General features: G+C 37.7%; 58 protein-coding genes (1 of these 58 running past the window's edge). 15 read left to right on the forward strand and 43 right to left on the reverse strand.

The features are described from left to right. Positions 1–107: 107 nt before the first annotated feature. Complete coding sequence (locus tag VXN63_RS08315) at positions 108–965, reverse strand: DegV family protein (protein ID WP_327757568.1); 858 nt, start codon at positions 963–965, stop codon at positions 108–110. Between the two features lie 163 nt (positions 966–1,128). On the opposite strand from VXN63_RS08315, the gene VXN63_RS08320 reads away from it, so the two are divergent. Together VXN63_RS08320 and VXN63_RS08325 are read left to right on the forward strand one after the other, a co-directional pair. Continuing rightward, the gene (locus VXN63_RS08320) at positions 1,129–1,764 is read left to right on the forward strand and encodes a YigZ family protein (RefSeq protein ID WP_327757569.1); all 636 of its coding nucleotides are present in this window, start codon (positions 1,129–1,131) and stop codon (positions 1,762–1,764) included. Positions 1,765–1,959: 195 nt separating this feature from the next. Continuing rightward, a complete protein-coding gene (locus VXN63_RS08325) occupies positions 1,960–3,066 on the forward strand; it encodes an LCP family protein (protein ID WP_327757570.1) in 1,107 nt (368 codons plus the stop codon). A 30-nt stretch (positions 3,067–3,096) separates the two neighbouring features. Here VXN63_RS08325 and VXN63_RS08330 read toward each other — a convergent pair whose 3' ends face one another. Next, complete coding sequence (locus VXN63_RS08330) at positions 3,097–4,188, reverse strand: glycosyltransferase family 4 protein (protein WP_327757766.1); 1,092 nt, start codon at positions 4,186–4,188, stop codon at positions 3,097–3,099. Positions 4,189–4,359: 171 nt separating this feature from the next. On the opposite strand from VXN63_RS08330, the gene VXN63_RS08335 reads away from it, so the two are divergent. Then, a complete protein-coding gene (locus VXN63_RS08335; protein WP_327757572.1) occupies positions 4,360–5,469 on the forward strand; it encodes an LCP family protein in 1,110 nt (369 codons plus the stop codon). 64 nt (positions 5,470–5,533) lie between these two features. Here the strand turns inward: VXN63_RS08335 and VXN63_RS08340 are convergent, their stop codons facing one another. From VXN63_RS08340 to VXN63_RS08410, 15 genes are all read right to left on the reverse strand, one after another. Continuing rightward, a complete protein-coding gene (locus VXN63_RS08340; protein ID WP_327757574.1) occupies positions 5,534–6,349 on the reverse strand; it encodes an SGNH/GDSL hydrolase family protein in 816 nt (271 codons plus the stop codon). Between the two features lie 221 nt (positions 6,350–6,570). Continuing rightward, positions 6,571–7,287 (reverse strand): GntR family transcriptional regulator, encoded by a 717-nt coding sequence (locus tag VXN63_RS08345; RefSeq protein ID WP_327757575.1) that lies wholly within the window; start codon positions 7,285–7,287, stop codon positions 6,571–6,573. 66 nt (positions 7,288–7,353) lie between these two features. After that, on the reverse strand, positions 7,354–8,088 hold the full coding sequence (locus VXN63_RS08350; RefSeq protein WP_327757576.1) for a glucosamine-6-phosphate deaminase: 735 nt from the start codon (positions 8,086–8,088) through the stop codon (positions 7,354–7,356). Then, on the reverse strand, positions 8,075–9,211 hold the full coding sequence (gene nagA / locus VXN63_RS08355; RefSeq protein WP_327757577.1) for an N-acetylglucosamine-6-phosphate deacetylase: 1,137 nt from the start codon (positions 9,209–9,211) through the stop codon (positions 8,075–8,077). Before nagA ends, VXN63_RS08350 begins: the two co-directional genes overlap by 14 nt. Positions 9,212–9,343: 132 nt before the next feature. Continuing rightward, the gene (nadE, locus tag VXN63_RS08360) at positions 9,344–10,171 is read right to left on the reverse strand and encodes an ammonia-dependent NAD(+) synthetase (protein ID WP_327757767.1); all 828 of its coding nucleotides are present in this window, start codon (positions 10,169–10,171) and stop codon (positions 9,344–9,346) included. A 72-nt stretch (positions 10,172–10,243) separates the two neighbouring features. Then, positions 10,244–11,719, reverse strand: a complete 1,476-nt coding sequence (locus tag VXN63_RS08365) for a nicotinate phosphoribosyltransferase (protein WP_327757578.1) — start codon at positions 11,717–11,719, stop codon at positions 10,244–10,246. A gap of 93 nt (positions 11,720–11,812) precedes the next feature. After that, positions 11,813–12,931 carry a glycosyltransferase family 4 protein gene (locus VXN63_RS08370; RefSeq protein ID WP_327757579.1) on the reverse strand — a complete coding sequence of 373 codons (1,119 nt, stop codon included), beginning with the start codon at positions 12,929–12,931 and terminating at the stop codon, positions 11,813–11,815. Beyond that, positions 12,921–13,673, reverse strand: coding sequence for a WecB/TagA/CpsF family glycosyltransferase (locus VXN63_RS08375; protein WP_327757580.1), 753 nt, complete (start codon positions 13,671–13,673; stop codon positions 12,921–12,923). The genes VXN63_RS08370 and VXN63_RS08375 overlap by 11 nt, the downstream gene beginning before the upstream one ends. A gap of 101 nt (positions 13,674–13,774) precedes the next feature. After that, positions 13,775–14,308 carry a GrpB family protein gene (locus VXN63_RS08380; protein ID WP_327757582.1) on the reverse strand — a complete coding sequence of 178 codons (534 nt, stop codon included), beginning with the start codon at positions 14,306–14,308 and terminating at the stop codon, positions 13,775–13,777. 163 nt (positions 14,309–14,471) lie between these two features. Next, a complete protein-coding gene (locus VXN63_RS08385) occupies positions 14,472–14,888 on the reverse strand; it encodes a pyridoxamine 5'-phosphate oxidase family protein (RefSeq protein WP_327757584.1) in 417 nt (138 codons plus the stop codon). Positions 14,889–15,017: 129 nt separating this feature from the next. Next, positions 15,018–16,007, reverse strand: a complete 990-nt coding sequence (locus tag VXN63_RS08390; RefSeq protein ID WP_327757585.1) for a sensor domain-containing diguanylate cyclase — start codon at positions 16,005–16,007, stop codon at positions 15,018–15,020. Positions 16,008–16,240: 233 nt separating this feature from the next. Next, positions 16,241–16,738 (reverse strand): AAA family ATPase, encoded by a 498-nt coding sequence (locus tag VXN63_RS08395; protein ID WP_327757586.1) that lies wholly within the window; start codon positions 16,736–16,738, stop codon positions 16,241–16,243. Positions 16,739–16,764: 26 nt separating this feature from the next. After that, positions 16,765–17,064 (reverse strand): DUF1294 domain-containing protein, encoded by a 300-nt coding sequence (locus tag VXN63_RS08400; protein WP_327757587.1) that lies wholly within the window; start codon positions 17,062–17,064, stop codon positions 16,765–16,767. A 72-nt stretch (positions 17,065–17,136) separates the two neighbouring features. After that, positions 17,137–18,108 carry a polyprenyl synthetase family protein gene (locus VXN63_RS08405; RefSeq protein WP_327757588.1) on the reverse strand — a complete coding sequence of 324 codons (972 nt, stop codon included), beginning with the start codon at positions 18,106–18,108 and terminating at the stop codon, positions 17,137–17,139. A gap of 72 nt (positions 18,109–18,180) precedes the next feature. Continuing rightward, positions 18,181–19,428 (reverse strand): NAD(P)/FAD-dependent oxidoreductase, encoded by a 1,248-nt coding sequence (locus VXN63_RS08410; protein ID WP_327757589.1) that lies wholly within the window; start codon positions 19,426–19,428, stop codon positions 18,181–18,183. Between the two features lie 141 nt (positions 19,429–19,569). Between VXN63_RS08410 and VXN63_RS08415 the strand changes: the two genes are divergently transcribed. Further along, positions 19,570–20,517, forward strand: a complete 948-nt coding sequence (locus VXN63_RS08415; RefSeq protein WP_327757590.1) for a UbiA family prenyltransferase — start codon at positions 19,570–19,572, stop codon at positions 20,515–20,517. Positions 20,518–20,641: 124 nt separating this feature from the next. Here VXN63_RS08415 and VXN63_RS08420 read toward each other — a convergent pair whose 3' ends face one another. Beyond that, entirely contained in the window at positions 20,642–21,058 is a 417-nt protein-coding gene (locus VXN63_RS08420; RefSeq protein ID WP_327757591.1) for a hypothetical protein, read from the reverse strand. A 155-nt stretch (positions 21,059–21,213) separates the two neighbouring features. Between VXN63_RS08420 and VXN63_RS08425 the strand changes: the two genes are divergently transcribed. Next, positions 21,214–21,696, forward strand: a complete 483-nt coding sequence (locus VXN63_RS08425) for a GNAT family N-acetyltransferase (RefSeq protein WP_327757592.1) — start codon at positions 21,214–21,216, stop codon at positions 21,694–21,696. A gap of 63 nt (positions 21,697–21,759) precedes the next feature. On the opposite strand, the gene VXN63_RS08430 is transcribed toward VXN63_RS08425, so the two are convergent. Beyond that, positions 21,760–21,957: a hypothetical protein gene (locus tag VXN63_RS08430; RefSeq protein WP_327757593.1), complete on the reverse strand. Its 198-nt coding sequence runs from the start codon at positions 21,955–21,957 to the stop codon at positions 21,760–21,762. A gap of 52 nt (positions 21,958–22,009) precedes the next feature. Next, the gene (locus VXN63_RS08435) at positions 22,010–22,726 is read right to left on the reverse strand and encodes a YjjG family noncanonical pyrimidine nucleotidase (protein WP_327757594.1); all 717 of its coding nucleotides are present in this window, start codon (positions 22,724–22,726) and stop codon (positions 22,010–22,012) included. A gap of 231 nt (positions 22,727–22,957) precedes the next feature. Here VXN63_RS08435 and VXN63_RS08440 point away from each other — a divergent pair, with 231 nt between their 5' ends. From VXN63_RS08440 to VXN63_RS08455, 4 genes are all read left to right on the forward strand, one after another. Further along, positions 22,958–23,407, forward strand: coding sequence for a hypothetical protein (locus VXN63_RS08440; protein WP_327757595.1), 450 nt, complete (start codon positions 22,958–22,960; stop codon positions 23,405–23,407). A gap of 822 nt (positions 23,408–24,229) precedes the next feature. Next, on the forward strand, positions 24,230–25,318 hold the full coding sequence (locus VXN63_RS08445; protein ID WP_327757596.1) for a methionine ABC transporter ATP-binding protein: 1,089 nt from the start codon (positions 24,230–24,232) through the stop codon (positions 25,316–25,318). A 30-nt stretch (positions 25,319–25,348) separates the two neighbouring features. Continuing rightward, positions 25,349–26,029 carry a methionine ABC transporter permease gene (locus tag VXN63_RS08450; protein ID WP_442915306.1) on the forward strand — a complete coding sequence of 227 codons (681 nt, stop codon included), beginning with the start codon at positions 25,349–25,351 and terminating at the stop codon, positions 26,027–26,029. Positions 26,030–26,087: 58 nt separating this feature from the next. Then, positions 26,088–26,885 carry a MetQ/NlpA family ABC transporter substrate-binding protein gene (locus VXN63_RS08455; protein WP_327757598.1) on the forward strand — a complete coding sequence of 266 codons (798 nt, stop codon included), beginning with the start codon at positions 26,088–26,090 and terminating at the stop codon, positions 26,883–26,885. Positions 26,886–27,002: 117 nt separating this feature from the next. Here the strand turns inward: VXN63_RS08455 and VXN63_RS08460 are convergent, their stop codons facing one another. Continuing rightward, positions 27,003–27,311 carry a hypothetical protein gene (locus tag VXN63_RS08460; RefSeq protein ID WP_327757599.1) on the reverse strand — a complete coding sequence of 103 codons (309 nt, stop codon included), beginning with the start codon at positions 27,309–27,311 and terminating at the stop codon, positions 27,003–27,005. 304 nt (positions 27,312–27,615) lie between these two features. On the opposite strand from VXN63_RS08460, the gene VXN63_RS08465 reads away from it, so the two are divergent. Continuing rightward, entirely contained in the window at positions 27,616–27,933 is a 318-nt protein-coding gene (locus VXN63_RS08465) for a PadR family transcriptional regulator (protein ID WP_327757600.1), read from the forward strand. 2 nt (positions 27,934–27,935) lie between these two features. Further along, positions 27,936–28,472: a DUF2812 domain-containing protein gene (locus tag VXN63_RS08470; protein WP_327757601.1), complete on the forward strand. Its 537-nt coding sequence runs from the start codon at positions 27,936–27,938 to the stop codon at positions 28,470–28,472. Between the two features lie 65 nt (positions 28,473–28,537). Here VXN63_RS08470 and VXN63_RS08475 read toward each other — a convergent pair whose 3' ends face one another. From VXN63_RS08475 to VXN63_RS08520, 10 genes are all read right to left on the reverse strand, one after another. After that, positions 28,538–29,017 (reverse strand): anthrone oxygenase family protein, encoded by a 480-nt coding sequence (locus tag VXN63_RS08475; RefSeq protein WP_327757602.1) that lies wholly within the window; start codon positions 29,015–29,017, stop codon positions 28,538–28,540. Positions 29,018–29,029: 12 nt separating this feature from the next. Next, the gene (locus VXN63_RS08480) at positions 29,030–29,266 is read right to left on the reverse strand and encodes a hypothetical protein (protein WP_327757603.1); all 237 of its coding nucleotides are present in this window, start codon (positions 29,264–29,266) and stop codon (positions 29,030–29,032) included. A 34-nt stretch (positions 29,267–29,300) separates the two neighbouring features. After that, entirely contained in the window at positions 29,301–29,528 is a 228-nt protein-coding gene (locus VXN63_RS08485) for a hypothetical protein (protein ID WP_327757604.1), read from the reverse strand. 247 nt (positions 29,529–29,775) lie between these two features. Next, entirely contained in the window at positions 29,776–30,765 is a 990-nt protein-coding gene (locus VXN63_RS08490; protein WP_327757605.1) for a YdcF family protein, read from the reverse strand. 74 nt (positions 30,766–30,839) lie between these two features. Beyond that, entirely contained in the window at positions 30,840–32,696 is a 1,857-nt protein-coding gene (locus tag VXN63_RS08495) for an ABC transporter permease (RefSeq protein WP_327757606.1), read from the reverse strand. 2 nt (positions 32,697–32,698) lie between these two features. Further along, positions 32,699–33,721, reverse strand: a complete 1,023-nt coding sequence (locus tag VXN63_RS08500) for an ABC transporter ATP-binding protein (protein WP_327757607.1) — start codon at positions 33,719–33,721, stop codon at positions 32,699–32,701. A 71-nt stretch (positions 33,722–33,792) separates the two neighbouring features. Next, positions 33,793–34,869, reverse strand: a complete 1,077-nt coding sequence (locus tag VXN63_RS08505) for an extracellular solute-binding protein (protein WP_327757608.1) — start codon at positions 34,867–34,869, stop codon at positions 33,793–33,795. A gap of 51 nt (positions 34,870–34,920) precedes the next feature. Further along, on the reverse strand, positions 34,921–35,541 hold the full coding sequence (locus VXN63_RS08510) for an MgtC/SapB family protein (protein ID WP_327757609.1): 621 nt from the start codon (positions 35,539–35,541) through the stop codon (positions 34,921–34,923). 334 nt (positions 35,542–35,875) lie between these two features. Next, positions 35,876–36,238 (reverse strand): hypothetical protein, encoded by a 363-nt coding sequence (locus VXN63_RS08515; RefSeq protein WP_327757610.1) that lies wholly within the window; start codon positions 36,236–36,238, stop codon positions 35,876–35,878. A 93-nt stretch (positions 36,239–36,331) separates the two neighbouring features. Continuing rightward, complete coding sequence (locus VXN63_RS08520) at positions 36,332–37,597, reverse strand: MFS transporter (RefSeq protein WP_327757611.1); 1,266 nt, start codon at positions 37,595–37,597, stop codon at positions 36,332–36,334. 277 nt (positions 37,598–37,874) lie between these two features. On the opposite strand from VXN63_RS08520, the gene VXN63_RS08525 reads away from it, so the two are divergent. Then, positions 37,875–38,366: a DUF3221 domain-containing protein gene (locus VXN63_RS08525; RefSeq protein WP_327757612.1), complete on the forward strand. Its 492-nt coding sequence runs from the start codon at positions 37,875–37,877 to the stop codon at positions 38,364–38,366. A gap of 55 nt (positions 38,367–38,421) precedes the next feature. Next, on the forward strand, positions 38,422–38,907 hold the full coding sequence (locus VXN63_RS08530; protein WP_327757613.1) for a GNAT family N-acetyltransferase: 486 nt from the start codon (positions 38,422–38,424) through the stop codon (positions 38,905–38,907). 165 nt (positions 38,908–39,072) lie between these two features. Here the strand turns inward: VXN63_RS08530 and VXN63_RS08535 are convergent, their stop codons facing one another. The 9 genes from VXN63_RS08535 to VXN63_RS08575 all read right to left on the reverse strand — a co-directional run bounded on the left by VXN63_RS08535 (position 39,073) and on the right by VXN63_RS08575 (position 52,421). Next, positions 39,073–39,687 carry a hypothetical protein gene (locus tag VXN63_RS08535; protein WP_327757614.1) on the reverse strand — a complete coding sequence of 205 codons (615 nt, stop codon included), beginning with the start codon at positions 39,685–39,687 and terminating at the stop codon, positions 39,073–39,075. A gap of 48 nt (positions 39,688–39,735) precedes the next feature. Next, complete coding sequence (locus VXN63_RS08540) at positions 39,736–40,755, reverse strand: DUF6731 family protein (protein ID WP_327757615.1); 1,020 nt, start codon at positions 40,753–40,755, stop codon at positions 39,736–39,738. A 503-nt stretch (positions 40,756–41,258) separates the two neighbouring features. Next, positions 41,259–42,779, reverse strand: a complete 1,521-nt coding sequence (gene guaA / locus VXN63_RS08545) for a glutamine-hydrolyzing GMP synthase (protein ID WP_327757768.1) — start codon at positions 42,777–42,779, stop codon at positions 41,259–41,261. A 473-nt stretch (positions 42,780–43,252) separates the two neighbouring features. Beyond that, the gene (gene yghU, locus VXN63_RS08550) at positions 43,253–44,035 is read right to left on the reverse strand and encodes a glutathione-dependent disulfide-bond oxidoreductase (RefSeq protein WP_327757616.1); all 783 of its coding nucleotides are present in this window, start codon (positions 44,033–44,035) and stop codon (positions 43,253–43,255) included. A 190-nt stretch (positions 44,036–44,225) separates the two neighbouring features. After that, the gene (locus VXN63_RS08555; protein ID WP_327757617.1) at positions 44,226–44,942 is read right to left on the reverse strand and encodes an MIP/aquaporin family protein; all 717 of its coding nucleotides are present in this window, start codon (positions 44,940–44,942) and stop codon (positions 44,226–44,228) included. Positions 44,943–44,947: 5 nt separating this feature from the next. Next, on the reverse strand, positions 44,948–46,777 hold the full coding sequence (gene glpO, locus VXN63_RS08560) for a type 1 glycerol-3-phosphate oxidase (RefSeq protein WP_327757619.1): 1,830 nt from the start codon (positions 46,775–46,777) through the stop codon (positions 44,948–44,950). A 26-nt stretch (positions 46,778–46,803) separates the two neighbouring features. Beyond that, positions 46,804–48,309, reverse strand: a complete 1,506-nt coding sequence (glpK, locus tag VXN63_RS08565; protein ID WP_327757621.1) for a glycerol kinase GlpK — start codon at positions 48,307–48,309, stop codon at positions 46,804–46,806. Between the two features lie 1,318 nt (positions 48,310–49,627). Continuing rightward, on the reverse strand, positions 49,628–51,097 hold the full coding sequence (locus tag VXN63_RS08570) for a helix-turn-helix domain-containing protein (RefSeq protein WP_327757769.1): 1,470 nt from the start codon (positions 51,095–51,097) through the stop codon (positions 49,628–49,630). Beyond that, positions 51,087–52,421: an FAD-dependent oxidoreductase gene (locus VXN63_RS08575; protein ID WP_327757623.1), complete on the reverse strand. Its 1,335-nt coding sequence runs from the start codon at positions 52,419–52,421 to the stop codon at positions 51,087–51,089. The genes VXN63_RS08570 and VXN63_RS08575 overlap by 11 nt, the downstream gene beginning before the upstream one ends. Positions 52,422–52,612: 191 nt before the next feature. Between VXN63_RS08575 and VXN63_RS08580 the strand changes: the two genes are divergently transcribed. Next, on the forward strand, positions 52,613–52,984 hold the full coding sequence (locus tag VXN63_RS08580) for a DUF3021 family protein (RefSeq protein WP_327757625.1): 372 nt from the start codon (positions 52,613–52,615) through the stop codon (positions 52,982–52,984). Between the two features lie 112 nt (positions 52,985–53,096). Here VXN63_RS08580 and VXN63_RS08585 read toward each other — a convergent pair whose 3' ends face one another. From VXN63_RS08585 to VXN63_RS08595, 3 genes are all read right to left on the reverse strand, one after another. After that, positions 53,097–53,897 (reverse strand): SDR family NAD(P)-dependent oxidoreductase, encoded by an 801-nt coding sequence (locus VXN63_RS08585; protein ID WP_327757626.1) that lies wholly within the window; start codon positions 53,895–53,897, stop codon positions 53,097–53,099. A 180-nt stretch (positions 53,898–54,077) separates the two neighbouring features. Further along, positions 54,078–55,520 (reverse strand): 6-phospho-beta-glucosidase, encoded by a 1,443-nt coding sequence (locus VXN63_RS08590; protein ID WP_327757628.1) that lies wholly within the window; start codon positions 55,518–55,520, stop codon positions 54,078–54,080. Positions 55,521–55,533: 13 nt separating this feature from the next. Continuing rightward, a complete protein-coding gene (locus VXN63_RS08595) occupies positions 55,534–57,450 on the reverse strand; it encodes a beta-glucoside-specific PTS transporter subunit IIABC (RefSeq protein WP_327757629.1) in 1,917 nt (638 codons plus the stop codon). Between the two features lie 202 nt (positions 57,451–57,652). Here VXN63_RS08595 and VXN63_RS08600 point away from each other — a divergent pair, with 202 nt between their 5' ends. Next, on the forward strand, positions 57,653–57,671 hold the beginning of the coding sequence (locus VXN63_RS08600) for a GntR family transcriptional regulator (RefSeq protein ID WP_327757630.1). It continues 686 nt past the right edge of the window; only the first 19 of its 705 coding nucleotides appear in the window; its start codon is at positions 57,653–57,655; its stop codon lies off the right edge, out of view.

Genomic DNA, 57,671 nt, shown 5'->3' on the forward strand with positions numbered 1-57,671 from the left:
TAGCTTTATTCTTCACCAACGCCATTTGACATAGAACCAAAAAAAGCCAGTACACAGATGTACTGACTCCATTAATGATATAAAAATAGTTAACAATTTTTTTAATTCTAAGATTCATCTGTTTTGATTGTCCAGGTTAGGCCAATTGCACCTTCGCCAGTATGAACACCAATAACAGGACCTAAAAAACTTAGATTGAATTCGACTTCTGGGAAATCAATTTCAAGTCTCTCTTTGAACGCTTTCGCTTCATCTTCGCTGAACGCATGAACAATCGTTGCTTGAATTGGATGTTCAGAGTCTTTAACAGACTTTTCAAGCAAGCTTTCGATTTTTCTTAACGCTTTTCGTTTTGTACGGATTTTATCATAAGGTACGATTAATCCATCAACAAAGGTTAATACCGGTTTGATATTCAAAAATGTACCGACACTACCAGCCGCTCTCGATAAACGTCCACCTTTTACTAGATTCGTTAAGTCATCTACAACGAAATATAATTCAGTTGCGGCTTTTATCGTATCAAGCTTTTCCAAAATCGCTTCGACACTTGCACCATTCTTAGCCAATTTGGCAGCTTCCATTACTTGAAAAGCTTGACCTGCAGCAGCTAATTCAGAATCATACGGATATACCTTCACGTTCTCTAACGATTGTGAGACACTAACAGCATTTCGATACGTACCGGAAATATTACCTGATAAATGTATACTTATAATGGCATCATATGTTTTTCCAAGTTCTTCGTAAAGTGCTATAAAATCTCCCACTGTCGGTTGTGAGCTAGTCGGTAGTTTGTCCATTTCTCTAACTTTTAAGAAAAATTCCTCAGAAGTAATATCTCGCTCTTCTTTATAGACTTCATTTTCAACAATACAAGATAATGGTACCGAATAGATATCATAGGCGTCATATTGTTCATGTGAGAGATAGGCTGTACTATCTGTTACTACGGCTATATTCATTCTTTCACCTCGTTTCATTCGTATGGATCCAGACTTTTATTTCTAACAAAATAGATAATCGTTCTTTTTAATATAGTATCTTATTAGCTCAATAAATCGCCTTGTAAATACACCTTTTTCATTATACACTAACTGGATAAAAAAAAGAAAGGCTGAAAATAACATGGAAAATTTTCGGACCATAAAAGAGAGCGGTTCTTATGAAATCGACATAAAAAAGTCAAGATTTATCTGTCATCTTAAAAGAACAGAAACAGAAGAAGACGCGAATGCTTTTATTGAAGCAATTAAAAAAGAACATTGGAAAGCCAACCATAATTGTTCTGCATATATTATGGGAGAACGCTATGATATTCAGCGTGCACATGATGATGGTGAACCTAGCGGGACAGCTGGCGTTCCTATGCTTGAAATTTTGAAGAAGCGGCATTTAAATAATGTGACAGCTGTCGTTACCCGATACTTTGGCGGAACCAAACTTGGCGCTGGTGGGTTGATTCGTGCTTATGGAGGCGTCGTTAATGAAGCTCTTTCTTCTATTGGAATTGTTGAACGCCTATTGCATCAATTTATGACCGTCACTGTCTCTTATCCACAAAGTGGACGACTGGAAAATCAATTACGCCAGTCTGACTATCGACTTCAAGATATTCATTACACTGATACCGTTTCTTTTGAGTGTGTCATTGCATTAGAGAAAATCGATGCTTTTATCTTGGACATCAAAGAATGGACAAGTGATCAGGGAGAAACCGTTTATGGAAAAAAAGCTTGGATTGAAATACCTGTCGAAGAATAAACTGAGGTCAGCTATATAAGTCTAATTCGAAGAACGGATATGAAGTTGGTTTGTGTCTACTTCTGGACACTACGGTAGAGTGTCCTCGTTTTTTTAATAAGAAGGCTTGACACTATACTCTAGAAAGAGAATAATGTATTTTAGGTCTTTATGTCTAAAAATTAAAAATTCTCGTCCTATAAAGGAGTATTTATTTTGTCTAAAAACAATTCCAAACGCGCGGATAACCGCCGCTCAAATAAAAGTAAAAAGAAAAATCAAATCATTATCCTCTGCATCTTGATTCCTATATTTACAATTATCCTATTCGCCATGGCCTATTTTGCGAGATTATTCGCCACAACAGAAAATGCTATTGAAGCTTCCTATCATGAAGTTGAACGTGCTAATCCTGTAGAAGAAGTGGATCCGATAGTAGAACCTGTATCTTTCTTGATTATGGGTGTTGATAATGATGAAAATGATTCACGTTCTTTAGGCTCTGCTAGAGCAGATTCAATCATCTACGCTACCGTCAATCCAATCACTCGAGAAATGAATATGGTCTCTATCCCAAGAGATACATACTTACCGATTATAAAAAATAATCAAATCGTTCGAAATGACAGAATCAATGCTGCTTACGCGGTTGGAGAAGAAAGTACCATGATTGAAACAGTAGAAAATTGGCTGGACGTTCCGATTCATTACTACGCTACATTCAACTTTGATGCTTTTCTTGAAATCATCGACGCTTTAGACGGTATCGATATGGAAGTTCCGATCACTTTTTCTGAACAAGATTCTTCTGGGAAAATGGGTACTATTCATTTAGAAGAAGGATTCCAGACTTTAAATGGAGAAGAAGCGTTGGCACTTGCTCGAACTAGAAAAATCGATAACGATGTTGAACGTGGACATCGCCAGCAACTTGTCATTCAAGCCATCATGAGTAAAGCATTGAATCTAGCTTCCCTTCCAAAATACACAGAGATTGTTGAAACAGTTGGCGCAAATATGAGAACCAATATGAGAATGAAAGATATGACTGCATTAGCTCAAACTGGTTTAGACAGCAAATTTGCTATCGAGTCTCATGTATTTGAATGGTCAAGTTTTAGAGAAAGAGGCATGGACCTGGTCAAAATTGATCCAACCAGCTTTGCTAATATCCAAATGGATTTGAAAAACTCACTAGATGCCAATGCCTCTTCAAATCAATCCTATACGGAAGATTCCGATGAAGAAACGTCTTCTGACCAAACGATTTACGACCAAGACGCAAGCGCTCCAGACTCTGTTACCTCTTCTAGTTCAGACTAACAATCTGGATAAACAAAGAAACCAGACGCCTTATTGGCCGTCTGGTTTCTTTTTATTTAATCGATTTCCGAATTCTCTTAGTGATTTGAGTAAAGGTCTTCTATCAGCGCCAACTAAACCAATAATTTCAACAAACAGCTCTACGCCAATCACTACTGAAATGGTTAAAAGAGCCGACCCCCAAAACGTAGAAAAGTTATAGAGTAAAGCAATCACTGAAAATATAGCAGATACACTGTAGATGGCTAATACTGTTTGCCTATGAGATAACCCCAGTGACATCAGCCTATGATGAATATGATTCTTATCTGCGACAGAGATAGACTGACGATTGATTTTTCTCCTGAGTATGGCAAAAAGTGTATCGGTAATTGGAATACCTAGAATCACCACAGGTAAAACCAAAGAAATTAATGTCGCATTCTTTAGTCCTTGTAATGAAAAGACACCTATCATAAATCCGATAAATAACGCGCCGGTATCTCCTAGAAAAATACTAGCTGGTTGAAAATTATAGGGCCAGAAACCCACAATTGCACCAATCAAGATAAAAATCATAATAGAAATCGAGACTTCCTGGATTGTTAAAAAGAAAAACCCGATAATCCCCATAGTCGTTAGCGCAATAATGGACACGCCACTAGCTAGTCCATCTAATCCGTCTATCAAGTTCACCGCATTAGTGAACCCTAGAATCCAAATCAATGTGAACGGTAGACTCCAGGAACCAAATTTCAGCGTACCTATAAAGGGTAACGTCATCGTTTCCAAGGAAACATCCCCAAAATAAGAGACAATAAACGCTCCAATGAGAATACCAGCAATTTTTAGTAGCGGACTAAGACTTTTCATATCGTCAATCATACCGGTAATCAGAACCGCTAAAGATCCTAGAAAAATAGGAAACACAATAGACTGTGGAATCGGCAGCAAGACAAACAAAGAAAAGTAAAACGCAATAAAGATCGTCACACCGCCCATTGTTGGCATCACTTTGTTGTGTACCCTTCTTGCATCCGGTATATCGACTATTTTTAATTTGATTGCGATTCTCTTATAAATTGCCGTCAGCCCTATGCTAATAATAGTAGTAGCAATCGTGACAAGCAGAACTAAGTACATATCATACATAATCATATCTCATTTCTGGTATACTTTCTTTCATTATATCATTGCGAGAATCCAAAACACAATTGCATTTCTGAATCAACTGAATTAAACTATAGAATAGAAATAGCGAGATTCATTTTAGAATTACACTATCTTATATAACGATAAAGAATCGAGGCAGTCATGCGTTCACAAAAACACGAAAAAAAGCAGAATAGAAATAAATGGTTTATAAGAGGGTTTCTCTCAGTCCTTGTTTTACTAATATTCATTCTCGGCTCCGGCGTAGGCTATTACGGAAGTAAAATCCTTGAAGTCCTCAATAACGTTTCAGAAGGAACACCAGAAGAACTACAAGACACCACTGAACAAGATATCCTCTTAAAGAATAGAGAACCCTTCTCAGTTCTGCTTCTTGGTCTTGATGAAGATGCAGGAACAAGACGATCTGATACAATCATCGTTGCCACTATTAACCCCACCGAAGAATCTGTTAAAATGCTTTCTATCCCAAGAGACACCATGATTGATCTTCCGGGAACCAATAGATCTGAAAAAATTAATGCCTTATATGCGTTTTACGGTATATCCGGTACGATTGACTATATTGAAGAGTATCTCGATATCCCAATTTCTTATTACGCTACTTTAAACTTTGAAGGACTTGTTGATCTTGTCGATGCAGTTGGTGGCGTTACAATAGACTCTCAGTTATCTTTCACCGTACAAGACAGTACTGAAAAAGCAGATGCCATTGAAATTGATGAAGGTGTTCAGACTTTAGATGGTGAACACGCGCTTGGCTACGCCCGAATGAGAAAACAAGATCCTCGTGGTGACTGGGGCAGACAGGAAAGACAACGAGAAGTTATCCAAGCTTTGTCTGAAGAATTACTTTCCTTGAATTCTTTTACGAATTTCTCTCCAATAATGGATGCAATCAGCCCCAATTTCCAAACAAATCTATCTGGAATGCAGATCTGGACGATCGCAAACAATTATACTGAAGCTGCTAACGATGTAGAATCATTAGAATTACGTGGCGAGGCGGATTACGTTTATTTCCCGGCCTATGATTTGGATTTGTATGTATGGCTTCCTTACGATGAATCTGTTGAAGAACTCCAAGATACGTTCAAACAGCATCTCGAGTTGGATACATCAACGACAACAAACGAATCCGGTGTCGGTCTCGACGATCAGCTCGAGGACATCCCAGAAGACAATCCTGATGATCGTTCTTTTGAAAACCCTCTAGAAGACGACTCAGATTTAAACGAAGATTCTAATTAAAAAGGACCCTCTAGAAAGATACACGAACACGTATCTTTCTAGAGGGTTTTGTTTGTTTCAAATTTTATAACTCTGATAGTGGTGTATTTAGTCTTTCATCAATCAATTCAAACCACATTTGATAGCCATCTCCATTGGGATGAACCGCATCGTCCAGATAATCTTCTATATTAAAATCCAATGCTTGAATTTTTTCGTTCATCAATGTGAAAATATCGATAAAAGGCCATTCCTGATTTCTTACAAATGCTGCAATTTCTTCATTGTACTGTTTATACGTTAGAACCCCATCGTTTAAGTATACTTCGTTGTAAACGGTGGGATTTGCGGTCGTCAGCACAACAAGCGTTTCAGGTAACTCTTCACGGAAACGATTCATGATAGCAATTAATTCTTCTTTTGTATGAGAAAGATCATTTTGTGGAAATCGATTATTATTGATCAGGCATAACTCAAATAAAACAATGTCAGGATTCAAATCTATGGTTTCTTGTATTTTCCCTTGAACTACTAAATCTGTCGTACTGTAGCCATTAAACCCCTGATTCCAGACCGTTGTTCTGATGCCTTCACGTTGAGATAATTCTTGCTCCAGTCGTTTGCCCCACACTGGTTTTTCAAGCGTCGCCCCTAAACCTCTTGTGACACTACTACCCAGCACAGCGATATCTACTACACCATCTCTATTAGAAACGAATCGCACTCTATCTAAAAAGGTTTCTGAATCTTGTGCATAGACTTTAGAATGGTCGCTAGTCAGTTCTTGCGAAAGAGATTCTTGCTGTTGGTTTAATCCCCAATACAAACCACTAAATAAAAGCAGGATTCCAAAAAATCCCATAAGATAGTACTGGCTCCCAGCTTTTTCTTTTTCGTTCATATGACTCACTTCCATTCCCTAAGAATATAACACATTATTTATTTAGATTCATGTTCCTATCTTACATAATTCTTTACTGGTTGTCTTCCCTTTCGCTATCTTATCTTCTACTTTATCGATCATTCGTAAAATATTTGGCACATTTAACATCCTCTGGTTTTCTAAACATAAAAAATGACCTGAAGGGATGGCGCTCCTCAGGTCCAACGAACTGGTCATTGTTATTTTTTTGTGGCTTCTAAGAAAAATTCATATCGGTCTCCAACATATTGAGAGCGAACGTATTCAAAGGGGGTTCCTTCTTGACTGTAACTCACTTGTCTAAGACGTAACACAGAAGAACCACGTTTGATTCCAAGCATTTCGGCTATTGACTCAGATGCCCATGTAGCTGAAATGGTTTGTTCAGAACGCTCCACGCGCATCCCTTTTTCCATTTCAAGCGTTTTGAAGAGGTGTTGCGTGATTTGTGTTTTACTTAAGTCCTCAACAAATTTAAAAGGAATCGTTGCGACTTCATAGCAAATGGGGATGCCATCTGCTGTACGGATTCTTTCCATGATGAGGACTTCTTCGTTGTGTTCAATCATCAACTTTTCGGCTTCGCTGATACTAGCCGGTTTCGTATGGAAAGCTACCAGTTTACTAGCGGGACTTTTCCCTTGTCTTTCAACTGTTTCCGTAAAACTTGGAACACCGCTCATTTTCTCTCTGACCTTCTCAAGCGCTACAAATGTTCCGGCGCCTCTTCTTCTCTCGAGCAAACCTTCATCTACTAAAGTATTTACGGCTTGTCTAGCAGTCATTCTACTTACATCAAATTGAAGAGCGAGATCTCTCTCAGAAGGGATTTTCCGACCTTCTTCCCATTCGCGAGAATTGATCCACTCTCTCATTTGATTATGCATTTGTATATAAACAGGCATCTTCTTAGGCATGCAACTCATCCTTTCCAACATCACATTTAACTCAAGAAACGATTTAGATAAATGTGTTAGAACACTTTAAAGTCTACTTGCAGCTGCCTCATCGATTATAATCGTCACGTTATCATGTGTCTGTAACACACTTGCCGGCACTTGTTCAGTTATGGAACCATTGATCATTTGATCTATAGCCTCAGATTTTTCTTCACCGTAAGCCATCAACACAATCTGTTTTGCGGACAATATCGATTTGATCCCCATTGAAAAAGCATACTTTGGTACTTCTTCTTCTGATTCAAAATATCGTTTGTTTGACTCAATTGTCGCATCTGTCAATTCTTCCATGTGTGTTTCTTGCAAGAAAGATGTGCCAGGCTCGTTAAATCCAATGTGCGCATTCGTTCCAATCCCCAAAATCTGCAAGTCGATCGGGTATTCTTCTATTATCTTATTGTACCTTTTTATTTCTTCTTGTTCATCCCCTAATCCGTCAGGTATAAAAGTTTTTTTAAACGGTTTAGATGAAAATAGATTTTCTTCCATAAAGGTGTGGTAACTTTGTGGGTGATCCGCTGGAAGTCCTACATACTCGTCAAGATTGACAGAAATCATGTCTGAATAATCTAACTCACTCTCTCTCATCTCTTTATATAACGTTTCAGGTGTACTCCCAGTCGCTAATCCAAGAACTTTCGCTCCAGATTCCATCGCTTCTTTAATGAGTTCAAATGCTTTTTTTCCACCTTGCTCTTTATTTTCTACTACAATAATGTTTAATCCATGTTTGGTTTTAAATTGTCTAGCTGATTTCATGTATTTCTCCTCCTACAATTGTTTGAACGAGTACTAAGTCTTCGGTCAATACAAGCATATCTGCATCATTACTTGGCATTAGTGCTCCTTTACGCTCTAACTTGAACTCTTTTGCCTGATTCGTGGAACTCATTTTAACGGCTTCTTCAATAGAACATCCTGTAAACTGAATCATGTTTTTGAAAGCATCTATAAAAGTCAGGACACTCCCAGCTAAAGTCCCGTCTTCCAGTCTAGCTTGTTTGTCTTTCACCATAACTTTTTGACCACCTAGTTCGCTTTCTCCTTCTGGAGCATTTTTTGCGCGCATAGCATCTGTAATCAATTCAATTCCGTCCGCACCTTTTGCCTTATAAGCTAATTTGACCATTTCTGGTGAAATATGAAATCCATCTACAATCATCTCTACAGTGACCTCATCTTCTAGCAAACCGAATCCGCTGACGCCAATCTCTCTATGATGCAGTCCACGTTGCCCGTTGAACAAATGCGTTACATGAGTCGCTCCGGAATCTTTGAGTTCCTGATATTTTGCGTCTGAATGTCCTGCTGAAAGGACGATATCCTGTTCTTCGCAATAGTTTTCAAAATCAGAAACGTCTCCGGTTTCAGGTGCATAGGTGACTAACTTGATTAACCCCCCACTCAGATCATTCCATTTTTCTATTTTTTCTTTGTCTGCAACCGCGATATACTTTTCAGGCTGAGCGCCTTTATGCTTAATAGATAAAAAAGGGCCTTCTATATGAATACCTTGAATCATCGGGTTCATTTCAGCAGCTTCTTTGATTTGTTCCATCGCTGCTTCAATACTCTCATCTGACTGCGTCATGGTTGTCGGGAAGTAACTGGTGATGCCTTCAGACAGCATTTTTTTAGTCATTTCGCTGATTTCTTCTGCGGTACCATCCATGTTATCTATTCCGTAACCACCATGGCTATGAACATCGATAAATCCGGGTATAATCAATTGGCTTTTTATATCAATTTCTTCTTCATCTTTTTGAGGCTGATAGGCATCCATCTGTCCAACACCAATAATTTCCTGATCAAACCGCACATAACCGTCTTCTATGAGGCTTTCTCCTGTATAAATTTTCGCGTGCGTATATACTATTGTCATAACTACTCCTCCTTGTGCTCTATTCTACTTTATTGTAATTGGTATATACCAAATTGTCAACTATTTGACCGGTCGTGCATTTATTTTTATAAAATAAAAACCCCGGATCAAAATGTCCGGGGTTTAAACTATTTATTTCCAAAAATCGTCGAAAACTGTAATTGGTAAATGGCGTTTATGCTGTGTTTTCAAATACCATTCTTCAATTTTTTCTGCCGCTTGCTCAGAGACGTCTTTACCTTCAAGATAAGCATCAATTTCCTCGTACGTTACTCCAAGAGCATCTTCATCGGCTAATCCTGGTTTATCACTTTCTAAATCAGCTGTCGGAACTTTTTTGTAAAGTGCTTCAGAAGCTCCTAGTGCTTTCAGTAATGACTTCCCTTGTCCTTTATTAAGCCTAAATAACGGATTCAAATCTGTTCCGCCATCACCATACTTCGTAAAGAATCCTGTCACACTTTCCGCTGAATGGTCAGTACCTAAAACTGCTCCATTGTGGTGTGCGGCTACAGCATATTGAATGACCATTCTTTCTCTAGCCTTGATATTTCCTCTATTAAAGTCTGAAATATCTAATCCTCCAGCTTTCAGCGAAGCTACTGAAGCATCTACTGTAGGTTTGATATCCACTTTGACAACTTTATCTGGTTTCATCCATTCAATAGCTGCCATTGCGTCGTCCTCATCAGCCTGCTCGCCGTATGGTAACCTCATGGCTACGAAAGCATAGCTTTCATCTTTGGTTTCTTCACGCATTTCTTCCATGGCGATCTGCGCTAACCTTCCGAGTAGAGAAGAATCCTGACCTCCAGAAATCCCCAATACAAATGATTTTAAAAAAGTATGTTTTTTTAAATAGTCTTTCATTAAATCAACACTTCTACGAATTTCTTCTTGCGTATCAATCTCTGGTGAAACAGCCATTTCATCTATAATTTGTTTTCTTAAATCTGACATCACGTTCTGTCATCCCCTATCAAATAATCTAAAATGATTCTCTACTAGTTTAACAAAAAATCTAATTTACTTCTAAAATACTGATTTTGATTTATCTGTCGGCATTTTCTTAAATTGTTTGATTGTTTCTACTTTAGCATCAAATAATTTTTGTGATAAATCTACTGGATAAGGTTCAGGATTCAACAAACGTTTATTTTCTTCCCATTGTTCAGCTAAACTTTTCTTAGCATACGTTCTAACGTCTTCAAGCGGCGGCAAGTCGTAGATGGTTTCCCCGTCAACAATGATATCCTGTAAGAGCGGTCTAGCCTGAAACTCTGTAAGGGTCTTGTTGATATAGTTATATTGTGGGTGGAACATAAATAACTCGGCCTGTTCATTTGGCTGTTCTTCAACCAGACTGATATAATCTCCCTCAGGTTTCTGATTATTATTTGAACGAATTCTCCAAACCTGTTTTTTACCTGGCGTTGTGATTTTAGCGGCATTACCTGTCAACTTAAGTGTATGATGCATTCCGCCATCATTTCCTTCTACAGAAACAATTTTATAGACAGCGCCTAAGGCCGGTTGATCATACGCTGTGATCATTTTTGTTCCAACGCCCCATACATCGATTTTGGCGCCTTGCATTTTCAAGTTTAAAATAGTTTCCGCATCAAGATCATTTGAGACAAAGATTTTGGCGTCTGTAAATCCAGCATCATCTAACTGCTGACGCACTCTTTTGGATAGGTAAGATAAATCTCCTGAATCTAATCTAACCCCTAAAAAGTTAATGGTGTCACCCATTTCTTTTGCAACTTTGATTGCATTCGGCACACCTGATTCCAACGTGTTGAAAGTGTCTACTAAAAAGACACAGTCTTTATGGGTCTCAGCATATGCTTTGAACGCCTGATACTCATCACGATACGCTTGTACTAATGCATGTGCATGGGTTCCAGATGCTGGAATACCAAAGATTTTAGCTGCTCTTGTATTACTCGTCGAATCAACCCCTGCAATATAAGTTGCTCTCGCTCCCCAAATCGCTGCATCCATTTCTTGAGCACGTCGAGCCCCAAATTCTAAGACAGGATCATCTCCAGCCGCACTTTTAATCTGGGCTGCTTTAGTCGCAATTAACGTCTGGAAGTTCACAATATTTAGTAACGCTGTTTCAATCAATTGGCAGTCAATGATCGTTCCTTCCACTTGAATAAGTGGTTCATTTGCAAAAGCTACTTCCCCTTCTTTGAATGAACGAAGCGTTCCTTTAAAGCGCCAATCTCTAAGAAACGTCAGAAATTCTTCTGGATAGTGTTCAATGTCTCTCAAATAATCAATATCCGAGTCTGTAAATTTTAAATTTTCAATGTATTTAACAACTCTTTCAAGTCCTGTAAAAATCGTATAACCCATACCAAACGGATTATTTCGATAATAAACTTCAAATACGGCACGTTTTTGATCGTTCCCTTTCTTCCAGTGGGTCAAAATCATGTTAATTTCATACAGGTCTGTATGTAACGCAACGCTATCATCCGCATATGTCGGGTTCATAGTGTAGTTCCTCCTAATTGGTGCTTACAATATGTTAGCTAGTATATCATATTCTCTTACGGGTTTCTTTCAATGTGACTAAACCCATCTCCTCTATCTTAAACAATTTCTATAAACTTTCATCGTTTCTATCCCTTGCTTTTCAATAGTAAATTGCTTGCTCCACTCGTAAAAGCGTGTTCCTTTTATCTCTAAAATGCCTTGCTCCCACTCAAGGTAGGCTTCTTCAATGGCTTGAGCAAGAGAGGCTGGATCTTTTGGTAAAATGAGCCAGCCAATCGTTTCGTCAGGAATCATTTCTTTTACGTCCCCTACATCAGTAGCGATAACCGGTTTCTTTTTTTCTCCAGCTTCCAACGCAACAAGTGGGAAACTTTCGCTAAGCGATGGATTGATCAAGATATCCGATTCAACAATCTGATCCCCTACCGCTTTCGCTTCGATCCATCCTAGGAAATGCACGTTCTCTGCTAGTCCCGATTTCTCAACAGATTCTCGTAGAGCTGCTTCTTGTTCACCTATTCCGCAGATATTCAGTTCCCAATTATTAAAACGCACTGATTTCAATGCTTCAATCAAATAGCGATGACCTTTTACCCATTCCAGTCGACCAACCGTGATCATTTTAAAAGGCGTTTCTTTATTACTGATTTTCTTCTGACTAGTTGACTGTTTGAAGGCACGACCGTTATGTACGACCGTAATATGTTGCTCGTTTACATGACGTTGAACCAACGTTCTTTTTAGTTCACTGGAAACAGCAATCAGATGATCTGGTCTGGTCAAAGATTTTAAGTTAAGCCATTCAAACGCTTTTCCTTTTAATCCTCTACCTTCAAAGTCTAGTGTAGGATCGCTGTGAATCGTCGTAATCCACTTAGCTTTCATGCTAGAATGGATCAGACCTACAAGTAGATTTGCCCTAGGACCATGAGAGTGGACGATATCGAACTGATTTTTATTGATCCATTTTCTCAATTTTAAAAGAATCGACAGATCATACCTTGAACGCTGAGGGAGTACCGTAACCGATATGCCATTTTTTCGAGCACTTTCTGCTACTGGACCTTCTTCAAATACGAGTAATTCCATATCGATTTTGTCTATTCCTTGAAAGAGTGACAGGATATGAAATAATCCACCGCCATACTCATTACCAGCATTAATGTGCAAAATTTTCATTTCACTGCGTTCCCATACCTTATTTTCCATTTTTAGTAACTCTCTTTAGTTGACGCTGCTTGCGAATCTCTCCCATGAATACAGGTAGTGCTAGCATACGCTTATATCTGGAAGGTTGTTTTAACAATCTATAAAGCCATTCGATGTGCAATTTCTGAACGATCTTTGGCGCACGTTTCGATTTTCCGGATAACACATCAAAACTTCCCCCTACTCCGATCGCAATGCCTCGGTCAGCTACCTGAAGATACTGATGAATCCAATTTTCTTGTCTCGGGAATCCAAATGCCACTAGAATCAAATCGGGTTTCAAAGCAGCGACTTGTTCAATCATCTTAGGATCTGAATGATCAAAATAACCGTGATGATAGCCCACAACTTCCAGACCAGGCCAGAGTTTTTCGGCATTTTCTACTGCTTTTTGGATAACTTCTTCTTGGGCTCCGATAAAGTATACGCGTTTTTTGTATTTGCTAGATAATTCCAGTAAGCCCAACATCAATTCAAAACCTGGTACTCTCTCTTTGATCGGCGTTTTGAGTGTTTTGGCAGCTCTGACGATTCCAATGCCGTCTGGAGCTATGTAGTCTGCTTTTAATAATAAATCGAAGTACCTGTCGTCTTCTTTTGCGTACATGACAATTTCCGGGTTAGCTGTAACCAGAAAGGTTTTCTGCTGGTTTTCCATTCTCATGAGAAGCTGGGTCAGAAATTCTACTCGAGTTAAATTATTAAAAGGAATGCCTAATATCGATATCTTCTCATTGTTCATTCCATTCATCCGTTCCATAGATTCTATTGCTTTTATTGTAATACAATTCTTCCCTACCGTACAGTTAATCCTTGCTTTAAATGCCCCTTGATTCAGCTTTTTTAGTTGTTTTTATTCTGATTCAAAATATTTCTGACAAATGCCCACTTCTGGTCTGTATAAGATTGGATTTCCGTCCCTGGCTGCGCTGCAAGTTCTTGCTTCAATTCCTTATAGGCTTTTTTTGCTTGACTGTTCTGATTTAAATACTCTCTAAAAAACAACAAATCGTTCCACTTCGTTGAGTCTTTTTCAACAAGATGAATAAAGTGTGTTTTAACTGCATAACTTTTATCTGTAAAACGCGCAAGCACGATTTCATCTGGTTTCTCAACTTTTAATCTTAAAAAATCGGCTTCTTTTAACTGGGTGAACAACTCAGCATCAATCTGTTTTAAAGAGTCAATCCCTACCATGATATCAATGATTGGTTTTGCTGGCATCCCGACTATTGAGGTACTACCAATATGCTGAATTTGGTCCGGCTTTAGTGCTGTACAGTCCATTATTTGCTTTTTGGTATTCAAAAAAGCTTTTTCCCAAGATGGATCATATGGGTTTAGCCGCACCTCATTTTTTGTTAATCCAAGTTCCATAGACAAACACCTCTTCTAAGTAGTATAAAGAATTTTGCACATAATATTAAGCTATTCTGTTATAAATTTATAAGACTGTAATCGAATCGTGACTTTTAGAAATAAAAAGAGCAGAAGAGTTGTGCTCTCCTGCTCAATAGTTTAAGTCATTTGGTTTTTTGTTTTATAAAGAAACGTCTTCTGACTCGCTTCCTTTTTTGTTTTTAACTGTGATTTTTTTTGGTTCGATTTTTAAAACAAGAATGTTTGGATCTTGTTTACTTTCGTAACGCTCGTCCATATAATCGTTCCAAGATTTCTCAATCACTTCTTGGTTTTCTGTTGTTGAAACAACACCTTCTATTTCAACATAGTCTTTATTGATTAGACCTTCTTCATGTCCAAGCAATACAAAGACATTTGGGTTCTGTTCGATATCTTCTACTTTTTCTGTTCTTTTATCGGTCACTGTGTAAAGAGTTAAATCTTCACTGTGAAAAGACATATAGCGTGCTACGGGTTTATTTCCTGATATAGTCGCTAGTATACCTGTGTCGTTCTTATCCATGATTTTTAAAGCTTTTTCTTTTGAATTAGCCATATTACTCATCTCCTTTGAAGTTACCTTTACTATGCCAGAGATGATACTTGTATGCAAAGAATCTGCTTTTAGAGAAAAAAAAACAATCTTTGCAGACTGCTTTTTCTCATAATTGATATAGATATTGAATTAGGATTGGACTTGATTTTTCCCGTTACTTTTCACTCTGTAAAGCATACTATCTGCTCTGTTGAACAATTGACTAACCGTCTCTTTGGGTTGATATTGAGCAACCCCAGCACTACTTGTTACTTCAGCTGGCTCAGTGAAATCTGCTAGTAATAACTGATTTCGAATCAATTCTGATAATGCGTGTGCCTCCGCTTTTGAAGTGTTCGGTAAAACCATCATAAACTTACCACCCTCAAAATTACCGGCATAGTCACCTTCTCTTAAATTATCACAGATCAGTTGACTTACTTTTTTAATAATTTCGTCTCCAAACAGTGGTCCAAACAGTGAATTTTGATGAGTCAGATTATCAATATCTAGTAAACTGATCGAAACAGTTTTATCTTCACCCATTTGCGCCTCATTTACAAGTTTACCTAGCTCAAACAAAATATTCGCTCGGTTGTATAACCCTGTTAGTGAATCTTTTTTAGCTTGGATTGCCCATTCTTTGTTTTCTTCAAGCAGTCTTCGTCTTTCTTCTTCATAGTCTGTCACATCAAATACAATGCCCGACAAAAATAGCGGCGCGCCTTCTTCAGAGCGCTTGGTAACTTTTCCACGATCGTAATACGTACGGTATCCACCCTCTTTAGTCTTAATTCGATATCTTACTTCCCATACTGGACTTTGATTTGATAGGTGATCTCTCATAGCGTCCATTACGCGCTCGTAATCATCTGGGTGTACTTTGTCTGTAAAAAACTGAAAATCAACGTATTCTGGTAATTCTTCTTTTGTGTATCCCAAAGCCATTGCTTTCATGGGGTTGAACGTTACTCTGTTTACTTGGAAATCCCAGTACCAATGTCCCAAATTACCAGACCATGCGAAATCTAGAGAATCCTGTTCTTCCTGTAGTGTTAGCAACTCTCTATTTAGTCGCTTTACAGATTCTAACTCTGCTTTAAGTGCTTCAAGTTCTTTTTGACTATCTTTCTCGTTCATCTACTCACACCTCTCACAAATAATTATATGATACAGCGGCACATGTATATACACTTATGAGAAACCGACAACCAAAAATAGAATGTCTGTTCACATTTATGACAAAAAATGAAAGCACTTTTCCGATGACTCGGATTATATTAACACCTTTTTTAGAATATTTCTAAATATTTTATTAATGAGTTATTCATTTCAGTTTAGACTTATTTCAAATTAAAATGACTATTTTCTCATTAAATCAATATTGTTTTTATTTGTTTAATTTCTTTATCCGTTTTCAAAATTAATATCCTTTTATTGAAACAATTTTTTAAGGTCTTTAAGATTAAAGGTCGGTTCGTCTTACTAAAATTCCAGACAAACTTCAAAAAGTCTTTTTCAATTTGATTGGGATTTCCAAAAGTTCTCCTATGTAGAATTTTACCTTTGATGAAGCGTTTGAGTATTCTATAAACACAAAGCGTTCTAGGTACGTCCAGCCAGATTACGGTATCTGCCTCAATTAATCTTCGACTTAGCGTTCGATTATAATTGCCATCAATAATCCATCGTTCTCTTGACAGCACTTTTTCCAACTGTTCATCAAACGCATCTCTACTGAGTGTTTCATGATCATTTAACCAATTTATTTTATCTAAGTTTATCAGTTCAAGATTTAGTGATTTGGCCAATTTCTTAGAGAGCGTTGATTTACCAGAACCAGGACAACCAATGACCAGTATCTTTTGCATTCTTTTCCTCCTATCCAATCGATTATTTATAAAATGATAGAATAAAACAACACCATAACCACACCTATAACCGTCAGCACAGCCGCTATCGGTATACAAAATTTGAATACCGGTTTTTTAGTTTTATGACGAAATTTAGTCATACCTGTCCAAGCACCAATACCTCCAAGTAAAAATGCGCTGAGTAGTAAGTGCTTTTCGGATATTCTGTAAGCCCCTTTTTTTGCGCGCTTTTTGTCTGAGTAAAACAAATAAAATGTGTACATATTTACCAAAAAAATGTATGTTATTGTAATCATTTGAAAGTAGTTTAACGTTTCAAACATTTCTGTTCCTCCTAGTCGAATCGATTGAAAAAGCACCTTCTATTTTGCTAGAAGATGCTTTTTATCATACCATTAAACGTCTCTTGACAGTAGGGTTCTAGTTAACTGTTCAATGTCTTTTTTACTTTGTCCTTCTGGTAACTGTTGAATGAGTTCTAGCGCCTTATCTGTATATCGTTCCGCCAATTTAAAGGCTTCATCTAACCCTTTCGTTTCCGTTAAAGTTTTTCGAATTAACACTAAATCTTCTTGCGAGTAGGTCTCTTTGGCAAACTGAGCTCTGAAGAATTCGGGCTCTTTTTTCATTGCAAAGAGGATTGGAGCTGTATAAACACCGTTAGATAAATCCTGAAATAAGGATTTCCCCCAAGTAGATTCTTCTTGAGTATACTCTAGTAAATCATCCAGTAGCTGAAAAGCCATACCGACTTGGACGCCAATTCGGTAGCTGATCCACTGTTCTTTTACGGACAATCCGGATTCCATTGCACCAGCGTAACAGGATAATGCAAAGAGTTCTGCTGTTTTTCCGCGAATCTGTGTTAGATAGCGTCTCATCGTGATCTCTTCATTGAAAGATTGATCCAGTTGATGAAGTTCCCCTCCAATAACACGCTCCATTGCACGCGTTAATATGCCTTGAACATCTAGTTCAATTCGGTAAGGATGGGTGATTCTAAAACAGATAGATAGTAAGAAATCTCCTGCATAAACAGCTGCTTTCTTCCCGTAAGCCGCCTGAATGGTCGGACTACCTCTTCTAATTGCTCCTTCATCAACAATGTCATCATGTAATAAAGTCGCATTGTGGAAAATTTCAATAGATGCTGCTACAACCTTTGCCCTCTCAGACTGACTATCTGGTCCAAGACTAGAAAACAGCAAAGCATATGCTGGACGAACCATTTTTCCACTTGCTTCAAAAATATGTTTTGCTGCATCATTGACTTGCTTATTTCGAATAAAAATTTTATTGTAGATGAGCTTTTTTGTCTCACTTAACTCTTCTTTTAAAACTGGATATTCATCCCACAAAGGGTGCATGCTCACTCTCATTCCGCCTTAATCGTCGTTTGGAAGACGCGTATTTTCTTGCATTCTTTTTTGGTCTTTTCTTTAAGATAAATAGCGATTCTGTTTTGAAGCCGTTAGTTCCTGTTTTAAGTACTTAGTAAGGTTGGACATTGATTTCATTTGTCCCCATGTCATTAGATTTACCAAATGTTTCATTGTGACCGCAATCGGTCCCTTGATATGTACAAGGTTCATTAAGTAGCCAACACCAAACTGTGCTCCTACTGAAACGATTGTGCCTTTTTGCTTGTTTTCGTGCAGAGTCGACTTGAATTCTGGACGAAGTTCGGCTGCAATATTCTCTGCTGCTGTTTTTGCAGTCTGCTCAGCTGTTTGAGCATTTTGGGGCAAAGCAGTGCCCGAGGCATCTTCATAATGAACTAAATCTCCAACTACATAGATTTTTTTCATATTTTGTGCAGACATCGTACCAGAGGTTGTTATTCTCCCAGCTTTTCCAAACTCAACCTCTAAATCTTCAACGTCAGAGTTAGCTTTCACACCAGCTGTCCAAATCAGCGAATACGTCTGAAGAGGTTCTTGACCTTTAATCTCCACCGAGTCAAAGGTCACTTTCGAAACCGAAGCTTCGGTCATTAAGTTCACTTGATTTTCAGCAAAATACGCTTCTACTCTCTGTGATTCTTTCGCAGGCAGCGCAGGTAGAATGGTAGGAGAGGCTTCAACTAGAGATAGAGAAATTTCGTTTTCTTCTAGCCCAAAGTTTTTTTCAAGCTGCGGTTTCCACTCAACGAGTTCCCCCATGATTTCGATACCTGTTAGTCCACCACCACAGATTACAAAATGCAACATTGCCTGACGCTTTTTAGGATCTGTTTCTTTAGCGGCTTGTTCGACCATTGTTAGAATATGTTTTCGAATTCTAACCGCTTCTTTCCAAGACCACATCGTGAAGCCGTATTCGCTGACACCTTCTATGCCAAAATCATTGGGTTCTCCGCCCATTGCTAAAACGAGATACTCGTATGGAATTTTCTGAGACTCTGTCATCACATATTGCTCGCGTTCGTCGATTCTTTTCATTTCGTCTACGATAATTTCTACATTTTTATAGGATTTAAATAAGGTTTTCAAATCATGTACCGCTTCTTCTGGACGAATTCGACCACCAATGACTTCATGTAGTCTGGTTTTATAAGTGAAGAATGGATCTTTATTCACTAATTTAATATTAACTTGAGTGTCTCCACTTAATTTTCGGGAAAGATGCATGGCTGTAAAGACTCCAGAAAACCCAGCTCCGAGTATGATGATCGTTTTCTCTTCCAAATGAATCTCTCCTCTTTTTGAACTCCGTATGGTATATTTTATGTAAAACAACTGTTATCATTATACCGTTGAACAGGATGAAAGTCTAAGACTAAGAATTTGTAAGTGACGTTCATATTTTTATCGAAAAGGAGCTTGATCATGTCTATCCCACAATTTATGCGCTTCGTTGATATTCGCACAAAATTTACCAGCATGTTGCCAGTCTGCATTGGTGTACTATATGCTCTATATTATTTTAATTCCTTTAATTTTTTAAATACTTTAATTTTTTTTATTGCAACTGTCTTACTGGATTTTACGACGACTGCCATTAATGTATTAGTTGATTATCAGACCGCTTCTGTAAACTCTTTGGAAAGAGAATCCAATATCATGGGTAGGGAAAACATTCCTGAAAAACTGGTTATCTACTATATTTTCGGTATGCTGCTTCTTTACTTTATATTAGGATTCATTCTTGTCGCTCGCACAGATTTAGCCTTGCTTCCGCTGGGTATTATTTCTGCAATCATTGCGGTCACCTATACATATGGACCGATTGCCCTATCCAGAATGCCCTTAGGTGAGTTATTTTCTGGTCCACCACTTGGATTAGGTATTATCTTTATCTCGATTTTTGTTAATTACAGAGAAGAACTAATCTTGTCACTGAGCTTTCAAGATAATACGTTCCTCTTACTTGGAGACTGGCTGATGATCCTTATCATTATATTTGTTTCGCTACCGCAAGTGCTTTTGATCTCTAATATTGTATTAGCAAATAATATCTGTGATTTAGAACAAGATGTGGGTAACCACCGTTTCACACTTGTTTATCACCTCGGTAAAGAGAAAAGCATCCGACTTTACAATTGGCTAACATATGGAAGTTATGTAACTTTGGCTCTACCCATTCTTTTTGGCTGGTTACCGAGGATCATGTTGCTTATTTATCCAACACTAATTTTCGTACACCGACAAGTTAAGCTTTTTAATCAAAAGCAAGATAAAAGTGAAACCTTTATTACTTCTGTTAAATCTTTCTTGGCCTTTACTTTAGTAGAAATTATTCTATTCGTTATTGCTATTCTGTGGACAACTTTTTAACAAAAAAAAGCCCTTATTACCCTCTATGAAAATATTTATCAGGGGTACCAGGGGCTTTATTATTTTATTTCCACAGGTTTATCCACATAGTTATACACAGTCTGGGGATAACTTTCATTAAAGACTATTCTATCACGTTATATCTAAATTGTTTGAAAGCAGAGATATCTCCATCTTCTGTATCATCAGCATATTGAATAAACTGTAACTTAGGATTATAGTCAGTTGAGTGGGCGCCTTCAATTCCTTCGATATCTAATTTATAAGATTCTCCGTTTTTGATTTTTTCTTCAAAAATCTTCTCATTCGCTACATAGAAGTAAGACGTTTTACTCTCGTCTACCTCCTCCGCGAGAACTTCAAGCTGACTATCTTCTTTATGTATTTCCGAAGTGATCAGTAGCAACTCTGCATTCCCGACCTCTTTACCCATCGCTACCTGAATTTCTGTTTTATCCTCTGATTCCAAGGCGCCTTCAATTTCGCCACAAGCAAATAAACCAATGCTTGTAATCAATAAACCTGCCATTTTAAATTTCATCATCATTCCTCCTTTTATTCTCATGTATTCATTATATCTAGGAATCACTCTTTAGAAATCCGACCTAAGTCTCATTTAACATGTTTTCATGATATTGATTGTATTCCTGAGCTAACGTATACTTTTTATAAGTACATACAAAAGGAGTTTTGATCTTGAATCTATCTACATTAACCTTTAGAAAAGCCACACAAGAAGATGTTCCACTTATCTTAAAATTTATCAGAGAGCTCGCTGCTTACGAGAAATTGGCAGACGAAGTCGTTGCTACTGAAGAAATATTGATTGATCAGTTATTTCATAAAGAAAAATCAGAAGTTCTATTTGCTATTGTGGACAACAAAGAAGTAGGCTTTGCACTATTTTTCCACAACTTCTCCACTTTCCTCGGTCGTTCTGGACTTTATCTGGAAGACTTGTATGTTGATCCAACTCATAGAGGTCACGGTTATGGTAAGGCTCTATTGAAAAGATTAGCGCAAATCGCTGTTGAACGAGGATGCCGTCGTATGGAATGGATCTGTTTGGACTGGAACCAATCGAGTATCGATTTTTACCGATCACTAGGTGCAGAGCCCATGGAAGACTGGACGATTTACCGTGTTACTGGCGATACACTGACTACACTTGCCCATTAAAAAATAAATAGACGCATCGAATGATTATTATTCGGTGCGTCTACTTATTTGGCTTTAAGTCATTCAGTGCTTGTCTTTATTGTTGAATAGAGCATACATTACCGATCCAATTAACAGTCCAACAGCTGGTCCGACACCGACGAAAAAGATGAGTGGAACGTTTTGAAATACCAAGTTCAATAAGAGTCCGAGCACAGTTCCAATCAGTGGGCCAAAGGCTAGAAAATAAATGGCACGGTCTTCATTCGGCTCTGGTTTCATCTGGTTATCTCTCCTTCATATCTATCAAGTCTGCGTGCTTTCTCACGTTCAATCATTTTGCGTATTGAAGACTATCCGCAGTTAGTAATTGTTCAAGTGCATCATAAGAATCTACTTCATAGTCTGGTTTGATATTCGTCTGGTTATCCAGCTTCAAAGGATTGAACCAGACGCTGGTGATTCCTGCATTGATTGCTCCTTGAATATCAGAACGGAGAGAATCGCCAATCATCACCGTATTTTCTGGTGTGATTTCTTTGCTTTGATTGAACAGTTTTTTGAAGAAACGTGGATCAGGTTTGGCTACACCGACTTCGTCTGAAATAATCACTTGATCAAATATTTGATCAAGTCCCGTTCCTTTTAGCCGTTTACGTTGGGTGGATGATTGTCCATTTGTACCGGCAATCAATGTATATCCCTGTTCTTTCAAATGATTTAATAAGACTTCTGCACCTTCAATCAAGTAAAAGTTTTCATCCAATAAACTTCTATAAGCACTTTCTAGTAATACACCATCTTGTTTAACATTAAATTGCTCGTAAGTAGTTGAAAACCGAGTATCTAGCCACTCTTTAGGTGAACCCCCAGCTTCAATTTCACGCCATACGTTGCGATTGACCACATTAAACACTTTCAGCCATTCATCGAATCGTACGTCTGGTACCGGATATTGTTTTAAGATGTTCTCCAGTCCTTCTTGCGCTCCTTTTTTAAAATCCAGAATGGTATCATCTAAATCGAATATTATATTGACTTTATTTTGCATATGTCATCCTCCATTTTGTGAATCCTCTATAGACATTTTACCGAAAAATAAGCATTCGTCCATAAAAAATCTTATAAATAGATACTCTTTTTTATTTTCGATTTCTGGTTCTTTTGTACTATTTCAACTATACATTTCAATCGAAATTTGGGTATATATATTCCTACTTCCAAAACTGATATAATTAAAAAAACAGGCACGATGAAAAATTTGTTATTGAGGAGTTTTACGATGTTATCAACAATTTCGCTAATGGATGCGTACATGATTGAAACACTTTTGTCTAAAGGTGTTGAAAAAGAAAAACTGGTCCAAGCGGTTCAAACGCATACTGTGGATCAATTTGTGGAGATAGACGGTTCTTACGATTACAGAGAATTGAATCAGGCTATTACGGGAAAAGAAAATATGTACCAAGAAGCTATTGAAGATGGCTATGCCATCAGCTACCTGACGCTTTATGGTTTAAAAAACTTATTAAGAATGAAGTTCGGGTTCGAAGAAAATACGGATTATACGACTTTTGAAAGAAAAATCGAAGATTTAGTCGTTACTCCTGCACAATTAGACACGTTAACTAAGCTTGTTGGGAAAATCTGGACGGTTAAAATAACTGCTCAAAAAGAAGACGATTCTGTAGAAATTTCGATTCTTCATGTTAGTTTAACTGAAGAGGTTTGAACTTTATGAGCTGTTCATTAAATAAAAATTAAAAAATTTGTTGACAGCTCATATACTCTCTTGCTATAGTTATGACCAACAACTACTAACAAAACGAAATGCGTAAAGATAAGTACTATTCGAAAGTCTTCATAGAGAGCCCGGTCTGGTGAAAAAGGGTAAGATGGAAAGATAGGAAAATGGTCTTTAAAAGTCTGGATGATCAATCCGAGTTCAGACTAACGTTGAATAGGCGAGTTTTAAAGCAAGCTTATTACGGTCACACCCGTTACAGTGTCACAGTATTATACGCCCAATTTGCGTCGTACTGTTTGAGACAATGAGAAGTGATTCCATTGTAAATCAAGGTGGTAACACGAGATGATATTTCGTCCTTGAAGGAAGTTCGCAGTAAGCGAGTTTCTTTCAAGGGCTTTTTTTATACTTATAAACTTAAACACTGAAGAGATGAGTAAATGAAACTGAGGTAACAACAGAGAACCTGTGCATGGTGAAAGCAGGTTTACCTCAAGACATTGAATATGGTCTCTTCCCCCTCACTCCTGCTTGTGCAGAGTGAACGTGGGATACCAAGTCTACTAATAGACAAGGCTATCACGGTCGCACCCGTTAACATGCAAGAGAGAAAGAGGATTTAACTCCTTTTCTCATGGAGGTATTTTTCGCGAGAAGAATACAAACAAAGGTGGTACCACGAAGATAGCGTTCGTCCTTTGACCCAGTCAGCCATAAAGCTAAATTTTTGCTTTGTGTGCTGCTCGGTCAGGACGAACGCTTTTTTTATACGAAGAATCAGTCAAGAACTTATTAGGAGGAACCAATATGATAGAGCTTAATCAAATCGATGTTCATTTTGAATCAGATAAAAAAATCATCCATGCCGTTCGTAATGTGTCGCTTACCATTGATAAAGGAGATGTATTCGGAATTGTCGGATACTCAGGTGCAGGAAAAAGTACGCTCGTTCGAACCATCAACTTACTTCAACGACCAACAAACGGATCGGTTCGCATGAATGGGCAAGAGCTACTGGACCTCAATCCAAAAGAGTTACGGACAGCACGCAAAAAAGTCGGTATGATTTTCCAGCATTTCAACCTGATGAACGCACGCACAGTTGCAGGAAACGTATTATACGCTCTACGTTCAAGCAAGCTTCCGGTTGAAGAGAAAAAACGTAAAGTAACAGAGTTATTGGAACTCGTAGGATTAGCTGATAAACAAGATGTCTATCCTTCTCAACTTTCTGGTGGGCAGAAGCAACGTGTTGGGATCGCTCGAGCATTGGCAAATGATCCAGAAGTCTTACTGTGTGATGAAGCAACAAGTGCACTCGATCCTAAAACGACCCTATCTATTCTGGAACTCGTTAAAGACTTAAACGAAAAACTTGGACTAACCATCGTCATCATCACCCATGAAATGGAAGTAATCAAAGAAATCTGTAACAAAGTCGCCGTCATGGAAAACGGTGCTGTGGTAGAGCAAGGTGATGTGGTTTCTATTTTCACTGATCCAAAAGATCCTTTAACACAAGAATTTATTAATACAGCAACACATATCGATCAAGCACTGGCAAAACTAGCCAAGCACCCTTCCGTTTTGAATATCAGTGAAGACGACACAATCGTTCGCCTCTCCTTTGTAGGGGAAAGTACTAATAGTCCATTGATTTCGAGTCTCTATTCCAAATTCACTGTGACTACAAATATTCTATACGGTGATATTGAGATTCTTCATGATACGCCGATCGGGAACTTGATTGTTACCTTAAGTGGAACGACAGCGCAAAGAAAATCCGCTATTGAATATTTAAAATCGCAAGATGTAAAAGTCCAACAACTCGAGCAAATACGATTACACGACAAAGCAAAAGTTGTCTCGATCAATAGAGAAAAACACATTCTATAATCATAAAAAAGGAGCAAAGAGATGAATCAGATAGCCGCATTTTTAGAAAGCATTGCCCCCAATGCCTGGGGTATTCAAGACCGTATTCTTGAAAGCACTTGGGAAACGATCTATATGACACTGATCGCAGCTGTTATTGCCGGAGCCATTGGAATTATCTTCGGGGTGATCTTAGTAGTCACAAACAAACAAGGTATTTTAGAACGGCCAAAGTTTTATAATATCTTAGACCAATTCGTTAACACTGGACGCTCGATTCCTTTCATTATCTTAATGGCTCTACTTGCGCCCTTCACAAGAGCGATCGTTGGGACAACCATCGGGACAACTGCCGCAATCGTTCCAATCGTTATCGGAATTATTCCATTCTATTCCAGACAAGTTGAAAATGCTTTACTTGAAGTGGATCCAGGTATTGTGGAAGCCGCAGAATCCATGGGCTCTTCGCCTCTTGAAATCATCTTTGGCGTTTATTTAAAAGAAGGCTTCCCTTCTCTGGTTCGAGTATCAGCTGTTTCAATTATTAACTTGATTGGACTAACGACAATGGCTGGAGTCGTTGGAGGTGGTGGCCTTGGAGATCTTGCGATTGCCAGAGGATATAACCGATACCAACTTGACGTCACTATCGTTTCCACTTTAATCATCATATTGATTGTGTTCTTCACCCAATGGGTAGGACGCATATTGATTCGAAAAACATCTCATTAACCGCATCAATCTAGTAAAACGATAAGAAAATATAAATTTTGAAAAGAGGAAAAAGATGATGAAAAAGAACGTATTAGCACTATTCGGTTTAGTAGGTGTATTGTTATTAGCAGCATGTGGAAGCAATGGAGAAACCGTTAAACTAGGGGTTGTCGGAGAAAACAATGAAGCTTGGGAAGACGTAAGAGACCGCTTGGCTGATCAAGATATTGATCTAGAGATCGTTACTTTCTCTGACTACCAAACACCTAATGTGGCACTAGCTGACGGGGACATTGATTTAAATGCTTTCCAAACAGTTATTTTCCTAGATGATTTCAACAAAGATACCGACAATGACCTGACGCCTATCGCAGATACAACCTTAAATCCATTAGGTATTTATTCTGAAGAAGTCACTTCAGTCGAAGACATCCAAGATGGTGACACGATTGTGATCCCAAATGATGCTTCAAACGAAGGTCGTGCACTGATTCTTTTACAATCAGCTGGTTTGATCACGGTTGATCCAGAAAAAGGCAATTACCCTATTGTTGATGATATAACAGATAATCCACAGAATTTAGACATCGTAACCGTTGCTGGAAACCAGACTGCTCGTTCATTAACTGATGCTACAGCAGCTGTCATTAATGTCGGGATGGCCGTAGATGCTGGATACATTCCATCTGAAGATGCGATTTTCTTAGAACCCGTAAATGAAGAATCAGAACCTTATACGAACGCTATCGTTGTTCGCGCTAACGAAGTTGATAGTGAAGTTTACCAAAAAATCGTAGAAGCTTATCAAACGGACGAAACTGCAGCCATCATCGCTGAAGTTACACAAAATTCTTCTATTCCAGTTTGGGAATAGTCATTACTTAAAGAGCAGCATTAAGATACAAATCACTCATTTATAGGATACATTAAAAGCCATCAAATGTAGGATGAATAATCCCTCATTTGATGGCTTTTTTGAGTAAAATTTTCATTAATAAAGAAATTCAATCAAGCCTTCTTCATCTCTAAATATATCAGTAAGACTTTTACCTTGCAAAAATATCTTATCTAAATTTTCTATAAAATCATCATTATACGCCTCACTTACGGCAGTTTGATCAATCCATACCGTTCGCCCTTCTTTACTACTATGATCAATAAAATATGACTGCCCTCGATAGCTGAATTCTATTTCTCTTCCATATTCAAGATAATATATTAAGCCATTTAGCGGTAGCGGAGTAGGTTCATTACCCCATTCTTTTTCAAATTTTTCTTCATCGAATTCTTCTTCATTCATAAAAACACCTCTTTTATCAGTATTTTATTTTTTCACCACCAGATCATGTACATCTACACGTAAATAGTCAAGGTTTAAAGTAGCATTACCTTTTTCACCATAAAGCTTTTTTACTTAACTTAATCTTCCTCTATTATACAACTTCCAAGTGATTGCTTCTGCTTTTTCTACCGTTTTATTTTTGTCATCATAGCTGTAATGATGATTAAAAATAATTTCAATTTATTTTTACTTTCCTGTTGACTTTTACATCGTACCTCGATATACTAATCTCAAATAAAAGTATATCGAGGTGCGATGTAAAATGAGTGATGAAGATTTACACAAAGTATATAACCCGATGACAGAAACGGCCTTTTATGTTCTGTTATCCTTGCAAGAAGAACGACACGGATACGGCATTATGCAAGATGTTGAAGAACTAACCAACAACCGACTCAGCTTTGGTGCTGGAACTTTATACGGTAGTTTATCCAAGCTAAAAAAAGATGGTCTGATCGACATTGTTAAAGAAGAAGGCAAGCGAAAGATTTACCAAATCACACCAACTGGAAAAACTTTTTTACAACTAGAAAAGAAACGTATTGAAGAACTTTACAAAAATTCTGAGAGGATTGATTAGCCATGAAAAAGTCTGTTTATAAATTTATTACTGTCGATAACTACGAAAAAGAAGAAGTTTTTTTGAAAGAGATGGCATTAAAAGGCTGGCAGTTTACTGAATATAAAGGACTGAAATACCACTTTGAGCAAAGTGAACCTGCAAATATTGATTACCGTATAGATTATTTTGATGGTAAAAAGGACGAAAAAGACGATTATATTCAACTATTTGAAGATAGTGGCTGGACACTCGTCTCTACATATACAATCTTTGACGGCGAGTGGTGCTACTTCAAAAAAGCTGCACAAGACAAGGAAGTAAATGAGATTTTCACTGACAATGAATCTAAAATCGCCCTGTTTGAAAAAATACGCTACCGTTGGACTCTTTATGGTTTCATGTTAATGTTTTTGATCCCATTTAGCCTCTCTACAACTTTACCAAGAGGGATTCTTTTCATTAGTATTCCCATGGTGATTTTATTCAGTGTCGCGATTATTCTTTATGTAAAATTGTGGTTGAACTTATCTATGAAAATTAAACGTATGAAGCGTTAATATCTTATACATTGAGTAAAAGAGTAAGCTCACTTAGATTAACGACCTAAGTGGGCTTACTCTTTTTAATTTGTTGAAGATAATAGATTAATTAAGAATAAAATCATCGCTACTAAACTTGCTAATGTACGAACATGATTCCATGTTGTCCAAGTTTTAAGGAAGTGTCTCCATACCTTGCTCTCTTTATCTTCTGTATTAACCTTGGCTAATTCATTATTGAGAGGCACATTTCTTATCCCTGTGACCATGAAACAACCAAAAAAATAGCAAGTAGCGCCAATCAGCCCCCATACGGTGACTAGAGATGTAAAGAAATAAAGAATCATTAATACTACACTAGATAAAGCCGTTCCTAAAAAAAACAAGAAAAACCAAGGATTTAGTACTGTCTTATTAATTTCCTGCATAGCCGTCATTCCATTTGAATGAGACACCTTGGAAAAAGCCTTCATGATAAAGTTTGAAAAAGCAAAAAACATACCTGCCACTAACCCCGAACCGATTAGCGAAAAAAACAGTAGACTATTTACTAAATCATCCATGATGATGCTCCTTTAAAGTTTTGAGTCGTCAGCGATCTGAAGCGCAACCGACTGTATTTGACCTTCATAATCCACATCTGGAAATACGATCGTTCTAAACTCCGCAACTTTATAAGTATTTCCTTTAATTGTAAATTCTTCTGGCCCTTTTTTAAGAATATTAATGAGATTAACCGCTTCTTCGTTAGATATCATATATTCTTCTGGAAAATGATCTTTGTAAGTTAAAGTGACATCAATGTTTTCCATAAATGTATCCTACCTTTTAAAATTTTTAATGTACTTATTGTTCGTTGAACTGAATTGCGACGCCTTGTACTTGACCTTCGTAATCCACATCTGAAAAACTGATTGAACTCAAGTCTTCAGTCTTATACGTATTCTCTTTAATCTCAAATTCACTGACATCTTCTTTGATTAGCTTAATTAAATCTACGGCCTCTTCATTAGATAATACATATTTCTTTGGAAAACTATCGTTATAAAAAATGGTTACATTGATTTTATTCAAGTTATACTCTCCTTTTTATTTACCAAAATTTCTCAAACTGTTTTTCGAGTATCTATTTTCATTATATATTGTGTGACTCTTACATACTATAGCCAATACTCTTCATTTCAATATATCTATGGTTAGATGGATAAACTGCTATAAGCTTTTAATAAATATCGCACTATAAGAAAAGCTAAGAAGCAGAGTAGGCTTCTTAGCTTTTCTTTTTATCGAATCAAAGACTTATAACTTTCTTTCGATTTGACTATATAGAGGAAATAAACTCATCTAAATCTTTCTTATCAAATAACCCCGCTGCTCTAAAGACAGTTTGGTAACTAAGTCTAGCTTGTTCAGACATCGAAGCTTTGTTTCCTTTATTTTCTGGGGATAGAGCGGTTAAACGGGTTTGATACCCTATCCTGTCCAAACCCATCTTAAGCGCCATCCAGCACCTTGAAAGATGTTCTTTAGAAGTCACTACACAAATACCTGTCACCTTTCTGGGTTGGATATACTCTACAAATTCCATAACGTTACCAACGGTATCCCTTGCTTGAACCAATGACACCATTCTACTTTCTTCAATACCTAACATGATCAAATGGTTTTTAATCTCATTTGCCTCAACGTACTCATTTTGAACGGCTCCACCACTAATTAAAATCGTTGCTGCAGGGTTTTCATCAGCTAGTGCTTTTATAATAGTTGACCTTTCAATCAGCGTTGGTGGAAAAGAACCATCGTCGTTCAAGAAATAACCAAATACGCAAATCAAGTCGACAGGTTTATGGTCATAAAAATCGTTTCTCATCTTATTCGTTTCTATAAACGCCAAAACATTCTTGAACTTCTGGTAGAGCGGACGGCAACTCTCCTCAAGCCGATCTAGATACTGCATCCTATCTTTTGTAGGAGTATTAATAATGGTTTGCTGGATCAATATCATTACTAAGGCTGCGCTATTACCGGGGTCGATTTCAAGAATTTTAGAAAATGCTTGTATCGCTCCTATGTTATCGTCAAAGTGTGCCAGTATTTCTCCCTTCAAGAATAATGCATTCATCTTTTGATGATCGTCTTGAATCATTTCGTCAATAGCTTCTAGCGCACTTTTATATCGCCAGTTTTCCAAATGATCAACAATACTATCAAAATCAGTCAAACCTTTGAAACTCGAGCCAATTGCCGGAATCAAAATCGTTGGATCCACGCTTCCTTGATAATCTTCTACTACAACCGGACTACTATTCATTCATACCCGCCTTTCTCGTTTAGTACATTTCACCTTCATTATATTAGTAACGATGACTTTTCAACTGTTTTCATTTAGTTCTTACCATTGTTTGTATTGATTGTTTTTTCAGTATCTGGAAGCGACTTGTTTACATCCATATCTCCCATAGCTGTATTGACAACCGGTAATTTAATTCTTTTTTTAGATTTTTTTAAACCACTCTTTTTTTCTCCAACCTTCGAGCCTCTACCGTATACAATATAAAACATGAATGCACTAACCCCCATAATGATGACTGAGTACACTAAGTTTACTGCTGCAGCATTCACGTTGTTAGCAGCATCCGCATTTTGGCGTATGGCAATACCAATCGTTGGGTATGCTGGATGATAGAGGAATGCAGAAAGATCATAGTCAGCCAAGAAGTTGTTGAAATTTAATGCTACTAAAGCTAGAGCTGTTGGAAGCAGCGCTGGAAGAATGACCTGGACAAATGTCCGTAAAGAAGAAGATCCTAGTATTCGAGAAGCATCTTCTAAATTGTTATCAAAAGAGTAGTAAGCTCCTTTAATATATCTCAAAGTAGAAGGTAGCATCATAATCAGATACATTAAGGGTAAAATCCATACGCTCCCTATTACACTATTTCCTAAAAGCAACCAAGATGGTGCATCGTAAGATATGATCAAACCTAAAGCTAGCATCAAGCCTGGTAGCAACCACGGAATATAGAAAAAATACTCCGTCCATTCTGCTAGTTTGTTGTTCTTATTTTTCATTACGATTCTTGCAATCATAATCATGAATAGTACAGCTAATACAGCCGCTCCACCTGAGTAGAACACACTCGTTAGCAATGGACCATAATTGTTATTATTGGTCAAAATATCTGCGTAATTAGACAAGGTGAAATATTCAAATGATAGTATGGTCTGAGATATTCCTTGTAAGTTCATGAAAGAGAACAAGATCACCAGTATCAAGGGAATCATGTAAACTAAAAACAGAAGATACGAAATGATATGAACAATCGCATTAACCACTGGATGATCAATTTTTTGTTTTGCTACACGTGTTTTCGTCTTTGATATAGACATGTAGTTTCCTTTTTTCTCATTTCGGGTCATAACAACCAACAATATAATCTGTGCAATCCCTAAAATGATCGATAACAAGGCAGCAAGGTCTCTTGAACCGGGACGCTGCGTAAAACTTAGAATGAGCGGTGAGATCGTTTCAAAACGTCCCCCAACCATAATCGGTGCAGCCATTGCGCCCAGACCCATTTGAAAGGACATAATGATCAGTGTCATCATAACCGGGAATAAAGTTGGGAAAACAACATCTTTCAGTACTTTCCACTGATTTCCACCCAAGTTTTTTGCTGCTTCTATCGTACTATTGTCTAATCCTTTAACACCATTTCTAAAAAAGAGCATATGGTTTGTTGTACATGCAAATGTCATGACGAATAATACGGCCGGGAAACCTGTAAACCAACCAGGGTTTATTTCCGGGAAAAATCGTAACATGAAGTTTGTAAGCACGCCATTTTGACCATAGACATATAGATATCCATTGTTTAAAACCATTCCACTAAAAACTAAAGTGGATAAAAAGCCTATTCTTAATAATTTAGATCCCTTAATATCAAAATACTCCGTAACCAGTACGATAAAAACGCCAACGATGTTGACTGTAAAAGTTAGTACGGTAGCAAGTAAAAAGGAATTTAATATAGCGCTTATAGCTCTTTTTGAGCTTGATAAGCGACCAATAGCAGATAAACTCAATTGCCCGTCTACCCAGAAAATATCGACGAGCACATTGATATTTGGAAGAATGAGTAACGTTACGACGAACCAAGCGGTAAAACCACAAAACAAGTAAAAGGGGATTCTCGATAGAATATTAGAATCTTTCATCTTGTTAATAAATGGATGATTCATTTTTAATCGCCCCCATATTCCAGAATATCTTTCGGCTCAATGTAGACGGTTAGCTCCTTGCTCGAATCAATGACATCATTTCCATCTTCTTTTACAATGATTCTAAGGGTAGTATCTAATGCTTCACAAATAAAGGTAGAAAAAGTCCCGTAAAAAACTTCATCGATAATCTTAGCTTGAATAGGTACTGCGACGCTATTCTCCGGCACCCACAATTTGATTTTTTCTTCACGAATGTAATGTCTAGAAGTTGCATCAAATTGTCTCTTTTCATTATGCTGATTAATGTACTCGATCAAAGCGCGATCGATGTAATTGGCTTCTCCAATGAATTTACATACAAACTCAGTTGAAGAGTGGTCATAAATTTCTCTAGGTGTACCAATTTGTTCAATAACACCATCATTAAACACAGCAATTTTATCTGAAATTTCTAGCGCTTCATCTTGATCATGGGTAACGTAGATCGCCGTCATACCTGTTTCTCTTTGAATTCTTTTCAATTCTAAGCGTAATTGCTTTCTCAATTTTGCATCTAGATTGGATAAGGGTTCATCAAATAATACGATATTAGGTCTCTTGGCTAATGCTCTAGCGATGGCCACACGTTGTTGTTGTCCACCAGAAAGATCAGATACATTTTTCTCCAATTGACTTTCATTCAATTCGACCAGCTCTGCCAGTTCTAATACACGTTCATGGATGTCACTTTTAGATTTCTTTTCTATTTTTAAACCATAAGCAATATTATTATAAACACTCATTGTAGGAAACAAAGCGTATGATTGAAAGATCATACCCAATCCTCTTTTTTCTATCGGTGTATTCGTAATATTCTTGCCCTTTACATTAATACTACCTTTGCTTGGCTTATTGAAACCGGCTATAGCACGAAGTGTGGTCGTTTTCCCACATCCTGATGGTCCCAGAAGTGTGAAAAATTCGCCTTCTTCGATTTGAAAGTTAATGTCATTGATTGCCACAAAATCATCATATTTTATCTGTAAATCTTTGATTTCAATCATACAACTACCCCTTACATTCTTTGTAAATGTTAAAAAGCAAAATAATTTCTATTTTGCTTTTCGACATTATTCTATGGCATTAATTCCAATTCAACTTTTTCGATCCATGCATTAAGATTTTCTCGAACAAAGTTCCAATCTACTTCCATCGGTTCCGTTGCTTCAGCGATTTCAATCAGTCGATCTGATGCACTCGCATAGGCTTCTTCATTAACAGGTAAACCGCCAAATTCTTCTACGAACGCACTTTGAACTTCCGCACTACCGAACCAGTCGACAAACTCCTGTGCTGCTGCGTAGTCGTGGTCGTCTCCTTTATTGATCACACCGATTTGTTCTCTCATTGTGATGACGCCTTGTTCTGGATTAATCGGAACGGCTGTAAATCCAAACTCTTCTTCTGCTCCTGGTATTCCACCAAGGAAGTGATAGCTAAGCGGCACAGTTCCTTCCGCAAAGTTTTGAAGCTGTTCTTCATTTTCTGGTGTTTGATAACCATTCGCTAGATAGGCTTCAACTTCATCCCAGCCTTCTTGTGAAATTCCCAGATCGCCATCTTCATCGACGTATTGTAGTAAAATACTTAAAATCGCTTTTTGATCCGTACCTGAAGCCAATGATGCTGGCACACGATACTGTTGTGCAAAGTCTGTCATTTCACTTAAGTCTTGCCAGTTTTCCGGTGCTTCGTCCTCGCTAACGAACTCAGGATTATACATCATGAAAATTCTTTGTTCTACTAAAGGATGAAACATGGACTCGCCTATCATGGTGTCTTCAGGAATTTGGCTCAACCATTCTGGTTCATAGTCAACTAAAATATCGTTGTCGACTAGCTCAAAGAACATCGCTTCATCCATACCAAACGTCACATCTGCTTGGGGTGAGTTCGCTTCTGCTAACAAACGGTTCAACACGTCTCCGCCGCCCGCTTCCACATACTGCATGCTGAATCCAGCATCACTCGCTAAATCATCGATCCATTCTTGTCTTCCACCGGCTAGAGAATTGGAATAAACCAATACTTCTTTATTGCCATCGCCGCTTCCTTCGCTGCTAGTACCTTCCGATCCTTGATTATCTCCAGAAGCACAAGCCCCTAATAATAAAGCTGTTGATGATAACGCAACAAGTAAGTTCTTATTCATGATTTTCGTCTCCTTTATGGTTTTTAATTTTTAATTATATTTTATTTTTTTCTATTCTGGTTCCTCAACGGACAGCACACCTTTGATGCCATGATAGTTCTTTACTAAACTTTTAGCTTCTACGTGATTGTTAAACTTAATCGACATGTAGTATAAAATATTCTCATTTTTATCCGTGTTCCCTTCAATACTCAGCACTTTCCAATCCTCTAAAGCACAATAGGACAAAAAATTATGAAAATCGACTACCGTTTCAAATAAGATGTAACAATCAACCACTTTTCGTTGGCTCATAAATGCTTTTTTCAACCGCTGAAAAGAGTTCATAATAACGAGTAATGCAAAAGCACCAATAATAGCGCCTTCATAAAATCCGATACCAATTGCTAGTCCTACACATGCCGCTGACCAGAGTCCCGCTGCGGTCGTTAATCCTCTTACATGATTGTTGTTCGTGACCAATATCGTTCCCGCTCCGAGAAATCCGATACCGCTGATTACTTGGGCACCCATTCTCGAAGGGTCGCCTACTAGATACGTATCTGATATAAACTGATTTGTCATCATAACAACTGTGGATCCTAAACAAACCAATATATAGGTTCTAAAACCAGCCGCATGGTTTTTCATATCTCTTTCTAGACCGATAATCCCGCCTACTACAACTGCCATCAATACCCTAAGTGAAATAGTTATTGTATTTAATTGACTCAAATCAAAAAAATAAATTCATATTATTTCCCCCTCAATTATTTACAAAACAGTTCATTTAAGAAAACGCTTTAGGAACCGGTACCACCCTAGTATAATTGTAGTCACTATTTTTGTCAACGCTTTTATGGAACCGGTATCTAATTAGTTTTGTACGTATTAAGATATCCAACAACTACCAGTTAGGCTTTTTTTTTATGTATTTAATGCTCATTTGGACAATTAATCATTAGCATATCCTAACGCTTTGACGATTTTAGTTGGAGCACATCAGAATAAGTTTCGCTTTATATATTCAATACAATTCCTTAATAATATGATCCTGTACATTTTTGGGTATCGCTGTGACTAAAAATATGACTGCTAAAATAACGACTGCACTTATAAAAATGAACGTATAACTGAGTCCTTGTGAGTATACACCATCACCTATGTTTACTTCTGAAGCAGGCATATTAAACTTTTCCATAGAGTATAAATAAATTAAAGATAACAAAAATGTCGTCGACCCAATCAGCCAGTTTCTTTTACGTATTCTTCTTGCTAGTTCGTCTGAAATCAGAAACACTCTATCTCCAACTGTCATTTGATTCTTCGTTCGCTTCTTTAGCATTCCATCCACTATAATTTTTCGTCTTGATGGATAGTCGTGATTCACACTATTCCTCCTCTCCGTTAAATATCAATCTATTATTCTGCTTTAATTGAAGTATCCTTTTAAATTCACCTTTAAATATTCCAGAAATTCTATTTATTCCATACTTTTATAATCTAGTGTTCTTTTTCTATCGACTTTCATAAAAGGAATATGCGCAATTACCTTCATTACAGACGCCAAAATTAAGACTAGTATAGGTACTTGAATTGTAAATTGCTCAAACAGAAATCCAAACAGTAATACGCCGATCAATCTAGCCATTGAATGAAATGTCGTTTCAACTGAAACAAATCGTCCAATCTTTTCTGGTGTAATCATTGATTGATACAACGTCGTATAGAAGATCAAGTACAGTGCAAAAGAGATATACAATACAAAATGAGAAGAACCAAAAAAGAGAATCGACAAGATAGAATTCTCTCTAAGAATAGTTAGAAATCCTTCGTTTATTAATGGGAGCAATAAAAACCCAAATACGATAACCCCAAAAAGCCCAATAGTGATATTGTTTTCTATAGAAAAACGCTTTTTTAACATGGGAAGTAATAAGAAAGAAGCAATGGATCCTATGGTTGCAATACTTTGTATAATCCCATATGACTGTTCACTGTTTCTTAAAATGGTTAGCATTATGTATGGAACGCCTACACTTATAAAGGGAAAGATGATTAAATGACTCAATACGTCATTCGCGAATAAAGAGGTGATTTTCTTATCTATTAATAAAAGTTTAAAACCACTCATCACATCTTTTAAGTAGTGTTCTTTTTCGGCTTTTTTAACCTCTTCTTCAAAAAACATGAATCCTTCTAAAACTGAGGAAATTAAGTAAGTAATTCCGGTAACTAGCAACACCATAGACATATTTGTGAATGCATATAAACTAGTTCCTATTATTGGTGCAAGTGCATATGAAGCATCCGCAATCACGCCATACAGTGCGTTTGCATTTGGCAACTCTTCTTGCTTCACAATCTGTGGTATGATCGATGCAAAAGCTGGGTTGAAGAATATTTCACTTAAAGAATAAAATAGGACTATCATATAAACTAAACTCATAGTAAGTGAAACACGTAAAGAAATGGCAAACATAATCAAGGCAAATAGCCCTCTGATCAAATCCAAATAGATGACTGTTTTCCTCTTATTCCAGCCATCCACTAAAGTCCCTACAAAAGGGCTGAGACAAGCAGTCGCTAATAATTGTAGAGACAAAACAAATGAAAATTGTGTAGCTGAATTGGTAAGTTGCAGTACATAAAGTGATAAAGCGATATTCAACATTAATGTCCCTAATATGGACGTTGAGTTACCAATCAATAGTAGCTTAAAGTTTTTATTTTTTAAAACAGTTAACAAGACAACACTCCTTTCTTCATGACAATTATTACTTTATAGAATTTTCCGGATTCTAGAAGAACCTCATATATGTATTCTAATACAAATCTTTTTGAAAATTTACATCTTCATCCATTTTAGACGAAGAGTCACAAAAGAAGCAACGGAATTTTCAAGATAATTCTTTCTTTTATCCCTTACAGGATTCCTTACTTTTGCTATACTGATTTTGTAAGTTTATACAAATTGGAAGTGCTTAGACTATTAGTTGCAGCTGCTTATGAGGAGGAGGGATTTTATGAAAAGAAGTCTTTTATTAATTTTGCCTTTTTGTTTTTTAATGATTGGATGCACTCAAAATGAACCAAACATTACAGGATACGTGATGGATAAAAATGATGAGTCTGTTTTAATTGTAAGTAACCATTCTGCAGACTACGGTTCTACAGGTAGTAGCGAAGGTTTTTACGATGCGGTTACTGCAAGCAACGCTCTCGATGAAGTTAAGATTGGTGATTTGGTCGAAGTTTGGTATGCTGATGGTGTGCGCGAAACTTATCCAGCTCAAGCAACAATTGGTACACTAAATGTCATTCCTAGCGAACAACCTGAAGGGGCTGATTTAACTAAATCTGAAGTACTAGATAAAATCTTACCTCAATATTCACCAGAGAACCATCCTCTAGGTGTTAAATCAATATATTACGACGAAAATCAAGATACTTGGTCTATTATCTTGAGAAGCCTATTTGATGAAGTTGACTATTCTCATAAGATCCTTGATGAATAGTAAGATAAACAACTCGCCAACTTTATTGAGAAATGGATATAGGAGATGGTTTATTTTGATTGAATTAGAAATAATAACAGAAGACAATTTTGAAGAGTGCATCGGATTAAAAGTACTAGATTCTCAAATTGGGTATCTTGCTTCTAATGCATACAGCCTTTCTGAAACATATGCGCTCACTAATCATCCACTGAACATACCTATGCCCTTTGCTATCTACAATAAAGAGACTATGGTTGGATTCGCATTAGTCGTTTACCAACCAAGAGATATCAACGATCCAGATGATGATGAAGATATTTATTATCTATCGCGTATAATGATAGATAATAAATATCAAGGATTCGGTTATGGAAAACAGGCTCTTTATCAAATTATTGAATTAGTAAATTCTCGCCCACATGGTCCAGCAACTACCTTGATTTTATCAAGTTCTCCTGAGAACAACCCTGCTTATTCCCTCTATCTATCTGCTGGGTTTCGAAAAATGGGGATTAAAGATGTTGATGAAGATGAAATTATAAAATTAAAACTGCGATAAGATTTACGAATAGATAACTTTATTTACTTCGACTATACAAATGAATTGTGATAAAAAATAAAAAGTACTACTTCTAAAATTACCTATTAATTGAGCCTTCTCTTATTTTTTTGGTAATCACTTATATGATAGTTTTCCCTATAAAATTAAGTTATTTAATAGATTTTATATGTCGTTGTTCTCATTATACTTATCTTGTTGTTCTTTTAACTTTTCTTTCTCCAAAAAATTTTTCAAATCTGATTTAAGGATTATTTCTTCATATTCAGAAACATTCTGTTGCTTTATTTGATTATATTTTTTCTTGAAGTCATATTTAAAAATCAACCAATAATATATAGAAATCTGCAATAAACTTCCAAAAATAATAATAATTAAAATTCCAATTAGCACCAAATAAAAATTATTCATTATTCCATATAACCAGTCATTTAAAAAAGATAACAGTACTAATGAAAAAGATGAAACAAAGCCCCTATTAACCATTGATATCAGTGAAGAAAATTCTTTATAGTTTTTTAAATTCGAAATAAATGAATCAGAATCTACTGAAAGAATATAAGTATAAAGCGAAAAATAAATACCTATTATTACAGTCGAAATAGTCACAAGATTTCCATTTTCTATAATTGCTATTGATTCGAAACCAATAACAAAATCATTAAAAACGTTCATAGAAGTAAATAGTTGGAGTAAATATAATACGAGTAACAGAAAAAAAGAAACACAAAAAATGATTATTAAGAAATTTTGTTCAAAAAAACGTATTAATTTTTTCATACTAGACCTCCATTTACAACAAATTAGCTTATGCTAAACTAAATAAACCTATACATCATCTTCAATTGTTGGTTCTGTTGGATACCCAAACTGAATTTCATTTACCTCAATATGTATAATTTCACCCAAGTATTGATGAAACTCTGCATTTTTATTACTTCCTTGTTCATCGTAATAATGACTAGTAACTTGATTTGCAAGATATTCGAAACCAGTTAGATTTTCACAGTTGACATTGGAAGTATAAAATCCATCATGTTTCAAATCAATAGTGTCTACATCATTAGTTTCAGGATTTAAAAAACTTACTTTAGCTGAAACCAACAGGGGAGAATCGGCATCTAAAAGTAGTAATATATTTGTAACGTCATCAACATTCATGTTTCTTCTCATACGCCCTTTTTTTAGTACAACAGTCGTTTCATTAACATCATATTGATTAGAGACAGCTACAGGACCATTAAATAATCTTTCTAAGACACCTTCTGAATTTCCAGGATTAGGAAATAAATTCAAAATTTGAAAGTTATCGTTTTTAACAGTAATAGAGATACTTTTTATACTGTCCGAGGCTGAAACCAGATTCATTGCTCTAGGTTTTACTATCTGGATTAGTTTCACGGTATACTGACTATCTCCATTTTGGTTAAGGTATTTAGTAAGAAAATTTTCAATTTGCAGTTTTCTCGGACCATTAAAATTATACTCCATAATAAGTAATTTTGAGTCAGAAACGAACAGGCAAGTATTAGGTTGATAAACGTCACCTAATATTTCATCTAAATTATCACTACCAATTTCTCCAGCGAACGGTTTATCGTCAAGGAACTTTCCTAACCAAAGAGATCTATTGCTAGTTTCATATTCAGACCCATCTTGGCTCCTTCCGCCGGCAGATCTTCCTTGATTTGGATATCTATGTTTTGACAAGAATATAGTTTTTCCTTCTACAACAGTTGTTCTTTCTAAAGGAGTTCCGTTATTTATAAAATCGATTAATCTTTCAATTGGATAACTTGTTTTTTGTCCATCTTTACAAATGAAAATATTATAATATAGTAATTTCATAATACACCTCCATATAATTATATAACCTTAACCAATTAAAACAAAAAAGGATTAGTAATACAACATTATATTAACTTAGACAGCTTACATGAACCTCCAGATACTATTAATCTATAATACAACAAGAACTTACGTTTGCATACAATTTTAATTAAAGTTAACCGAATTTTAATTAAGCTAAAGTATATTACTATACTAAATAGTTCTTATTTTCTAGGATTTGTTAGTTGAAGTTTTCAAGCATTTTGATTACTTAAATTCACTTTCCAATATTTTCTCACTTACATTGTATAATTAGTAAATCAATCATATCATTATTGAGTTTTAAAGAATGATACCCGAGAATTTTTAGTTATATAATTTTATTTATTAGTTTAAGTACATATATATTTCAAATTTTGTATTAAATCGAATAATTCGTTATTCTTTTCTCAAATCAAAAAAAGACATCCCTAGTCGCTAAAAACTAGAGATGTTCAGCATTATTCGTGGGTAATTTGTTTTCACTCCCACTCAATTGTAGCAGGTGGCTTGCTCGTAATATCGTATACTACGCGGTTAATATGATCCACTTCGTTTACAACACGTGTGGAGATTTTTTCTAGTACATCGAATGGGATTCTTGCCCAGTCTGATGTCATGCCATCAATAGATGTTACGGCGCGGATACCGATTGTATAGTCATACGTTCTACCGTCGCCCATAACCCCTACTGATTTGAAACCTGGTAAAACTGTGAAGTATTGCCATACATCGCGGTCGAGTCCTGCATTGGCAATTTCTTCTCGCAAGATGGCATCACTTTCACGAACGACTTCTAATTTTTCTTCTGTGACTTCACCTAGTACACGAATCGCAAGTCCTGGTCCCGGGAACGGTTGGCGCCATACTAAACTTGATGGCATGCCTAACTCTTCTCCAAGCGCACGTACTTCGTCTTTAAACAAGGTGTTCATTGGCTCAATCAATTCAAACTGCATGTCTTCCGGTAATCCACCTACGTTGTGGTGAGATTTGATCGTTTGTGCAGTCGTTGTTCCACTCTCAATAACGTCCGTATACAGCGTTCCTTGTGCTAGGAAGTCAATGCCTTCAAGTTTCGTCGCTTCGTCGTTAAAGACTTCGATAAACTCATTTCCGATGATCTTACGTTTCTGTTCAGGATCACTGACACCTGCAAGTTTGCTCATGAAGCGTTCTTTTGCATCTACACGAATCACATTCAGTCCAAATTTGTTCTCCAGACTCCCCATCACTTGATCGCCTTCACCTTTACGCAGCAAACCATGGTCTACAAAGATACAAACCAGCTGATCACCAATTGCTTTGTTCAGCAAGACACCTGTAACACTCGAATCTACCCCGCCTGAAAGTCCAAGCAACACTTTACGGTCTCCAACTTGCTCACGAATCTTATCTACTTCAAGATCGATAAACTGACCCATATCCCAGTTACCTTCAAAGCCACATACGTTAAATGCGAAGTTACGCAGGATCTCATTTCCATGTTCTGTGTGACGCACCTCTGGGTGGAATTGAACAGCATGGAAGTTCTTTGCCTTGTTTTCGATTGCGGCGATTGGACAATGTGGATTGATAGCTGTAATCTCGAATCCTTCTGGAAGTTCTGTTACATAGTCTCCGTGACTCATCCAAACCGTTTCTTCTTGTTCAAGAGTTGTGAACAATTCTGCTGAGCGGTTCTTGATTTCAAGAGTCGCCTTACCGTATTCACGCGTTCCGGCAGGTTCAACTTTCCCACCTAACTTGTGAGCCATTAGTTGCATCCCGTAACAAATTCCAAAGATTGGAATACCGAGTTCAAAAATCTCAGGATCAATTGAAAAAGCTTCTTCATCATAAACACTCATTGGCCCACCTGAGAAGATGATACCTTTAACGTTTGATTCTTTTAATTCTTGAGCTGTAACTGTATGTGGTAAAAGTTCTGAAAAGACGCCAAACTCTCTAATGCGGCGTGTAATTAACTGATTGAACTGACTACCGAAATCTAGAACAGCCATTTTTTCTACTTGTTGCGTAATGGATTCACTCACTAAATCTACACCTCTATTTTAAATTTTAATGACTCTTTTTTCGAGCCCTTACGTAATGATTTTTACTAGTGTATCATGATTGTTCGCTTTTATGTACCATAATTTCAATTTTTCACCGTTTTCTTTCTAAAATTAAAGAAAAGACAGTCACCTCCAAAATGACTGCCTTCCATAAAACCTATTAAAACACGTACATCATACTTATAAAAAGAACTAGTTCATTCCAAAACACGAATAATAGTCAGATCCATAAAGCTACTAAACCGTATTCAAATAGCGAACAAGGAATTTTTGATTTTTGATTATCTACCAAACCGAATGAACGCCAACTTAATATAAAAAACTACGACGCTTATTTATATTACTTTTGTTCATAGAAAAAAACCTTTCCCGCTAAACCATCTAATGTTGATCAGCGAGAAAGGTTAAATGACATTTAATTAAAGTTCTTTATATTCTACTTCAAGTGCACGTTTAACGGCTGGTCTTTCAAGAATCTTGTCTGCCCATGCTTTCAAGTTTGTGTATTCGTCAGCTTTCAAGAATTTGTCCGCTTCACCGTATAATTCGCCTTGAACAAGACGACCATACCATGGCCAGATTGCCATGTCTGCGATTCCGTACTCGTTACCATTCATATACGCATTGTCCGCTAAGTGCTTGTCTAAGAGATCAAGCTGACGTTTTGCTTCCATTGTATAACGGTTGATTGGATACTCTTGTGCTGTCGGTGCGTAGTTGTAGAAGTGACCAAATCCGCCACCTAAGAATGGTGCAGCTCCTGTTTGCCAGAATAACCAATTCATGAGTTCCGTGCGCTCAGCAAGTGCTGTTGGCATGAATGTCTCAAACTTCTCAGCTAGGTATAACAGAATCGATACAGATTCAAATACACGAATCGGTTGGTCTTCTGAGTGATCCATCATTGCCGGGATTTTAGAGTTCGGATTGATATTAACAAAGTCACTTCCGAATTGATCGCCGTTCATGATATTGATCTTATATAAGTCATACCCAGCATTTTCAACACCGGCTTCTTTTAATTCTTCTAGCATAATCGCTACTTTTACGCCGTTTGGTGTACCTAGCGAATAGACTTGTAGAGGTTGATCTCCTACTGGAAGTTTTTGTTCGAATCGGCTTCCGGCTGTAGGCTGGTTACCTGTTTCACTTTTTTCATCTGGTTCCCATTCCCATACTTCTGGAATTTCGTAGTTTGACATATTATCCACTCCTTATGATTTAACTTCAGTATACTGACTAATCCTTTTATTAACAAGAATTCCATTTTCATGCCATATCATTTGTAGTGATTTCACCAGATTCTTTGAATTCCCAATGTTAGTACAAATTAAAAAACGCTCAACAAGCGAGTCTTTCGACTCACGTGTTAAGCGCGTAAAGGGGACTAAATTATACGATAACCAAGTAAAGTAATCCTGCAAGAATTGCACCGATCATTGGAGCAACAACTGGGATCCAAGCGTATCCCCAGTTAGAACCACCTTTGTTCGCGATTGGTAAGAATTGGTGTGCAATTCTTGGGCCTAAGTCACGAGCAGGGTTGATTGCGTATCCTGTTGATCCACCTAGTGAAAGACCAATTGAAAGAATCAGCACCCCAACAACAAGTGGGTTCAAACCTTCAGTAAAGGTATTTTGTCCAAACATCATTAGACCAAATACTAGTACAAATGTACCGATTACTTCAGAAAGAATGTTGCTTGTAGTGTCTTCGATTTCTGCACCTGTTGCAAATGTACCTAAAATTGCGCCTTGATCAGTAGTGATTCTGAAGTGCGCTAGATAAGTTAACCACACTAGAACTGCTCCGGCAATACCACCAGCTACTTGAGCGATGATGAACGGTACAACCATTGCCCATTCAAAATCTCCAATAATCGCCATACCCAGTGTTACGGCTGGGTTCAAGTGAGCGGGTCCCATAAATCCTGCAATGTAAACAGCCATGGTTACAGCTGCTCCCCATCCCATTGTGATGGCTACCCATCCAGCGCCTTCAGCTTTACTTTTCTTCAAGCTTACTGCCGCTACTACACCGTCACCTAGTAAAATCAAAAACATTGTTCCTAAAAATTCACTAAAAATCGTTAATACGTCTCCACTCATCTAATTCAAGCTCCCTTTAATGTTTTTAAATCAGATTCAGCAATTGCTTTTTCCAATTCGTTTTTGTACTGTGTTCTTGCTTCATCTGACCATTCATTATAGCGAGCCATCTCTGAGATGACTGGTTCGATCACATTATCCAATGTGTCGCGCATAAACAGCATATGATTGGTACGGCGAATCAAGAAGTCACTTGGCGTTAAAGCCATTTCTTCTTGCATTGCATAACGTAGACTGATGGTATCTGCCATTGTTAAACCTTCTACTTGTTCAACTTCATCAAGTAGTGCGTAAACTTTTGGTGTGTTTGATCCGTAAAGATTAGCCAAGTAGGTTGCTTCGGATTCACTTAATCCTTTTTCCATACCAGATTTTGCTAAGGCTTCTGTTTCTTCGTCTACTTTTTGAGGATCGATGTCTCCACCAGATACTGCATATTTCTCAGAATCGATCAATTCGTATGATTTACCGAAGTCTCTATCTAAGATTTCAATTGCCAGTTTGATAGCGCCAAGAGCCATTTTACGGTAGTCCGTGATTTTACCACCGGCTACAGTTACTAAACCGTCTTCGTCCGTCTCAAGAGAGCTTCCGCGTGATAATTTAGATGGGCTTTCTTCTGCTTCTGGACTATTGCTTTCGATATTTTTGAGTACGTCCGCAACTTCATAGCGTTCTACTTTACCTTGTTGGTATTGTTCAACGATCGAAATCACTTCGTCAAAGCTTTCGTCTGAAACGGTTTTGTTACTTAGACCATTATAGTCAGATCCACCATTTGTTGCGATTAGTGGACGTAAACCTGCCCAACTTGATTCGATATCATCTAACGTGATATTTGCTGATGGATAACGACCATTCACGATTTCTAACAAGTAATCCACGTCTTCTTGCTCCACTTGTGGATTTGAGAAGTCGCCTTTGTAATCTGTGTCAGTTGTACCGAAATACGTTTTTTCTTCACGAGGAATCACAAACACCATGCGGCCATCTTGTTTACCTGTGTCAAAATAAGTGGGTTGCGGAACAAACAGTTTCTTGTTGTCGACGACTAAGTGAACACCTTTTGTTGGACGCATTTGAGGGGCTACCTCAAGTTTAGAGTCCATTTGACGAATCGTATCTGACCAAGGACCAGTCGTATTCATCACGATGCGCGCTTTGATACTGAATGTTTCACCAGTCAGTAAGTCTTCGACTTCGGCACCATTGGCTTTGCCGTTTTCGTCATGCGTAATGTTGACTACTTTCATGCGGCTCACCATGTGTCCACCATCTTCAGCGGCACGTTTGATGTTTTCAATCACTAATCGTGCATCGTTATTACGGTAATCCAAGTACACACCAGCACCTAGTAAGCCTTCGCTTTTCAGCTGTGGTTCACGTTCAAGGACTTCTTCTTTTGTTAGTGTATAGTTTGCGTATTTTGTTCCTGTGACGTTCGCCAACTGATCATATAGATCCATTGCGACTTTCAAAGAGAACATTGTAAACGTTGAGTTTGGTTCATCGTAGATGGGTAAAATCATTGGATCTGCTTTTGGAATATGTGGCGCAATCCCTTGAACAACGGCACGTTCTTGTACAGTATCTGCGACAACTTCAACGTCGAAGTTTTTCAAATAGCGTAAGCCACCGTGTACAAGTTTTGTTGAACGAGAAGACGTTCCTTCCGCAAAATCCTGCATTTCTACAAGTCCGGTTTTAAGACCAGAAGCACTGGCCTGCAAAGCAGACCCCGCTCCTGTAATCCCGCCACCAATAATGAGTACGTCTAATGTTTCTTCTTTTAAAGCTTGGATATCTTGCTTTCTTCTTTCAATTGAGAAAACCATAATCTTTTCCTCCTATGCTGCTCTTCCTACGCTTCTGGTTTGTATACTTGAGTTGCCTTAACAGCTAATCTCCAGTTTTTGTATAGTTTTTGACGTTCTTCTTCTGACATTTGAGGTTCGAATGTTCCGCCTTCTTCGTACATGTCTTTGATTTCGTCCATGCTTTCCCAGAATCCAACAGCTAAACCAGCTAGATAAGCTGCACCTAGTGCTGTTGTTTCCAAGTTGTGTGCACGTTGTACTTTTGTACCCAAGATATCTGCTTGGAATTGTAATAACCAGTCGTTATTAGCTGCTCCGCCATCTACTTTTAGTAATGGAATATCGATTCCAGCATCTTTGTTCATTGTGTCGATAACGTCACGTGCTTGGTAAGCAATCGATTGTAAAGTCGCTTTAACAAAGTCTTCTTTTGTTGTTCCACGAGTTAAGCCAAATACTGAACCACGTGCGTCTGAATCCCAGTATGGTGCACCTAGTCCAGTGAAGGCTGGAACGACAACGACTTCGTTATCACTCTTAGATTTCTTCGCTAGCGCTTCTGAATCCGCTGAGTTTTCAATCATTTTAAGTCCATCACGTAACCATTGGATAGATGAACCAGCAACGAAGATACTTCCTTCTAATGCATAGTAAATCTTACCGTTGATACCGTAACCGATTGTTGTTAGTAAGTTGTTTTCTGAAAGTTGAGGTTTCTCACCTGTATTCATAACGATAAATGAACCTGTACCGTAAGTGTTTTTAACCATTCCTGGCTCAAATGCCATTTGACCGAATAATGCTGCTTGTTGGTCTCCTGCCATTCCTGAAATCGGTGTGTTTGCTCCGTAGAAGTGGTAGTTTGCTGTTTCGCCATAAACTTCTGAGTTTGATCTAACTTCTGGCATCATTGCCATTGGAATGTTCAGTAAGTCTAGGATTTCTTGATCCCATTCTAGTTTGTGAATGTTGAATAACATTGTACGACTTGCGTTAGAGTAATCTGTTACGAATGATTTTCCACCCGTTAATTTCCATACTAACCAAGTGTCAACCGTTCCGAATAGTAATTCTCCTTTTTCAGCACGTTCTTGAGCGCCTTCTACGTTATCAAGAATCCAACGAATCTTAGTAGCTGAGAAGTAAGAATCAATAATCAAACCTGTTTTTTCGTGGATCATTTTTGAATGTCCAGCTTCGTGTAATTTTGAAGCGATTGGTGCTGATTGACGAGATTGCCATACAACTGCATTGTAGATTGGTAATCCTGTTTCTTTATCCCAAACGATTGTTGTTTCACGTTGGTTTGTGATTCCGATACCAGCGATATTTTCTGGTTTGACACCGGATTCAATAAACGCGCCAGCAATAACAGATTGAACTGAATTCCAGATTTCATTCGGGTTGTGTTCTACCCAACCACTTTGAGGGAAAATTTGAGTGAACTCTTTTTGTGAGCTACCAATTGTATTTAGTTGTTTATCATAAATGATTGCTCTTGAGCTTGTTGTTCCTTGGTCAATCGCCATAATATACTTAGTCTCTGTCATAATTAAAATCCTCCTATTTATAATCGATTGTTGCAACCGATTTCTTTACTTTATTATTGTAACCGTTTTTCACTGAATAAAAATGTCAGCTTTTTATGAATTTTTGAATTTTTTGAGAGTTTTCAATTTCTTTCGGAAGTATTTTGTGATTATAGCAATGCTTTAGCACCAGCAAAGATACCGTTTTCCTTTTAGTGACGTGCTTTCATTGAAAAGGGTACCAGAAAAATAACAGGAGAGATAAAATGGTTCGTTAGTTTCTCTCCGCTTAGTAAAGTTCTGTGTGAGGGATTGAAATACTTAATTAGTCCCTCTCAGCTTGGTAAACTTCTGCGAGAGGGACTGAAACGCTCAGTTAGTCCCTCTCCACCTGGTAAACTTCTGCGAGAGGGAATGAAACGGTCAGTTAGTCCCTCTCCGCTTAGTAAAGTACTGAGAGAGGGAATGAAACGCTTAGTTAGTCCCTCTCCACTTGGTAAAGTTCTGTGTGAGGGACTAAAACGCTCAGTTAGTCCCTCTCCACTTGGTAAACTTCTGCGAGAGGGAATGAAACGTTCAGTTAGTCCCTCTCCACCTGGTAAACTTCTGCGAGAGGGAATGAAACGCTCAGTTAGTCCCTCTCCGCTTAGTAAAGTACTGTGAGAGGGAATGAAACGCTTAGTTAGTCCCTCTCCACTTGGTAAAGTTCTGTGTGAGGGACTAAAACGCTCAGTTAGTCCCTCTCCACTTGGTAAACTTCTGCGAGAGGGAATGAAACGTTCAGTTAGTCCCTCTCCACCTGGTAAACTTCTGCGAGAGGGAATGAAACGCTCAGTTAGTCCCTCTCCGCTTAGTAAAGTACTGTGAGAGGGAATGAAACGCTTAGTTAGTCCCTCTCCACTTGGTAAAGTTCTGTGTGAGGGACTAAAACGCTCAGTTAGTCCCTCTCCACTTGGTAAACTTCTGCGAGAGGGAATGAAACGTTCAGTTAGTCCCTCTCCACCTGGTAAACTTCTGCGAGAGGGAATGAAACGCTCAGTTAGTCCCTCTCCGCTTAGTAAAGTACTGTGAGAGGGAATGAAACGCTTAGTTAGTCCCTCTCCACTTGGTAAAGTTCTGTGTGAGGGACTAAAACGCTCAGTTAGTCCCTCTCCACTTGGTAAACTTCTGCGAGAGGGAATGAAACGTTCAGTTAGTCCCTCTCCACTTAGTAAAGTACTGTGAGAGGGATTGAGCCCTTGCTTAATCTCCCTTTTCTAAAACCTCATAGGAAAAACTTTACATCTTCCTTTTGTTTCCTAAAAAAAGAACAAGCCACAGGTTAGACACTGTGCTTGTTCTAGGCATTGAGTTCTTGAATGATTCTCTGGATGTTTGCCATATCAAAGGAAGACAGTATTTCCGAGAGAATATAGACGCGAGCTTCTTGGTATTGATGTTCTTCATCTGGTTTTTCATTTGTTAGGATCAGATCATATGATTTACTAGGTTGATACACTTCAATTTGAATTCCATTAATGGGACGCATTTTAAGAATCAGTAATTGACTGAGTGTATCTTTGTAAAGTCCATCCATTTTTAAATCGATACCGATTTGTATCACTGTCGCCATCTTGAATGAAATCAGCGTCAGTAAGCTAATGTACTTGAGTAATTCCATCTTGAGTAGACTATTGTCGCCCACTTCTGTGCTCATAAATTTATCTGTACTGGTCGTGAGTAAGGTTCGAGCTAATGGCACAAGATTCTTTCCAACGACTTGTTTTTCTCTCGCCAGCATTTCTTCATACTCATAGATTTCGATATCTCCTTGGAAAAAGTACAGTCTTGTATGAATATGGGTTAAATGATAATACATATCTCGTTCCAGCATGTAAGGAAGTTTACGAAACTTGAAATGAATGATAATCGTTTCTACTATATAAGTGTCTAGTGAAGCGATTGGGGCATGCCGATCACGAATTAGCGTATACTCATGAAAATCATGTTCCGTCAGAATAGGAAAAGCGAGTAAGAAAGCGAAGTGAAGCATCGCCTCTTCTTCATCCACCTCTATTGAATACCGACTGTAATAGCGCAAGACCATGACATGTATTTTATGGTACAAGGGGTCTTTCAAGTAGGGGTGCATCTGCTTGCGCAATTGTTTGTAGTTTTTATTTTTGTTGGTAATCCGAGATTTACTGATGATCAGCCAGATATTCAAGCGCTGACGGTTCTCAGGAACGATGTTGACTTGCAGGAAATTTTCTACGGATTGTACGGCCTGAGTGATTTGCTGATCGGAGCGCAAATGGATTAAGGCTGATTTATCTTCTATATAATAGTAGAACTGAAAATAAAAATAGCGGATCTGCAGTTCTTCTCCTTGTAATTGACCGTTGCGAATCTTGAGTCCGAACTCTTTTAAGTGCGTGTTCAGTTCCTTTATTTTGCGGAACAAAGACGAATCGCTGATGGCTAGTTGTTGCGTTAACTGGGTGATTGAAAACTCTTGGTGCTTGAACAAATAATTGATGATTTCCATTTTAATCGACTGGTCCAGATAGATGCGGTAAATGTGCTGCAATGAAATGTGATCACTCATGGTCAGCTTGATCTCTTGACCGTCATAATCGACTTGAACTTGATCGTTGAAAACTTCGATACGTGATGTGATGGATTCCAGATCATTTTCAAGAGACGCTTTTGAAACGGCTAAGTGATCCAGCATCTTACCATACGACAGAATGCCGTTATTCAAAACAAGCTGCTTGAAAATCGTGATTTCTCTGACTTCATTCTTTTCAAGGAAGTGTTCAACTTTCATCTTCGTCAATCCTTTCTTCCATCCAAGAAACCAAATTCGTTGTTGAAACCATTGGAGAATAAGCAGGATGGAAAAAATAATCTTTTTGTTGTAAGTCTTCTAGCGTCTGTTTTGTTTGAATCGCTAGGGCCAGTGTATTGATTTTTTCTAGAATATTCGCTGTTGAAATCATTTGTGCGCCTAAAATCACTTCGGTGTCCGCATCGTAGACCCATTTCAGCGTAACAGTCTCTGAATTTGGTAGGCTGTTTAAGCGTACGGTTTGTCGGCGCGTTTTGACTTTCTGGTTCGTAAACAAACTTTCAGCTTCGGTCATGCCAGTACTGGCAATATAGTGACCAAAGATAGACGTGCCGATTGTCCTTAAGGATCCATTGAAGGTGACTGTTGGCTCCATTAAATTGGCTGCTGCTACGATACCGGTTCGGACAGCATTGTTGATCAGTGGAATGTAGACCATGTCTTCTCCTGGCCCAGAAAGCTGGATGCAGTCTCCCACTGCAAAAACATCTTTAACAGAGGTTTTAAGGTAACGGTCAACCGCAATGGTCTGATCCATATGCAGTTCAACCTGTGTATCTAGAAAGTGTAAATTGGGTCTAACGTTCACGCCCATAATAACCGCATCGCTGGTAACAGAATCCTCTCCAAGGTGAACCGTTACTTTCTGCTCCTCGTTTGTTTCTATAGAAGAAACAGTTTGTCTCAGTTTTAAATCGATACCTTCTTCAATCATTTTCTGTTCGATTGGTTGAATCATTTCTTCATCTAGATATTTAAATAAAACATAATCCATACTCTCAATCAGGGTGACTTGTTTTTGTTTTTTGTTTAGTAGATCAGCAGCCTCTACACCAACCTGTCCACCACCGATGATCGTTACGTGCTGGCTCTCTTCTACTTTAACAAGAGCCGCTTGTGCTTCTCCGTAACGTTTATATTTCAGCACACTTTCATGCGCACTACCGTCAATTTTCTCAGACAGTTGTCTTGAACCTGTTGCGATAATCAGTTTGTCGTACGAGATTAGTTCTTCTTGTTCTGAATAATCATAGTGAAGGATTTTTTGAGTCGTGTTGATTTTTTGAACCGTCGCACCTAAATGGCACTGGACTTTTTGAGTTTCTAATTGTTCTTTTGTGATAAATCGTGCTTCATCTAGATGCTCGATTTTCTGTTCCCAGTATAAATGCAGACCGTTTGGAATGTATCCTAAAGTAGATTGTTTTTCCAGCAAGATAATTTCTGCATGAGGGTGTTTTTTTCGCACTTCTAAAGCAGCAGCTACTCCTGCAAAAGACGCACCTATAATAACTACTTTCATTCCATTACTCCTAGTTGATCGATTTTTGATTAGTATACCATAGCTTGAACGACAATTGTTTCCACTTATAAACCTTGCTCTTTTAATCAATCATACTTATTTTGTAACCGATTCTGTTGATTAATCATCTACAAAGTTCTAAGCTAAGCTTATTATCAGACTTTTATAAAAAGTATAAGGGAGCTCAACTTATGAAACTACTAAAAAATGCACTTATCAGAGGGTTTATCCCCTTCGTAATTATGACCGGTATATCCTTGATTATGCGTGCACAAGAGTTAGACAGCTTCCAAGTGAACTCTACTTTTATTACAGGTATAATCATTACCGCTGTCGCTGCTGCCTCCGTTATTTATGATATAGAAAGTTGGAGTATCCAGAAGCAGTCCGTTGTCCATTTTATATTTATGTTATTGACCGTTTTTCCCTGTCTTTTATTAAGTGGTTGGTTTCCAGTTAATGGCATTAAAGATATGATCTTAGTTCTTGGTGTTTTCATCGTTATCGGGGCATTACTTTGGTCCATCGCCTATTTTGTGAGAACCAAATTACTTTCTGATTAGTCTTTTTGAGACTTGATTTAATACCAAATTATTTTTGAAAGTAAATTGAAGGTATGCGAAAAAGAGCAGAATGTACTTCTGCCATTTTAATAACGCTATTTCAATTTTTAGATTAACGCATCACCGATCCGCCTGAAAGGTTGATATTTTCCCCGATAATGTTTTCTGCAGCATCAGATAGTAGATATGCAATCGTGTTGGCAACTTCATCTGCGTTGGTAATGCGTCCAGTCGGTAATTTTTCACTTTCAATCTTGAGTTGTTCTTCAAAACTGCGACCTTCTTGCTCGCCTTTAGAACGAATACCATTTCTTCCCATTTCCGTATCGACATATCCTGGGCAGACACCGTTAACTCGAACGTTGTGTTCAATGGCTTCTAGTGCAAAGGATTGAGTGAATGCATTCAGTGCAAACTTAGATCCAGTGTACGCCGTTCCTCCATAGGTTCCTCTAACGCCTGAAAGAGAAGAGACATTGACGATAGACCCTTTTTTGTCTTTTTTCATATTTTTATAAATTCTTTGCGTCAAGAGAATCGGCACTGTGTGATTTAAGTGCATCACGCGCTCTAATTCTTCTTGAGTTAAGTCTTCTAAAATTCCTCCACCAGTCATCCCCGCTGAATTAACCAGTAAAGAAACAGTTCCAAAGGTTTCTTCTGCGATTAGAACCAATTTCTCTCTGTCAATTGCATCTGTTAAGTCAGCAACAAACATTAGAACCTCCGCATTCGGCGACTCGTTTTCGATTTCTTTTTTTAACTCGCTCAAAACTTGTTCTTTTCTACCCGTAATCGTAACGTTAGCACCCATAGCAGCTAATACCTTCGCTGTCTCACAACCGATTCCTCCAGTTGCTCCTGTAACTAAAGCATGTTGCCCTTTAAATACATCAGATGAAAAAATAGACATAGTTTTCCTCCTAAAAGTATATGTTCTTGTTAATTGAATTGTGACATATAAAGAAATGATTTTCTAATATTATGTTTGTTGAATGGGTTAGGTTATAAATCGAAAGCAAAGACCATGAAACCATCCAAATAAGAGGGTTTCATGGTCTTCTATTTATTACTTTAGTCTATGACTATTGAATTATAGTTCTGCACCATTCGATTCAATGACTTGCTTGAACCATTTAAATGAATCTTTCTTGCTACGTTCCATTGTTCCCTTACCTTCGTTGTCACGGTCTACGTGGATCATGCCGTAACGCTTCTTCATTTCACCGGTAGTGAATGAAACGATGTCGATAACGCCCCAAGGTGTATACCCCATCAATTCAACACCATCATAGTTTACGGCTTTTTCCATTTCTTTGATGTGCTCACGCATGTAAGAAATACGTTCATCATCATGGATGCTGCCATCTTCTTCAATTGTATCTACTGCGCCAAATCCATTTTCTACAATGAATAATGGAATTTGATATCTGTCCCATAGACGGTTCAACGTGTAACGCAAACCAACTGGATCAATTCCCCATCCCCAGTCACTGGATTTGATATAAGGATTTTCGATGTCGTGTGCAAGAGATCCGTGAACGGCAGACTCACCTAAGTTAGAAGTATCCTTCGTGCTATCTACAGCCGTTGACATGTAGTAACTGAAGCCTAGATAATCCACTTTACCATTTTCTAGAATCTCTTTATCGCCTTCAAGGATCGGAATATTCAATCCCTCACGCTCAAATTCTTTTAGTGTATAGCTAGGGTATTCTCCTCTAACGTGTACATCTGGGAAGAAATAACGCAAGCGCATATATTCTTCTGCCAGCATCACATCAGCTGGATTAGCTGTCAGTGGATAAACCGGTACGTGAGAAACCATGGCACCAATTTGGAAATTAGGATTGATTTCTTTTCCTTTTGAAACCGCTAGAGCACTGGCGATTAATTCGTGGTGACCCGCAGTGTACATTAATTCTTTACGGTTCTCCCCTTCTTTAGCCACAAGTCCAGAATTCGTCCACAAGAATAAGTCATTGTTGTAGTCCATTTGATTGTTGATCTCGTTAAATGTCATCCAGTAAGTCACTTTATCTTTGTATCTTTCTAGTACTGTTTCTGCAAAGCGTACAAAGTGGTCAACCACTTCACGATTACGGAATCCACCATATTCGCGAGCAAGGTGTAGAGGCATTTCAAAGTGCGTTAGTGTAATCACTGGCTCAATACCATTTGCCAACAATTCGTCGAATAAATCATCATAGAACTTCAATCCTGCTTCGTTTGGTTCCATTTCGTCCCCTTTAGGGAAAATACGAGACCACGCAATAGACGTACGTAAAGCTTTCAAGCCCATCTCAGCAAATAATTGTACATCTTCTTTGTAGCGGTTGTAGAAATCAATTGCTTCGTGATTGGGATAAAATTCTTCTGGATCAATGGTATCCGTAATACGACGTGCTTTCTTTGGTCCACCAACCGTTACGACGTCAATGACACTTGGTCCTTTACCATCTTGATCCCATCCACCTTCGAATTGGTGAGCTGCTAATGCGCCGCCCCATAGAAAATCTTTTGGAAAAGTATTCATTTTCTGTTTCCTCCTATTTTTTAACTTTTATAATGCTATCTTCTGTTTCAGCTGTTTGAGCAACAGACACTTCTTCGAAGTTGTCTGTGTTTGTTACGATAACGGGTGTTACGGTCGAACGACCAGATTCTTCAATAGCTTTCATATCAAATTCCATCAGTAAATCGCCATGAGAAACTTTTTGTCCAGTTTCAACGTGAACCGTGTAAGGTGCACCTTCAAGTTCAACGGTTTCTAATCCAATGTGAATCAGAACTTCTACGCCATCTGTTGAGGTTAGACCGATTGCATGTTTTGTCTTCGCAATCATTTTAACTTCTCCATCAAATGGTGCATAAACTTTTTGATCCATCGGTTCGATCGCAATTCCTTGTCCCATTGCGCCAGAAGCAAATACCGGGTCTGGAACATCTGATAATTGTACGAGTGTCCCTTTAATTGGTGGATAAACATTCATGATTGTTCCACTTTCAGGATCTGCTACAACTGGAGCAGAGTCGTCTTTGATTTCTTTAGCTGCATCTGAATGTTTTCCTGTTTCTGTTTGAGCAACTTCGTCATCTCCGTAACCAAAGATCTGAACTAAGATTACTGGTAAAACCAAAGCAATAATAATCCCAATTAAAACACCCCAGAAAGACCCAGGATTTTCTGGACTATAGTTGTTCATGATTGTGATCATACTTGGTAGTCCAGTATAAACGAATGAGTAAACATCGAAGAAACTGGCTACCAAGGCACCAACTGCACCAGATATAATCCCTATAAAGAACGGTTTTTTGAAGCGTAAGTTTACGCCATAGATTGCTGGTTCTGTAATTCCGAAGATACCTGTAATGGTTGCAGAAAGACTGACACTACGTACTTCTTGTTTTTTCGCTTTAATAAAGACGGCTAGTGCTGCACCAACTTGTGCTACAACGGCGATGGTTTGATAAGCCTGGAATGAATCCATTCCATATTGAGCGTGGTTCGCCAAGACGACTGGTGTAATCCCCCAGTGAACACCTAGCAATACAAAGAATTGCCAAAATCCACCGACTAAAATACCTGCTAGAGGTGGGAATGTTTGCGATAACCAAGTATACCCTGCAGCAACGGCATTTGCACCGGCTGTAGAAACTGGACCAATAACCATGATTGTTAACGGTACAGCTATGATGACTGCTAATAGTGGTGTAAACAAACGAGTGACAACGTCTGGAAGTATCTTTTCAATCCAGCGTTCCAGATAAGACAATAACCAAACCAGTAAAATAGCTGGGATAACCGTTGACGTATAAACGGTTTCACTGAGCGGCATGCCAATAAAGTTAATTGCTTCACCTGCGCCAGCTCGTTCAGCTAGAGCTGTAAAACCAGGAGCTACTAAAGCAGCATTAGCGAAAACAGCGATATAAGTATTTGTTTTAAAATGTTTAGATGCTGTAATGGCAATGAAGATCGGTAAGAATGTGAAAGGCGCCCACGACATGGCATCGAATACTTGGTAAGTTCCAGAATCGACAATGGATGGCCAGATGCTTGATAAAATAATCAATGATCCTTGAATCATCCCTGCGCCTGCTAGGATGTAGACAAATGGCGCAAATACTGCAGACATTGTTGCGATAATACGATTAATAATCGTCTCTTTTTCTTTGTTCGGGTTTTCATTATTGTTGTTACCTTCAGCTGTACCTGACAAATCTGTAAACTCTTCGTAGACTTTATCGACGTTATTTCCAATTACGATTTGGAATTGTCCACCCTTGCGGACGACATCGATAACACCAGCAATATTCTTAACACGATTGACCATTTCTTCGCTTTCATCGTTCAATACTAAACGAAGTCTTGTAGCACAATGTGTTGAATTGGATACGTTGTTCTCTCCACCAATTTCTTCTAGTATATTCGCTGCTAGCTCACGGTTCTTGTTCTCCTTCATAACCTGTCTTCTCCTCCTAAAAGCTTAACTGTTTATTCGACCTAATAAAATAGTGCGCTTACAAAATATAAAATTGTATGGGTATACTTTCGGTCGTTACTTTTACAAGTATAATTATACCCATACAATTTGTCAATACCCATATAATAAAATTGTGGTATACTAGAAAACAACGAATAACTCAGGAAAAGGAGATTACGCGGTGAATAAATACCAAGCGG

Source organism: Marinilactibacillus sp. XAAS-LB27 (assembly GCF_036039175.1).
In the GTDB taxonomy this organism is placed as follows: domain Bacteria; phylum Bacillota; class Bacilli; order Lactobacillales; family Carnobacteriaceae_A; genus Marinilactibacillus.

Bases quoted from the DNA above. Each gene is read 5' to 3' on its own strand.
- VXN63_RS08580 (WP_327757625.1), top strand. From the start codon at position 52,613: ATGAAACTACTAAAAAATGCACTTATCAGAGGGTTTATCCCCTTCGTA.
- VXN63_RS08335 (WP_327757572.1), top strand. From the start codon at position 4,360: ATGCGTTCACAAAAACACGAAAAAAAGCAGAATAGAAATAAATGGTTT.
- VXN63_RS08415 (WP_327757590.1), top strand. From the start codon at position 19,570: ATGTCTATCCCACAATTTATGCGCTTCGTTGATATTCGCACAAAATTT.
- VXN63_RS08330 (WP_327757766.1), bottom strand. From the start codon at position 4,188: ATGTACTTAGTTCTGCTTGTCACGATTGCTACTACTATTATTAGCATA.
- VXN63_RS08430 (WP_327757593.1), bottom strand. From the start codon at position 21,957: ATGAAACCAGAGCCGAATGAAGACCGTGCCATTTATTTTCTAGCCTTT.
- VXN63_RS08370 (WP_327757579.1), bottom strand. From the start codon at position 12,931: ATGGAAAATAAGGTATGGGAACGCAGTGAAATGAAAATTTTGCACATT.
- VXN63_RS08465 (WP_327757600.1), top strand. From the start codon at position 27,616: ATGAGTGATGAAGATTTACACAAAGTATATAACCCGATGACAGAAACG.
- VXN63_RS08540 (WP_327757615.1), bottom strand. From the start codon at position 40,755: ATGAAATTACTATATTATAATATTTTCATTTGTAAAGATGGACAAAAA.
- glpK (WP_327757621.1), bottom strand. From the start codon at position 48,309: ATGACAGAGACTAAGTATATTATGGCGATTGACCAAGGAACAACAAGC.
- VXN63_RS08535 (WP_327757614.1), bottom strand. From the start codon at position 39,687: ATGAAAAAATTAATACGTTTTTTTGAACAAAATTTCTTAATAATCATT.
- VXN63_RS08525 (WP_327757612.1), top strand. From the start codon at position 37,875: ATGAAAAGAAGTCTTTTATTAATTTTGCCTTTTTGTTTTTTAATGATT.
- VXN63_RS08475 (WP_327757602.1), bottom strand. From the start codon at position 29,017: ATGGATGATTTAGTAAATAGTCTACTGTTTTTTTCGCTAATCGGTTCG.
- VXN63_RS08405 (WP_327757588.1), bottom strand. From the start codon at position 18,108: ATGCACCCTTTGTGGGATGAATATCCAGTTTTAAAAGAAGAGTTAAGT.
- VXN63_RS08350 (WP_327757576.1), bottom strand. From the start codon at position 8,088: ATGAAATCAGCTAGACAATTTAAAACCAAACATGGATTAAACATTATT.
- VXN63_RS08460 (WP_327757599.1), bottom strand. From the start codon at position 27,311: ATGAATGAAGAAGAATTCGATGAAGAAAAATTTGAAAAAGAATGGGGT.
- VXN63_RS08400 (WP_327757587.1), bottom strand. From the start codon at position 17,064: ATGTTTGAAACGTTAAACTACTTTCAAATGATTACAATAACATACATT.
- VXN63_RS08395 (WP_327757586.1), bottom strand. From the start codon at position 16,738: ATGCAAAAGATACTGGTCATTGGTTGTCCTGGTTCTGGTAAATCAACG.
- VXN63_RS08420 (WP_327757591.1), bottom strand. From the start codon at position 21,058: ATGAAATTTAAAATGGCAGGTTTATTGATTACAAGCATTGGTTTATTT.
- VXN63_RS08455 (WP_327757598.1), top strand. From the start codon at position 26,088: ATGAAAAAGAACGTATTAGCACTATTCGGTTTAGTAGGTGTATTGTTA.
- VXN63_RS08320 (WP_327757569.1), top strand. From the start codon at position 1,129: ATGGAAAATTTTCGGACCATAAAAGAGAGCGGTTCTTATGAAATCGAC.
- VXN63_RS08590 (WP_327757628.1), bottom strand. From the start codon at position 55,520: ATGAATACTTTTCCAAAAGATTTTCTATGGGGCGGCGCATTAGCAGCT.
- VXN63_RS08575 (WP_327757623.1), bottom strand. From the start codon at position 52,421: ATGAAAGTAGTTATTATAGGTGCGTCTTTTGCAGGAGTAGCTGCTGCT.
- nadE (WP_327757767.1), bottom strand. From the start codon at position 10,171: ATGTCAGATTTAAGAAAACAAATTATAGATGAAATGGCTGTTTCACCA.
- glpO (WP_327757619.1), bottom strand. From the start codon at position 46,777: ATGGTTTTCTCAATTGAAAGAAGAAAGCAAGATATCCAAGCTTTAAAA.
- VXN63_RS08445 (WP_327757596.1), top strand. From the start codon at position 24,230: ATGATAGAGCTTAATCAAATCGATGTTCATTTTGAATCAGATAAAAAA.
- VXN63_RS08435 (WP_327757594.1), bottom strand. From the start codon at position 22,726: ATGCAAAATAAAGTCAATATAATATTCGATTTAGATGATACCATTCTG.
- VXN63_RS08500 (WP_327757607.1), bottom strand. From the start codon at position 33,721: ATGATTGAAATCAAAGATTTACAGATAAAATATGATGATTTTGTGGCA.
- VXN63_RS08315 (WP_327757568.1), bottom strand. From the start codon at position 965: ATGAATATAGCCGTAGTAACAGATAGTACAGCCTATCTCTCACATGAA.
- VXN63_RS08510 (WP_327757609.1), bottom strand. From the start codon at position 35,541: ATGGCAGTTGTAGTAGGCGGGATTATCGGTCTAGAAAGAGATATGAAA.
- VXN63_RS08365 (WP_327757578.1), bottom strand. From the start codon at position 11,719: ATGAACCCGACATATGCGGATGATAGCGTTGCGTTACATACAGACCTG.
- VXN63_RS08490 (WP_327757605.1), bottom strand. From the start codon at position 30,765: ATGAATAGTAGTCCGGTTGTAGTAGAAGATTATCAAGGAAGCGTGGAT.
- VXN63_RS08345 (WP_327757575.1), bottom strand. From the start codon at position 7,287: ATGCCTAAGAAGATGCCTGTTTATATACAAATGCATAATCAAATGAGA.
- VXN63_RS08555 (WP_327757617.1), bottom strand. From the start codon at position 44,942: ATGAGTGGAGACGTATTAACGATTTTTAGTGAATTTTTAGGAACAATG.
- VXN63_RS08380 (WP_327757582.1), bottom strand. From the start codon at position 14,308: ATGGAACTTGGATTAACAAAAAATGAGGTGCGGCTAAACCCATATGAT.
- VXN63_RS08585 (WP_327757626.1), bottom strand. From the start codon at position 53,897: ATGTCTATTTTTTCATCTGATGTATTTAAAGGGCAACATGCTTTAGTT.
- guaA (WP_327757768.1), bottom strand. From the start codon at position 42,779: ATGGCTGTTCTAGATTTCGGTAGTCAGTTCAATCAGTTAATTACACGC.
- VXN63_RS08480 (WP_327757603.1), bottom strand. From the start codon at position 29,266: ATGGAAAACATTGATGTCACTTTAACTTACAAAGATCATTTTCCAGAA.
- VXN63_RS08505 (WP_327757608.1), bottom strand. From the start codon at position 34,869: ATGAATAAGAACTTACTTGTTGCGTTATCATCAACAGCTTTATTATTA.
- VXN63_RS08340 (WP_327757574.1), bottom strand. From the start codon at position 6,349: ATGAACGAAAAAGAAAAAGCTGGGAGCCAGTACTATCTTATGGGATTT.
- VXN63_RS08470 (WP_327757601.1), top strand. From the start codon at position 27,936: ATGAAAAAGTCTGTTTATAAATTTATTACTGTCGATAACTACGAAAAA.
- yghU (WP_327757616.1), bottom strand. From the start codon at position 44,035: ATGTCAAACTACGAAATTCCAGAAGTATGGGAATGGGAACCAGATGAA.
- VXN63_RS08440 (WP_327757595.1), top strand. From the start codon at position 22,958: ATGTTATCAACAATTTCGCTAATGGATGCGTACATGATTGAAACACTT.
- VXN63_RS08385 (WP_327757584.1), bottom strand. From the start codon at position 14,888: ATGGCTAATTCAAAAGAAAAAGCTTTAAAAATCATGGATAAGAACGAC.
- VXN63_RS08375 (WP_327757580.1), bottom strand. From the start codon at position 13,673: ATGAACAATGAGAAGATATCGATATTAGGCATTCCTTTTAATAATTTA.
- VXN63_RS08495 (WP_327757606.1), bottom strand. From the start codon at position 32,696: ATGAATCATCCATTTATTAACAAGATGAAAGATTCTAATATTCTATCG.
- VXN63_RS08390 (WP_327757585.1), bottom strand. From the start codon at position 16,007: ATGAACGAGAAAGATAGTCAAAAAGAACTTGAAGCACTTAAAGCAGAG.
- VXN63_RS08570 (WP_327757769.1), bottom strand. From the start codon at position 51,097: ATGAAAGTTGAACACTTCCTTGAAAAGAATGAAGTCAGAGAAATCACG.
- VXN63_RS08595 (WP_327757629.1), bottom strand. From the start codon at position 57,450: ATGAAGGAGAACAAGAACCGTGAGCTAGCAGCGAATATACTAGAAGAA.
- nagA (WP_327757577.1), bottom strand. From the start codon at position 9,211: ATGACAATAGTATATACGCACGCGAAAATTTATACAGGAGAAAGCCTC.